Source organism: Kribbella sp. NPDC051137, from assembly GCF_040682535.1.
In the GTDB taxonomy this organism is placed as follows: Bacteria; Actinomycetota; Actinomycetes; order Propionibacteriales; family Kribbellaceae; genus Kribbella; species Kribbella karoonensis.
Genome location: NZ_JBFBBI010000006.1, coordinates 1 through 55,903, shown reverse-complemented (window position 1 = coordinate 55,903; position 55,903 = coordinate 1). Strand labels below are relative to the sequence as shown.

General features: G+C 68.0%; 55 protein-coding genes and 1 tRNA gene (1 of these 56 cut by a window edge). 35 read left to right on the top strand and 21 right to left on the bottom strand.

Translation table 11 applies throughout. The features are described from left to right. The 3 genes in view from AB0M51_RS30790 to AB0M51_RS30780 are tightly spaced (at most 39 nt apart) and all read right to left on the bottom strand, a layout consistent with a single transcriptional unit that may run on beyond the window. On the bottom strand, positions 1–138 hold the 5' end (the start) of the coding sequence (locus AB0M51_RS30790) for a Uma2 family endonuclease (protein ID WP_344193269.1). Its footprint begins 354 nt before the window's first position; the window shows 138 of its 492 coding nt (coding positions 1–138); it begins with the start codon at positions 136–138; its stop codon lies beyond the left edge, outside the window. 39 nt (positions 139–177) lie between these two features. Then, a complete protein-coding gene (locus tag AB0M51_RS30785; protein WP_344193271.1) occupies positions 178–1,866 on the bottom strand; it encodes an IucA/IucC family siderophore biosynthesis protein in 1,689 nt (562 codons plus the stop codon). Then, complete coding sequence (locus AB0M51_RS30780; protein ID WP_344193272.1) at positions 1,866–2,453, bottom strand: GNAT family N-acetyltransferase; 588 nt, start codon at positions 2,451–2,453, stop codon at positions 1,866–1,868. The genes AB0M51_RS30785 and AB0M51_RS30780 overlap by 1 nt, the downstream gene beginning before the upstream one ends. Before the next feature lie 119 nt (positions 2,454–2,572). Here AB0M51_RS30780 and AB0M51_RS30775 point away from each other — a divergent pair, with 119 nt between their 5' ends. After that, positions 2,573–3,244, top strand: a complete 672-nt coding sequence (locus tag AB0M51_RS30775) for a GPP34 family phosphoprotein (protein ID WP_344193274.1) — start codon at positions 2,573–2,575, stop codon at positions 3,242–3,244. Here the strand turns inward: AB0M51_RS30775 and AB0M51_RS30770 are convergent. The 3 genes from AB0M51_RS30770 to AB0M51_RS30760 are packed head-to-tail and all read right to left on the bottom strand — an operon-like array spanning position 3,230 to position 6,736. Further along, entirely contained in the window at positions 3,230–4,795 is a 1,566-nt protein-coding gene (locus AB0M51_RS30770; RefSeq protein ID WP_344193277.1) for an AMP-binding protein, read from the bottom strand. The two genes, AB0M51_RS30775 and AB0M51_RS30770, sit on opposite strands and share 15 nt — an antisense overlap. Positions 4,796–4,805: 10 nt before the next feature. Next, complete coding sequence (locus tag AB0M51_RS30765) at positions 4,806–5,930, bottom strand: DUF5938 domain-containing protein (RefSeq protein WP_344193279.1); 1,125 nt, start codon at positions 5,928–5,930, stop codon at positions 4,806–4,808. Further along, positions 5,930–6,736, bottom strand: a complete 807-nt coding sequence (locus AB0M51_RS30760; protein WP_344193281.1) for an SDR family oxidoreductase — start codon at positions 6,734–6,736, stop codon at positions 5,930–5,932. Before AB0M51_RS30760 ends, AB0M51_RS30765 begins: the two co-directional genes overlap by 1 nt. 161 nt (positions 6,737–6,897) lie before the next feature. Between AB0M51_RS30760 and AB0M51_RS30755 the strand changes: the two genes are divergently transcribed. Further along, positions 6,898–7,524 (top strand): TetR/AcrR family transcriptional regulator, encoded by a 627-nt coding sequence (locus tag AB0M51_RS30755; RefSeq protein WP_344193284.1) that lies wholly within the window; start codon positions 6,898–6,900, stop codon positions 7,522–7,524. A gap of 3 nt (positions 7,525–7,527) precedes the next feature. Here the strand turns inward: AB0M51_RS30755 and AB0M51_RS30750 are convergent, their stop codons facing one another. Then, a complete protein-coding gene (locus AB0M51_RS30750; protein WP_344193286.1) occupies positions 7,528–7,905 on the bottom strand; it encodes a hypothetical protein in 378 nt (125 codons plus the stop codon). 182 nt (positions 7,906–8,087) lie between these two features. Beyond that, positions 8,088–8,801, bottom strand: a complete 714-nt coding sequence (gene deoD, locus AB0M51_RS30745) for a purine-nucleoside phosphorylase (RefSeq protein ID WP_141853487.1) — start codon at positions 8,799–8,801, stop codon at positions 8,088–8,090. Positions 8,802–8,840: 39 nt separating this feature from the next. On the opposite strand from deoD, the gene nudC reads away from it, so the two are divergent. Further along, a complete protein-coding gene (gene nudC, locus AB0M51_RS30740; RefSeq protein WP_344193288.1) occupies positions 8,841–9,755 on the top strand; it encodes an NAD(+) diphosphatase in 915 nt (304 codons plus the stop codon). Here the strand turns inward: nudC and AB0M51_RS30735 are convergent, their stop codons facing one another. Beyond that, a complete protein-coding gene (locus AB0M51_RS30735; protein ID WP_344193291.1) occupies positions 9,756–12,113 on the bottom strand; it encodes a hypothetical protein in 2,358 nt (785 codons plus the stop codon). Positions 12,114–12,203: 90 nt separating this feature from the next. Beyond that, a complete protein-coding gene (locus AB0M51_RS30730; protein ID WP_344193294.1) occupies positions 12,204–12,443 on the bottom strand; it encodes a mycoredoxin in 240 nt (79 codons plus the stop codon). 99 nt (positions 12,444–12,542) lie between these two features. On the opposite strand from AB0M51_RS30730, the gene AB0M51_RS30725 reads away from it, so the two are divergent. From AB0M51_RS30725 to AB0M51_RS30715, 3 genes are all read left to right on the top strand, one after another. Further along, positions 12,543–14,660 (top strand): ATP-dependent DNA helicase UvrD2, encoded by a 2,118-nt coding sequence (locus AB0M51_RS30725; protein ID WP_344193295.1) that lies wholly within the window; start codon positions 12,543–12,545, stop codon positions 14,658–14,660. 344 nt (positions 14,661–15,004) lie between these two features. Next, complete coding sequence (locus tag AB0M51_RS30720; protein WP_344193297.1) at positions 15,005–15,202, top strand: hypothetical protein; 198 nt, start codon at positions 15,005–15,007, stop codon at positions 15,200–15,202. Positions 15,203–15,353: 151 nt separating this feature from the next. Next, complete coding sequence (locus tag AB0M51_RS30715) at positions 15,354–15,641, top strand: WhiB family transcriptional regulator (RefSeq protein ID WP_131285495.1); 288 nt, start codon at positions 15,354–15,356, stop codon at positions 15,639–15,641. Positions 15,642–15,954: 313 nt separating this feature from the next. Here AB0M51_RS30715 and AB0M51_RS30710 read toward each other — a convergent pair whose 3' ends face one another. Further along, positions 15,955–16,476 (bottom strand): NUDIX hydrolase, encoded by a 522-nt coding sequence (locus AB0M51_RS30710; protein WP_363751564.1) that lies wholly within the window; start codon positions 16,474–16,476, stop codon positions 15,955–15,957. 18 nt (positions 16,477–16,494) lie between these two features. Here AB0M51_RS30710 and AB0M51_RS30705 point away from each other — a divergent pair, with 18 nt between their 5' ends. Beyond that, positions 16,495–16,662 carry a hypothetical protein gene (locus AB0M51_RS30705; RefSeq protein WP_344193301.1) on the top strand — a complete coding sequence of 56 codons (168 nt, stop codon included), beginning with the start codon at positions 16,495–16,497 and terminating at the stop codon, positions 16,660–16,662. Here AB0M51_RS30705 and AB0M51_RS30700 read toward each other — a convergent pair whose 3' ends face one another. Then, on the bottom strand, positions 16,663–17,448 hold the full coding sequence (locus AB0M51_RS30700; RefSeq protein WP_363751562.1) for a DUF899 domain-containing protein: 786 nt from the start codon (positions 17,446–17,448) through the stop codon (positions 16,663–16,665). Between the two features lie 103 nt (positions 17,449–17,551). Here AB0M51_RS30700 and AB0M51_RS30695 point away from each other — a divergent pair, with 103 nt between their 5' ends. Beyond that, on the top strand, positions 17,552–19,015 hold the full coding sequence (locus AB0M51_RS30695; RefSeq protein ID WP_344193305.1) for an MFS transporter: 1,464 nt from the start codon (positions 17,552–17,554) through the stop codon (positions 19,013–19,015). On the opposite strand, the gene AB0M51_RS30690 is transcribed toward AB0M51_RS30695, so the two are convergent. Together AB0M51_RS30690 and AB0M51_RS30685 are read right to left on the bottom strand one after the other, a co-directional pair. After that, positions 19,002–20,315, bottom strand: a complete 1,314-nt coding sequence (locus AB0M51_RS30690; protein ID WP_344193307.1) for an AarF/ABC1/UbiB kinase family protein — start codon at positions 20,313–20,315, stop codon at positions 19,002–19,004. The two genes, AB0M51_RS30695 and AB0M51_RS30690, sit on opposite strands and share 14 nt — an antisense overlap. 94 nt (positions 20,316–20,409) lie before the next feature. Further along, positions 20,410–20,568 carry a DUF5679 domain-containing protein gene (locus tag AB0M51_RS30685; RefSeq protein ID WP_012922897.1) on the bottom strand — a complete coding sequence of 53 codons (159 nt, stop codon included), beginning with the start codon at positions 20,566–20,568 and terminating at the stop codon, positions 20,410–20,412. Between the two features lie 523 nt (positions 20,569–21,091). Here AB0M51_RS30685 and AB0M51_RS30680 point away from each other — a divergent pair. The 5 genes from AB0M51_RS30680 to AB0M51_RS30660 all read left to right on the top strand — a co-directional run bounded on the left by AB0M51_RS30680 (position 21,092) and on the right by AB0M51_RS30660 (position 25,509). Beyond that, positions 21,092–21,628 carry a YgjP-like metallopeptidase domain-containing protein gene (locus tag AB0M51_RS30680; RefSeq protein ID WP_344193309.1) on the top strand — a complete coding sequence of 179 codons (537 nt, stop codon included), beginning with the start codon at positions 21,092–21,094 and terminating at the stop codon, positions 21,626–21,628. Positions 21,629–21,859: 231 nt separating this feature from the next. Next, entirely contained in the window at positions 21,860–24,046 is a 2,187-nt protein-coding gene (locus AB0M51_RS30675) for an MMPL family transporter (RefSeq protein ID WP_344193312.1), read from the top strand. A 70-nt stretch (positions 24,047–24,116) separates the two neighbouring features. Continuing rightward, positions 24,117–24,398, top strand: a complete 282-nt coding sequence (locus AB0M51_RS30670) for a hypothetical protein (protein ID WP_344193314.1) — start codon at positions 24,117–24,119, stop codon at positions 24,396–24,398. A 5-nt stretch (positions 24,399–24,403) separates the two neighbouring features. Beyond that, a complete protein-coding gene (locus AB0M51_RS30665) occupies positions 24,404–24,694 on the top strand; it encodes a hypothetical protein (protein WP_344193316.1) in 291 nt (96 codons plus the stop codon). Between the two features lie 164 nt (positions 24,695–24,858). Next, positions 24,859–25,509, top strand: coding sequence for a uridine kinase (locus AB0M51_RS30660; protein ID WP_344193318.1), 651 nt, complete (start codon positions 24,859–24,861; stop codon positions 25,507–25,509). Positions 25,510–25,548: 39 nt separating this feature from the next. Here AB0M51_RS30660 and AB0M51_RS30655 read toward each other — a convergent pair whose 3' ends face one another. Further along, positions 25,549–26,106, bottom strand: a complete 558-nt coding sequence (locus AB0M51_RS30655; RefSeq protein ID WP_344193320.1) for a CGNR zinc finger domain-containing protein — start codon at positions 26,104–26,106, stop codon at positions 25,549–25,551. Between the two features lie 107 nt (positions 26,107–26,213). On the opposite strand from AB0M51_RS30655, the gene AB0M51_RS30650 reads away from it, so the two are divergent. Next, entirely contained in the window at positions 26,214–27,389 is a 1,176-nt protein-coding gene (locus AB0M51_RS30650; RefSeq protein ID WP_344193322.1) for an MFS transporter, read from the top strand. On the opposite strand, the gene AB0M51_RS30645 is transcribed toward AB0M51_RS30650, so the two are convergent. After that, on the bottom strand, positions 27,364–29,613 hold the full coding sequence (locus tag AB0M51_RS30645; RefSeq protein WP_344193324.1) for an FdhF/YdeP family oxidoreductase: 2,250 nt from the start codon (positions 29,611–29,613) through the stop codon (positions 27,364–27,366). The genes AB0M51_RS30650 and AB0M51_RS30645 overlap by 26 nt on opposite strands. Positions 29,614–29,759: 146 nt before the next feature. On the opposite strand from AB0M51_RS30645, the gene AB0M51_RS30640 reads away from it, so the two are divergent. The 13 genes from AB0M51_RS30640 (at position 29,760) to AB0M51_RS30580 (ending at position 43,795) form a co-directional block, all read left to right on the top strand. After that, positions 29,760–30,488: a 3-hydroxybutyrate dehydrogenase gene (locus AB0M51_RS30640; protein WP_344193326.1), complete on the top strand. Its 729-nt coding sequence runs from the start codon at positions 29,760–29,762 to the stop codon at positions 30,486–30,488. A gap of 17 nt (positions 30,489–30,505) precedes the next feature. Beyond that, complete coding sequence (locus AB0M51_RS30635) at positions 30,506–31,807, top strand: MFS transporter (RefSeq protein ID WP_344193328.1); 1,302 nt, start codon at positions 30,506–30,508, stop codon at positions 31,805–31,807. Between the two features lie 4 nt (positions 31,808–31,811). Then, positions 31,812–33,578 carry a helix-turn-helix domain-containing protein gene (locus tag AB0M51_RS30630; protein ID WP_344193330.1) on the top strand — a complete coding sequence of 589 codons (1,767 nt, stop codon included), beginning with the start codon at positions 31,812–31,814 and terminating at the stop codon, positions 33,576–33,578. A gap of 150 nt (positions 33,579–33,728) precedes the next feature. Continuing rightward, complete coding sequence (locus AB0M51_RS30625; RefSeq protein ID WP_344193332.1) at positions 33,729–34,490, top strand: AAA family ATPase; 762 nt, start codon at positions 33,729–33,731, stop codon at positions 34,488–34,490. A gap of 49 nt (positions 34,491–34,539) precedes the next feature. After that, on the top strand, positions 34,540–34,881 hold the full coding sequence (locus AB0M51_RS30620; RefSeq protein ID WP_363751554.1) for a prepilin-type N-terminal cleavage/methylation domain-containing protein: 342 nt from the start codon (positions 34,540–34,542) through the stop codon (positions 34,879–34,881). Between the two features lie 84 nt (positions 34,882–34,965). Next, a complete protein-coding gene (locus tag AB0M51_RS30615) occupies positions 34,966–36,060 on the top strand; it encodes a type IV pilus twitching motility protein PilT (RefSeq protein ID WP_344193336.1) in 1,095 nt (364 codons plus the stop codon). Then, positions 36,057–37,691 (top strand): GspE/PulE family protein, encoded by a 1,635-nt coding sequence (locus tag AB0M51_RS30610; RefSeq protein ID WP_344193338.1) that lies wholly within the window; start codon positions 36,057–36,059, stop codon positions 37,689–37,691. Before AB0M51_RS30615 ends, AB0M51_RS30610 begins: the two co-directional genes overlap by 4 nt. A 3-nt stretch (positions 37,692–37,694) precedes the next feature. Further along, positions 37,695–38,900: a type II secretion system F family protein gene (locus AB0M51_RS30605; RefSeq protein WP_344193340.1), complete on the top strand. Its 1,206-nt coding sequence runs from the start codon at positions 37,695–37,697 to the stop codon at positions 38,898–38,900. Next, the gene (locus tag AB0M51_RS30600) at positions 38,897–39,376 is read left to right on the top strand and encodes a type II secretion system protein (protein WP_344193342.1); all 480 of its coding nucleotides are present in this window, start codon (positions 38,897–38,899) and stop codon (positions 39,374–39,376) included. Before AB0M51_RS30605 ends, AB0M51_RS30600 begins: the two co-directional genes overlap by 4 nt. Continuing rightward, the gene (locus AB0M51_RS30595) at positions 39,367–40,008 is read left to right on the top strand and encodes a prepilin-type N-terminal cleavage/methylation domain-containing protein (RefSeq protein ID WP_344193344.1); all 642 of its coding nucleotides are present in this window, start codon (positions 39,367–39,369) and stop codon (positions 40,006–40,008) included. Before AB0M51_RS30600 ends, AB0M51_RS30595 begins: the two co-directional genes overlap by 10 nt. Continuing rightward, on the top strand, positions 40,005–42,104 hold the full coding sequence (locus AB0M51_RS30590) for a hypothetical protein (protein WP_344193346.1): 2,100 nt from the start codon (positions 40,005–40,007) through the stop codon (positions 42,102–42,104). The genes AB0M51_RS30595 and AB0M51_RS30590 overlap by 4 nt, the downstream gene beginning before the upstream one ends. After that, entirely contained in the window at positions 42,101–42,868 is a 768-nt protein-coding gene (locus tag AB0M51_RS30585) for a prepilin peptidase (RefSeq protein ID WP_344193348.1), read from the top strand. Before AB0M51_RS30590 ends, AB0M51_RS30585 begins: the two co-directional genes overlap by 4 nt. Before the next feature lie 270 nt (positions 42,869–43,138). Further along, positions 43,139–43,795: a response regulator transcription factor gene (locus AB0M51_RS30580; protein WP_363751549.1), complete on the top strand. Its 657-nt coding sequence runs from the start codon at positions 43,139–43,141 to the stop codon at positions 43,793–43,795. Positions 43,796–43,798: 3 nt separating this feature from the next. Here the strand turns inward: AB0M51_RS30580 and AB0M51_RS30575 are convergent, their stop codons facing one another. Beyond that, positions 43,799–44,722 carry an NADP-dependent oxidoreductase gene (locus AB0M51_RS30575; protein ID WP_363751547.1) on the bottom strand — a complete coding sequence of 308 codons (924 nt, stop codon included), beginning with the start codon at positions 44,720–44,722 and terminating at the stop codon, positions 43,799–43,801. Positions 44,723–44,826: 104 nt separating this feature from the next. On the opposite strand from AB0M51_RS30575, the gene AB0M51_RS30570 reads away from it, so the two are divergent. Beyond that, positions 44,827–45,234 (top strand): helix-turn-helix domain-containing protein, encoded by a 408-nt coding sequence (locus tag AB0M51_RS30570; protein ID WP_344193354.1) that lies wholly within the window; start codon positions 44,827–44,829, stop codon positions 45,232–45,234. Next, positions 45,231–45,845 carry a DUF2064 domain-containing protein gene (locus AB0M51_RS30565; RefSeq protein WP_344193356.1) on the top strand — a complete coding sequence of 205 codons (615 nt, stop codon included), beginning with the start codon at positions 45,231–45,233 and terminating at the stop codon, positions 45,843–45,845. Before AB0M51_RS30570 ends, AB0M51_RS30565 begins: the two co-directional genes overlap by 4 nt. A gap of 471 nt (positions 45,846–46,316) precedes the next feature. Here AB0M51_RS30565 and AB0M51_RS30560 read toward each other — a convergent pair whose 3' ends face one another. After that, a complete protein-coding gene (locus tag AB0M51_RS30560) occupies positions 46,317–46,862 on the bottom strand; it encodes an NUDIX hydrolase (RefSeq protein WP_363751544.1) in 546 nt (181 codons plus the stop codon). Positions 46,863–46,904: 42 nt separating this feature from the next. Beyond that, on the bottom strand, positions 46,905–48,227 hold the full coding sequence (locus AB0M51_RS30555; RefSeq protein WP_344193361.1) for a zinc-dependent metalloprotease: 1,323 nt from the start codon (positions 48,225–48,227) through the stop codon (positions 46,905–46,907). Positions 48,228–48,531: 304 nt separating this feature from the next. Between AB0M51_RS30555 and AB0M51_RS30550 the strand changes: the two genes are divergently transcribed. Genes AB0M51_RS30550 through AB0M51_RS30530 form a run of 5 tightly spaced genes read left to right on the top strand, consistent with a single transcriptional unit; the run spans position 48,532 to position 53,945 of the window. Then, complete coding sequence (locus AB0M51_RS30550; protein ID WP_344193363.1) at positions 48,532–48,957, top strand: molybdenum cofactor biosynthesis protein MoaE; 426 nt, start codon at positions 48,532–48,534, stop codon at positions 48,955–48,957. A gap of 30 nt (positions 48,958–48,987) precedes the next feature. Next, positions 48,988–49,260: a hypothetical protein gene (locus tag AB0M51_RS30545; RefSeq protein WP_344193364.1), complete on the top strand. Its 273-nt coding sequence runs from the start codon at positions 48,988–48,990 to the stop codon at positions 49,258–49,260. Next, the gene (locus tag AB0M51_RS30540; protein ID WP_344193365.1) at positions 49,257–50,291 is read left to right on the top strand and encodes a PDZ domain-containing protein; all 1,035 of its coding nucleotides are present in this window, start codon (positions 49,257–49,259) and stop codon (positions 50,289–50,291) included. Before AB0M51_RS30545 ends, AB0M51_RS30540 begins: the two co-directional genes overlap by 4 nt. 55 nt (positions 50,292–50,346) lie before the next feature. Beyond that, a complete protein-coding gene (locus tag AB0M51_RS30535; protein ID WP_363751540.1) occupies positions 50,347–50,958 on the top strand; it encodes a PPA1309 family protein in 612 nt (203 codons plus the stop codon). Then, complete coding sequence (locus AB0M51_RS30530; RefSeq protein ID WP_363751538.1) at positions 50,955–53,945, top strand: UPF0182 family protein; 2,991 nt, start codon at positions 50,955–50,957, stop codon at positions 53,943–53,945. The genes AB0M51_RS30535 and AB0M51_RS30530 overlap by 4 nt, the downstream gene beginning before the upstream one ends. Positions 53,946–54,027: 82 nt before the next feature. Here AB0M51_RS30530 and AB0M51_RS30525 read toward each other — a convergent pair whose 3' ends face one another. Together AB0M51_RS30525 and AB0M51_RS30520 are read right to left on the bottom strand one after the other, a co-directional pair. After that, positions 54,028–54,588, bottom strand: coding sequence for a hypothetical protein (locus AB0M51_RS30525; protein ID WP_363751536.1), 561 nt, complete (start codon positions 54,586–54,588; stop codon positions 54,028–54,030). Between the two features lie 118 nt (positions 54,589–54,706). After that, the gene (locus AB0M51_RS30520; protein ID WP_363751534.1) at positions 54,707–55,672 is read right to left on the bottom strand and encodes a GNAT family N-acetyltransferase; all 966 of its coding nucleotides are present in this window, start codon (positions 55,670–55,672) and stop codon (positions 54,707–54,709) included. 104 nt (positions 55,673–55,776) lie between these two features. On the opposite strand from AB0M51_RS30520, the gene AB0M51_RS30515 reads away from it, so the two are divergent. After that, positions 55,777–55,850, top strand: a tRNA-Met gene (locus AB0M51_RS30515). Positions 55,851–55,903 lie beyond the last annotated feature (53 nt).

Here is a 55,903-nt window from a genome sequence, read left to right as displayed (position 1 = left end):
TGGGCAGGCGTGCTTGAGCTGCACCATCAGCGCGATCACGGCGGCGTGGTGGGCGGGTGGCTGGGGTCCGGTGACCAGGAGGCGGCCGTCGAGGATTTCGTAGCGGCGGCCGTCCCGGGTGGCTTCTGCTGTCGGCACCACACCAGCGTGGACCATTCCGGCGTACCGCCGCGGAAGTTATCCACAGGCCAGCGGATTGTCCAGGGTGCCGGCGAACTGCAGTGAGCCGGCGACGTCGGTGAGGTCGACCATCTGCTGGTTGTTGCGGAGCTGCAGCCGGTTCAGGCAGGAGAGCGCGAACGTCGGCGCGAAGATGTCGTACTTCGCGAACGCCTCCGCCAGTTCGGGGGTCGCCGCCTGGTAGTCGCGGATCGACGACGCGACCACCGCCCAGAACTCGTCCACGGTCAGCACGCCCTCGCGCTCCAGCAGCGGTGCCAGGAACCGGAAGATGCAGTCGAAGACGTCGGTGAAGATCGACAGCAGCTTCTCGTCGTCGGGTACGTCGGCCCGCACCCGCTCGGCCTCGTCCGGCAGTGGAGTCGCCGGACTCAGTACGGCGATCTCCTCCGCGATGTCCTTCATGATCACCCGGATCGGGATCGCGTCCCGCAGTACCAGGATGAGGTTCTCGCCGTGCGGCATGAACACCAGTTCGTAGGCGTAGAAGCTGTGCAGCAACGGGATGAGGTACGCGTCGACGTACGCCCGTACCCAGTCCGCCGGTGCCAGCCCGGACGCGCGCACCAGTGCGGCCGCCAACGACGCGCCGTGCCGATCGACGTGCAGCAGCGACGCCATCGTCGCCAGTCGCTCACCCGGCTCAAGCGACGGCACCGGGCTCTCCCGCCACAGTGCCGACAGCATCTTCCGGTACGGCGACGTCTTGTCCGTCGCGTTCTCGTAGTACCGGTTGTGGTACCCGACGGCCGCGACCTCCCGGAGCACGCTGAACCCGTACCGCTTGAGAACAAGGTCGTTCGAGACGACCGAATGCACCCAGTCGTTGATCGCCGGCGTCGCGGCCATGTACGACGGCGACAGCCCGCGCATGAACCCCATGTTCAGCACCGACAACGCGGTCTTCACGTAGCACCGAGCCGGCTCCGACCGGTTGAAGAACGTCCGGATCGACTGCTGCGGTTGATAGACGTCGTCGGTCGATCCGAGATGAACGATGTGCCGCTGCGCGATGTCCGCCGCGAACGTGATCGACGTCTTGTTGTCCCACTGCCAAGGGTGAACCGGCATGTATACGTATTCAGCCGGATCGGCGAGCGCGGCGAACCGTGTCAGGACGTCCTGACCCAGCTCCGCCCGCTGCAGCTCTTCGAAGGTCAGTGACGAACTGCACGACACCGTCGTACGGTCCCGCCTTGTCGCGATCCATGTCAGTCGCACACCAGCGCCGGTCTCCGGCGCGTAGGCGAGATAGTCCGACAGTCCGAATCCGAGCCGGCCGTTGTTCGCCACGAAGCACGGATGCCCCTCGGTCATCGCGGCCTCGATGGTCTGGAAGTCCGCGCCGACCAGGTCCGCGGCGGTCAGGTCGGGTTTCGACAACTTGTACGCCGCCGACGCCAGCGTGCTACTGATCTCCTCCAGGTACACCGGCAGCATCTCGCGCCCGATCCCGAGCTGCTGATGGAACTCGGTGACGAACTCCATCGCATCCACCGGCAGTCCGTCGTCACGCACCACCGACGAGATGTCCCAATGGTTCAACGGATACCGCCGTGCCGCGAACCGGTACCGGCCGACGACATACTCATTGCCGTCGGCAACGGGAGAGAGGATCCGCTCGTGGGTGAACTCCGCCAGTGCCTTCCGCACCAACGCCTCGTTGACCACCGGCCAGTTGTCCATCAACCCGCCTCGTTCATCCGCAGTGCGTCCGCGTACTGGTCCCGGGTGCAGAAACTCAACCACGCCCGCTTGTCCGGCAACGTCACGATGCTGTGCTTGCGGAACCCCATCCGCGCGTTGAGCGCCTGGATCTTCTCGTTCCGTACGTCGGGCTCGACCACCACCCGGTCCACCAGCGGATCGCTGAACAGGCTGTCCATGATCGTCTCGAACACCGCCGCGGTGAACCCGGCGACCGGGGTGACCGGCGGCCCGACCAATACGTGCATCCCGACATCGCCCGGCGCCACGTCGTACACCGTGCCGACCGCGTCGTACGCCGGCGCGTACCGCTCCGTCAGGAACGCGGGCCGCCCGTCGTGCTCGCCGAGGAACGCCCGGTGATGCGCGGTCGAAGCGATCCGCCGGTACTCCGCGTGGACGTCGTCGACCGACGCGTCCAGCAGTCCCCAGTACCGCGCGTACGGCTGGGTGACCCAACTGTGCAGTGTGCGCACGTCCGTGCCGAGGTCGAACGGCCTGATGCTGAGGGCGCCGAGCCCGGCGACGAACCGCCGGTACGTCGGCTCGGGCACTGCTCTGGTCATAGCGACTCCAAGGGCGGCTGGGGTAAGCTAAGGCTTACCTTACTCGAACCGAAGGCGGATCTATCAAGTAGTCCGCGAGGCGGATGCGTCACACTGCCCGTCCTGCCTACGTTGGGGGCATGTTGATCGCAGAGGACCTGCTGCTGCTTCTGTACGACGACCAGACCGGCAAGCCGATCACCGGAGCTCCCGGGCTGGACTTCTCGCTGGCCGGGGCGGTGCTGATCGAGTTGACGCTGCAGCAGAAGCTGGACATCACCACTGAGGGCAAGGCCGGGCGGTTGCGGGTGCTGGACGGCGCCCCGACCGGTGACCCGATCCTGGACGAGCGTTTGTCGTACGTGATCGACAAGCCGGGCAAGAAGCCCAAGGATCAGATCAAGCCGCTCTCCAAGCACCTGCGAAACCAGTTGCTCGCGAGGCTCGCTCAGCGAGGCGTGCTGGAAGCGGATCAGGGCAAGGTGCTCGGGCTGTTCCCCGTGACGCGTTGGCCGGCGAAGGACGCGCGGCACGAGATGGAAGTGCGCACTCAGCTGGAGGGCGTGCTCAGGCAGGGCCTGGCGCCCGACCAGCGCACGGCTGCGCTCATTGCCCTGCTCAGCGCGCTCAACGTCGTGCCGAAGGTCATCACCGACGCGGTGGACAACCGCGCGCTCAAGCAGCGTGCAAAGGAGATCGCAGACTCCGATTGGGCCGCTGCTGCGGTCAAGAAAGCGGTCGCGGAGGTGCAGGCCGCCGTAACAGCAGCCATTGTGGTGTCGGCGACTGCTGGAGCGTCAGCCGGCGGCTAGGCGGGCCTTGATGTCCGGTTTGACGACCTTGCCGACCTTGGAGCGGGGCAGGTCGGGCCAGACCAGCACCTCCTTCGGTGCCTTGACGCTGCCGATGCGCGCCTTCGCGAACGCGATCAGCTCGGCGGCGTCCACCGAAGCGCCAGGTTGCAGCTGTACGACGGCCACGACCCGCTCGCCCCACTTCTCGTCCGGCTGACCGATCACGGCGCAGTCCTGGACGGCGGCGTGTGCCATCAACGCCTGCTCGACCTCGGTGGAGTACACGTTGAAGCCGCCGGTGATGATCATGTCCTTCGCCCGGTCGACGATGTACAGGTAGTTGTCGTCGTCCAGGTAGCCGATGTCTCCGGTGTGGTGCCAACCGTACGCCGACGCGGCCGCCGTGGCGTCGGGGTCGCGGTAGTACCCCTTCATCACCAGCGATCCGCGGACCACGATCTCGCCGCGTTCACCGTGCGGCAGCAGGGCCCCGTCCGCGCCCATGATCGCCACCGTGACCAGCGGCGCCGGCCGTCCCGCGGACGACAGCCGGTCGCGCGCAATGTTGCCCGAAGCATCGAAGTGCGCGGCCGGCGGCAGCATCGAGATCATCATCGGCGCCTCGGTCTGCCCGAACAACTGCGCCATCACCGGCCCGATCCGCCGCAACGCCTCCTCGAGCCGGGCGACCGACATCGGCGCGGCGCCGTACCAGAAGCACTGCAGTGACGAGAGCTCTGTGGAGTCGAGCTCCGGCGCTGCGAGCACCATGTAGATCAGCGTGGGCGGCAGGAACGTGTGCGTCACCCCGTGCCGCGGGATCAGCTCCAGGAACGCATGTACGTCGGGAGTGCGCATGATCACGATCTCGCCGCCGGACGCGAGCACCGGGAAACACAGCACGCCCGCCGCGTGGGTGAGCGGTGCCAGCGCCAGGTAGACCGGCCGCGTGCCGAACGGGTACCCCATCAGCGTGAGCGCGGTCATCGTTTCGAGGTTGGAGTTGGCGAGCATGACTCCCTTCGGGCGCCCTGTCGTACCTCCGGTGCCGACGATCATCGCCAGGTCGTCCGGATCGGTGAGATCAGGCGCCGGCTGGGACGCGCCCCCGCAGAACGCGTCCCAGCCGACAGTTCTCCGGCCAGCAGGGTGGGGGGTGGGGCCGGAGTCTGTGGGCTCACCGTCGAGGCACACGAACGTGTGGATCTTCGGCAGTGAGTCGCGGATGCGATCCACCAACGGCGCGAACGCCGCCTGGTAGATCAGTACTTCGCAGTCGAACTGGTCGAGCAGCTCCCGGTTCTCGGCGGCCTCGTTGCGCGGGTTGATCGGGCACCAGACCGCACCGGCCCGGCTGATCCCGAACACGCAGCTGAACGCCACCGGGTCGTTCGCGGACAGGATCGCGACCTTCCCGCCAGGGCGTACGCCGGTCGCCGCCAACGCACCCGCAATGACGTACGAGAGCTGCTGTACGTCGGCGTACGTCAGCGTCTCGCCGTCCGTGGTGAGACAGGCGGCGTCCGGCGCGAGCGAGGCGCCCTTGTCCAGGTACTCGACCAGTCGCATCAGCGTTGCCCTAGTTCTGTACCGTCAGCTGCGGCTCCGACACCAGCCCGAAGCTCCGCAGTACGCCGAGCAACTCGCGGTGACCGAACGCCTGGCAACCACTCGCAAAGCCCACCCGCTTCGGCGGGGTCTGCAGCAAGGAGTACGCCGCGAACGCCTGCAAGAGACCGGTCTGCTGGTAGTTGCTGTTGCCGTGGATGACGCAGTGCGCCCGTCCGAGCGGCCCTGACGCGTGGACCGAGTCCAGCGACTTGTTGACGCGTGGGTTCTCCCGCGGCGGCATCTGGTTCATCACCTGACGTGCCGTCTCGGTAAGCGCCGTGTTGCGGTCCTCCGGGGTCATGTCCTTCGTAGCTTCCAGTGCGGCGGCAACGATCTGCGGTACGCCGTTCATCAGCGCAGCGTTGAACACACCACCCTGTGCCTTGCAGTTGGCAACCCGTGGATCCCGTTTGAACCAGACGGGATGCGAAGTACCTCCCCAAGGCAGTGACAACGCCAGCTCGTGCTGCCCTGGAACCACCAATGGCACCAGCCCCTGCTCGGGGAATTCGACGTACGCGTTCTGCTCCAGGAAGTGCGCCTTGGACGTCGCAGCGTTCACCAGGATCGTGCGGGTCGAGGCGATCGTCGGACTGCCTCCCCAGAACACCGCGATGTCGAGCGTGTCCAGTCCTGGCTCCTCCAGGCACAGCTGGGCCGCGATCTCACCGGTCGTGTACATCTGTGCAATACCAGGCGCCAGGAGGAGTCCGGCCTCTGCGAACTGTGCGCCGTACTTCTCGTCGCACGTCATCAGCCAGTCCTGCTCGCCGGTCGTGTCCGTGTAGTGCGCACCTGCCGCAAGGGCTGCCTCTACAGCGGCAGGGCCGAGCTCACTGAACGGGCCGACGGTGTTGAGCACCACGGAGGCGCCGTTGAACAGTTCTGTCAGCGATGCGACGTCATGGTCGACAGCAGCGATCTCGTAGTCCGCCGTCTCGATGCCCGGGACGCTGGATTCCATCGACGCCTTCAGTTTGTCTTCACTGCGCCCGGCGGCGACGAACGGCACGTGATAGTGCCTGAGGTACTCACACACCAGCCGCCCGGTGTAGCCGGAGGCGCCGTAGACAACGACAGGTTTGGTGGCCATCACATCCCCATTCCGCCGTCGACCGGCAGGCCGATGCCGGTGATGAACCGGGCCTCGTTCGATGCCAGGAAGACGACCGCGTCGGCCATGTCCGAGACCTCGCCGAGCCGGCCCGCCGGGGTCAGCCCGACGACCGCGGCGACGGCGGCGTCCGGCGACTCGAACAGCCCGAGTTGGGCGACGTCGTTCGCCAGGCCGGCGCCCATCGCGGTCGGGACCAGGCCGGGGTAGATGCAGTTGACGCGGACGCCGTACCCGAGCTTGCCGGACTCCATCGCCGCGACCCGGGTGAGCCGGTCGACGGCGGACTTGGTCGCGGAGTACACCGCGATGCCCGGAAACGCGATCGTGGCCGCGACCGACGCGACGTTGATGATCGCTCCGCCCTGACCGGCGAGGCCCTCGGGCCGCATCGTGCGCAGGCCCCACTTGATACCGAGCGTGGTGCCGAGCACGTTCACCTCGAGCATCTTGCGGATCTGGTCGGCGGTGACCTCGGTGAGCAGGCTGGTGATCTCCACCCCCGCGTTGTTCACCAGGATGTCCAGGCCGCCGAGGACGTCGTTGGCGGCGACCACCGCGTTCTCCCAGTCGCCGTCGTCGGTGATGTCATGGGCGACGAAGCCGTTGCCGCCGCCGTACTCCTGGTCGAGCGCGTCGGCGACCGCTTCGCCGGCGTCCTTCTGGATATCGCTGATCACGACCTTGGCGCCGGCCGCCGCGAGGGCGCGCGCCATGCCCTCGCCGAGGCCCTGCGCGCCGCCGGTGACCAGGGCCTTGCGGCCGGTGAGATCGAGTGCGCCCATCTGAAGCTCCTTTGCTCGCACGGGTTGTTCACACTGTGCTCAGCCTTTTGACACTCGTCAAGACTTTGTTTGACAGTTGTCAAGAAAATTCGCCCGAGGGGACGCGCCCGGTCCAGCGCCGGGGTACCCTGACGCAACGACCCGAGAGTGAGGTGATTGCGATGGCGTCCACGGCCGAGGAGCGGCCCGCCCGCGTCTCCGGGATCGACAAGATCGAGCGCCGCCGCGTCGCGCTCGCGGAGTCGGCCCTGAAAACGCTCGGCGAGCTCGGGTACGCGCGCACCAGCCTGCGCGAGATCGCGAACAACTCCGAGTTCACCCACGGCGTCGTGCACTACTACTTCCGCGACAAGATCGACCTGATCAGCTACTGCGTGCGCTACTACAAGACCAAGTGCGCCCGGCGGTACGACGAGGTCGTCGAGACCGCGACGTCCGCGGCAGAGCTCGCGACCGGCTTCCTGGGCAAGATGACCCAGACGCTGGTCGAGGAGACCCCGATGCACAAGCTCTGGTACGACCTGCGCGCGCAGAGCATGTTCGAGGAGCAGCTCCGCCCGGACGTCGAGGAGATCGACAAGCTCCTCGAGGCGATGATCTGGCGGATCCTCTCCCGGTACGCCGACCTCACCGGGACAACGCCGTCCGTCGACGCACCGACGGCGTACGCCCTGGTCGACGGCCTGTTCGAGCAGGCCGTCGTCGGCTACGCGGCGAACCCGGACAAGACCCCGGCCCTGCTGACCGACCGGCTCATGCAGGTCCTGCCCAAGCTCGTCACGGCGTAGTCCTCACTCAGCGCCGCAGTCGACCTTGCAGAGGGTGTCGGTGAGGGTGAGGATGGCGCCCGGCTGGTCGCTGTCGGACTCGGTGGAGTACTCGACGGTCCAGGTGCCGGCGGTGGTCTTGCCGGCTGCCTTGCCGGACTGCTGCTTGAGCCAGTCGACGATCTGACCGCGTGGGTTCACGTGCGCCAGTTCCAACGCCTGTGGCGCGAACTCGGTCAGCGCGGCAGCTGCCTCTGCTGCGACGCCGGTTGCCTGCAAGGACAGCACGGCCGGGCGCGGCTGGGTGCCGATCAGTACCTGTGCGGAGGTAGTGCCCTTGCTGCAGGTCTGGTACGCCTCGTCGGTGCTGCACTGGTAGCTGTGGCTCGAAAAGGCAGCCACGACCTGTGCGGGTGTCAGGTCCGGCAGCTTCTCCTCCGGTCCGGAGGGCGTGCTGCCGCTACTTGCTTGAACTGACGGTGTGCTGGAGGTGCTCGGGCTGCTCGCCGATTCGGGCTTGCTTCCGGAGCAAGCGGCCGTGCCGGCGAGCAGCGCGCAGGCGAGTGCTGCGACGAGCCGGCGGTTCAGACCGGCACCTCGATCGCCGCGTCGAGCGCGATCGTGATCATCTCGGAGAACGTCGTCTGGCGCTCCTCCGCGGACGTCACCTCGTGCGTGATCAGGTGGTCCGACACCGTCATGATGCCGAGCGCGCGGCGGCCGAACTTCGCGGCCAGCGTGTACAGCGCGGCGGCCTCCATCTCGATGCCGAGCACGCCGTACTCCGCGGTCCGCGAGACCAGGTCGGGACGGTCGTTGTAGAACAGGTCGCCGGAGAACACCTGGCCGACGTGCACGTTCAGCCCGGCTGCCTCGGCCGCGTCGACGGCCGCGCGGAGCAGCTTGTAGTCGGCGGTCGGCGCGTAGTCGATGCCGTGGAAGCGCAGCCGGTTCATCTGCGAGTCGGTGCTCGCGGACATCGCCACGATCACGTCCCGGACCCGGACCGCCTCGGTCAGCGCGCCGCAGGTACCCACCCGGATCAGCGTCTGGACGTCGTACTCCTCGAACAGCTCGTTCGCGTAGATCGACGCGGACGGCTGGCCCATACCGGAGCCTTGCACGGAGATGCGCTCACCCTTGTATGTGCCGGTGAACCCGAACATGTTGCGGATCTCGGTGTAGCAGATCACGTCCGACAGGTAGGTCTCCGCGATCCACTTGGCCCGCAGCGGGTCCCCCGGGAACAACACCCGCGGTGCGATCTGCCCCTTCTCGGCGGCGATGTGAATACTCATGCGGGGATGCTCTCACGGTCGCGGGGTAGGTTGAGTCACGTGGCCTATTCCATTGCTCCTGGCTCCTTGACACTGTCTCGCTCGGTCCTGGACCGTGCGGCCGACCGCAGGCGTGACAACGACTGGCTGGAGAAGGCCTGGGGGTCGACTGACACCCAGGTGGTCGCGGTTGCCGGCGACAGGATCCAGGTGACCGACGACCGGAGTGCCCTGCGCTTCGTACCTCCGTCCGAGGCGCCTGACGGCCTGCGCGTCTTCCTGGGCATCGACCGCGTGTCCGGTGCCGGTATGACGGCAGACGGCCGCGCCGTGTTCGCCGTACTGGTCGATGGCGAGGCAGACGAGTCGTACGCCGGCCTGCGAGAGATCGGGGGCGTACTGGACGACCGGGAGGCCGGGGCCGCGGTCCATGTGATCGGGCTGGCCAACTGGCACGCCGTGCACACGCACTGCGCCAATTGCGGCGAGCACACCGAGGTGGTGGAAGAGGGCCACGTCCGGCACTGCCCGAACTGCGGCGCGTCGCACTTCCCGCGCACCGACCCCGCGATCATCGTGCTGGTCACCGACGACCAGGACCGTGCCCTGCTCGGCCGCAACCAGGCCTGGCCGGAGGGGCAGTACTCCACGCTGGCCGGCTTCGTGGAGCCCGGCGAGTCGCTCGAGGGTGCCGTACGCCGTGAGGTGCTCGAGGAGAGCGGTGTGATCGTCGGGCCGGAGGTGCTGTACGCCGGCAGCCAGCCGTGGCCGCTGCCCGCCAGCCTGATGCTCGGGTTCTACGCGAAGGCGACGGGCTTCGACATCGAGGTGGACGGCGACGAGATCTCCGACGCGCGATGGTTCACCCGGGAGGACCTTCGTGCACTGATCGAAGCCGGCACGATGCGCCTCCCGGGCGCCATTTCGATCTCCCGCCGCCTCATCGAGGGCTGGTACGGCGAGAGCCTCGGCTGACTACTTCCCCACGTCGGATTGGGCAGCGGCGACCAGAATCAGCGTGCCCTCCCAGCGCTGGATAGAACCGTCCTGTTCGAGCTGACGGACCTTGACGGCGACGGCGGCGACGTACGCGCTGTGGCTGGGCCAACTGGCCTTGGCACTCGGTAGCACGTCGGTCAGCGTGCAGCCGTACGTCAGGAAGCGGTTCTGCACGTGGCTGTCGATGTTGCCGGTCCACACCGTAGGCCGCACGTCGGACTGCGGACACGGATCGACAGGTGGGGTGTACGACGCCAGGTTGGTCGGGTTGATGTACCCGTCCGGACGCAGCAGCGTGTAATAGGTGCCGTCCGGCGTCTGGGTGAGCCGGTTGAGGCCGCGGTCCCGCAGGATCGTCGCCTGGCCGCTCAGGATGTCCAGAACGAACAGCCGTCCACCTGTCACGCCGTACAGGTACCCGTCGCGCCAAGAGAGTGCGCCGTCCTGTGAACCGGTCGCTCCGCTGAACACAGGCAGCAGCCGCTGCACCGCACCCGTGGCCGGGTCAACGGCGAACACGATGCCGTCAGCCAGACCCCATACGTTGCCGTCCGGCCCGTCGATCAGCTCGTTGATGCTGGCCGCACCTGGCACCGGCACGACGTCAGTCAGCACCTGCCCCGTAGCCGGATCCACCTTGACCAGATGCGCCTCGGTGGCCTTCGGGTCGGTGCCCTGGCCGCCCTCGATGCTGGAGCCGAGCCAGACGTCGTTCCCGTCCGGCACGATCGACGCGATCGTCTGGTCGGTCACCAGGTTCCGGTAGACGGTGTGGCTTCCGGTCGGTACGTCGTACACGGTCAGCGCGCCGCCGTATTCGCCGTACGCCGGGGTGGTACCGACGTACACGTGGTCGCCGTCGGGTACTACGGCGACCGGCCGGTTCTGGTGGTCGCTGTCGACGAGGCTGAACAGCTCCTTCGGGTTGGTGGGGCTGTCGGGTTGCGTCGGGTCCCAGAGCGAGAGCCTTCCGTACGGATAGATGCCGACGTACATCTTCCCGTGGCCGTCCCACGCCCAGCCCTCTACCTGGCCTTGGCGGGTGGTCACGGTGGACTTACCCGTGGCCGGGTCGTAGACGGCGGTAGAGCCGTTCAGATAGACGTTGACGAAGACCTTGCCCGTGCTGGGGTCGGCCAGTTCGTGCATGAGCGGCGAGGGCACGTACTGGAACGGGGAGCTCCACTGCGCGAGTGTCCCGTCCGCGGGGTTGTAGCGGAACGTCCCACCCGAGTAGTTCCCCGCCAGGCCGTACAGGACGGGAACGCCGTTCTCTGTGACCCAGCCGTACCCGATGGATGCTCCACGGGTCAGGGTGCGGGCCGGCGTCACCGGGCCGACCGTGTTGGTGTCCAGGTCGTAGTGCGTGAGGGCCAGCTTGTTGTCGGTGAAGTAGACGCCACCCGGGCCGGCTGCTGATACACCGCGGGCGGCGATGGGGTAGTCCATCACCTGCTGGCCCGTGGTCGCGTCGGTGTACTTGACCTGCTCGCCGGTTACCGCGTCCACCACGACCAGGCGGCTGCTGGCGTTGGCGAACACCTTCCCGCCCGCGTAGTCCAGGTCGATGAAGTCCTTGGCTGTCGTACCCGGGGGAGTGATGTCCTCGACGGCCTTGGTGGCGACGTCGATGCGGAGCAGCCGGGCGTTAGGAGTGGAGACTCCGACGAACAGCTTGTTGTGGTCGGGGTCGTAGACGGTGGACCGCGCGTACTGCTGCACCGGGTCCAGCGAGCCGTAGTCGGTGACCTCTCCGGTCGTCGGGTCGTACTTGAACGCGTGGGCGTTGGGGTAAGTCCCGGCGTACACGTTGCCTTCAGGGTCGGCCGTGAGCCCGTAGATCTGGGACTGGCCCGGGATGGGCTGCCCCAGGTCGGTCACCTCGCCGGTGACCGGGCTGTAGCGGTACAGGTGCGCGTTGGCGTACGTACCGAGGTACACGTCGCCGTTGGGCACCACAACGATGGCCCAGCCGCCGGCTGCTCCCGGCAGCGGGACAGTGCGCAGCAGTTGGCGCGAATGCAGGTCGACGACGTTCAGCCGGGCGTTCTCACCGGCAGGTACGGCGTACACGACGTCGCGGCCGTCCGGCGTGTGGCCGACGGCGCCCTCCATGATCGTCAGCGAGCTGACGGGAGAGCCGAGGTCCTTGATGACCTCGGTGGACGGCGCGAACGGTTTGGTCGCCGGGCCGAGCGGCCAGTTCTCCGAGGGGAACGGGTGCGGTACGTCACCCGGCGGGGCCGCCGTGGCGCGCAGCCCGCTCAGGGCGAGCAGGCCGAGCGCGACGGCGAACGTGATCAGGGCATGGCGGAATTGACGGCGCGAGAACATGGGCGGACTCCCTGCGACGTGGTTCATCGCAAGGTATAACGGTCATGGCCGTAAAGTCCATAACTCGCACATTATGGCCTGAGGCCGTAATTACGCCGCCAGCTTCTCCGCGACCTGGGCGAGCGACGGGTTGGTCATCGCGGTGCCGTCAGCGAAGACCACCGTCGGCACCGTCTGGTTGCCGTTGTTGATCTTCTCGACGATCTCCGCGGCCTCCGGGACCTGCTCGATGTCTACCTCGGTGAACTCGATACCGGCACGCTTCAGCTGGCCCTTGAGGCGGTGGCAGTAGCCGCACCACGGGGTCGAGTACATCGTGAAAGCAGCCATCGGGCTGACTCCTTGGGCTGGAGGGGGTTTTTGTCGGGCGTCCCGTCTAGGGTGGCCTTCGACGTATTCGAACCATGGTCCAGGTGGTGCTGTTCCCGCATGTCTCAGTCCGTGAGCGACTTCACACGACCGGCCTCCGCCGACGAGCTCCTGGAGGCGCTCGACCCGGAGCAGCGGGCGGTCGCGACCGCCCTGCACGGGCCGGTCGTGGTGATGGCGGGCGCGGGCACCGGGAAGACCCGGGCGATCACCCACCGGATCGCGTACGGCGTCCGGACCGGGACGTTCGACCCGGTCCGGGTGCTCGCGGTGACATTCACCCAGCGGGCGGCCGGGGAGATGCGCGGGCGGCTCGCCCAGCTCGGCGTCCAGGGCGTGCAGGCCCGCACGTTCCACTCGGCGGCGCTCCGGCAGGCCCGGTTCTTCTGGCCGAAGGTGTACGGCGGGGAGCTGCCGCCGATCGCGGACCGGAAGTTCCCGCTGCTGACCGAGGCGGCGTCGCGCTGCCGGATCCGCGTCGACACCCCGGCGCTGCGCGACCTCGCCGGTGAGGTCGAGTGGGCCAAGGTGAGCAACGTCCGCCCGGACGACTACGCGAAGGTCGCGCCGAAGTCGGGGCGGACGCTCGCGGCCTTCGACCCCGCCACGATCGCCCGGGTGTTCGCGGCGTACGAGGACGTCAAGATGGAGCGCGGGCGGATCGACCTGGAGGACGTGCTGCTCTGCGCGGTCGCGCTGCTCGCGGAGGACGAGCGGGTGGCGGCGGAGATCCGGCGGCAGTACCGGACGTTCGTCGTGGACGAGTACCAGGACGTCTCGCCGCTGCAGCAGTCGCTGCTCGACCTCTGGCTGGGCGGCCGCGAGGACGTCTGCGTGGTCGGCGACCCGGCGCAGACCATCTACTCGTGGGCCGGCGCCGAGCCGGAGAACCTGGTCCGTTTCGCGTCCCGGCACCCGTCGGCGACGCTGATCAAGCTGGTCCGCGACTACCGGTCGACCCCGCAGATCGTCGACGTCGCGAACAAGATCCTCGACGCGGCCGGACCGACCGGGCTGCCGGGCCGGGTCACGCTGCGCTCGCAGAAGGAGGCCGGCCCGGTGCCGGTCTACCGGGAGTACTCCGACGAGGTCGCGGAGGCGGACGCGGTCGCGCGCGCCGTGGTCCGGCTGCGGGACGAGGGCGTCGCGCTGCGCGACATCGCCGTACTGTTCCGGACCAACGCGCAGTCGGAGAACTTCGAGCAGGCGCTGGCCGAGCGGAAGATCCCGACCGTGCTGAAGGGTGCGGAGCGGTTCTTCGAGCGGGCCGAGATCCGGCAGGCCGCCGTACTGCTGCGGGGGCAGGTGAAGGCCGGCGGGGTCGGGGACGACCTGCTGACGACGGTCACCGGCGTGCTCGCGGGAGCCGGCTGGACAGCTGAGCCGCCGACCGGGACCGGCGCGGTGCGGGACCGCTGGGAGTCGCTGAGCGCGCTGGTCACGATGACGGCCGACTTCGCCGCGCAGCACCCCGAGGCGCGGTTGCCCGAGCTGATGGCCGAGCTCGACCGGAGGGCGACGATCCAGCACGCGCCGCTCGCGGAGGGCGTCACACTGGCCACGCTGCACGCGGCGAAGGGCCTCGAGTGGGAGTGCGTCTTCATCGTCGGGGCCCACGAGGGGACGCTGCCGATCGCGTACGCGCAGACTCCGTCCCAGGTGGAGGAAGAGCGGCGGCTCTTCTACGTCGGCGTGACGCGGGCGAAGCAGCAGTTGTTCGTCAGTTGGTCGACCTCCCGCTCGCCCGGCGGCCGCGGGACCCGCGGGCCGACGCGGTTCCTGGACCCGATCGGCGTCCGTACGGCGCGCACGGAGTGGACCCCGCCCACGTCGGCCGGCTGGGAACGTCCCGCGCGGTCGCAGCGGTCCGACCGGCCGATCCCGAAGTGCCGGGTGTGCGGCAAGGGCCTGCTCGACCCCGGTGCCCGCAAGCTCGGCCGCTGTGAGGACTGCCCGTCGACCATGGATCAGAAGCTGTACGACGCGCTGCTCGAGTGGCGCACCGAGCAGGCGGAGTCCGAGAAGATGCCGGCGTTCGTGATCCTCACCGACGCCACGCTCACCGCGATCGCCGAGACCCGGCCGGCCGACGCCCAGGCGCTCCGGCAGATCCCGGGGATCGGCCACACCAAGATCGCGAAGTACGGCGAGCAGATCGTCAACCTCTGCACCCGCTGACAATTCTGTCAATTCTGTTGCCAGGCACGCGAAGCACGGCGCATCCTGGACGACAGGCCGTGTTCTGCTGCTGGCAGACGTGGCAGTTAGGTGACAGAGGCAACGATCCCGCAGCGTGCGGACGGCGTCCCGGAGCGTGCTGGAAAGCTGTGCCGACGGTCAGATCCGGTCGTCGGAGCGGCAACTTCCGGCCAACTTCGCGAACTGGCAATAAATAGTTTGCGGGCTTCGGCGCGGACGGCGTACTGTTCTTTCTGCGGTCGAAGCCTGGCCGAAAACTTCAAACCACCATAGCGATCGAGCCAACCGCCCGCTTCGCCACAACGAGAGGAGGTGCCCTGGAAATGATTACCAACACGGTCAAGAAGCCGTTCAGCGACGCTGCCGCGCTGCCGTGCGCCCAGATCCCGGGTGCCTCGCCGCGCCTGCACGTCGCGACCGTTGTGCTCATGGCTTCCGGCGCTGCCCAGTTCAAGGGCGGAGCTGTCGGCGATGTGAAGTACGGCGGTTCGGGTTCTCGAGCATGGAGTCCACCGGTCTGACAAGCGTCAGAGCCGGCACCTCCAGGCCGCGGAACCCACCAAAGGGTCCCGCGGCCCTTTTGTTTGTCAGCACAGATTTGGCGATTACCAACCGGTAGTCGTCGAGGACGACAAGAGATCAGCATCAAACAGTCACTGGGAGGTGACCGGAATGAGCGTGAGCTTCCTCGATGTCTTCACCGAGGTGGCAACGTCGCAGGACCTGCCCTGTCGGTCCTACGCGCCAGAACTCTTCTTCGCCGAATCGCCGGCGGACGTCGAGTACGCGAAGTCGCTCTGCACGACCTGCCCGCTGAAGGCCGAGTGCCTGGCCGGAGCGCTCGAGCGTTCCGAGCCGTGGGGAGTGTGGGGTGGCGAGCTGTTCGTCCAGGGTGTGGTGGTTCCGCGCAAGCGGCCCCGTGGGCGTCCCCGCAAGAGCGACACCGTAACCGCTGCCTGACGACGACAACCCCTACGAAAACGAGTCCGAACGATGACTACTCAGACTTTCACCAGGAGCACCGAAATGCATTTACTTCATGAAGATCTCGCCCGTGCTCATTGTCGTACTTCACTGAAGGACGCAGAGCAGAACCGGCGCTTCCGCCTCGCTCAGAAGATCGAGCGGGCGCAGAAGCAGGCCGAGCGGGCCGGCCGGCGAGCGGAGAGGGCCAGCGCACGTGCGCGCCTCGCGCTTGCCCGCCTCGTCTGATCCACCCGAAACATCGCCTGACCAGCACTGAGGGGCGGCACCCACAAGGGGGTGCCGCCCCTCAGCTGTGCAGCTGCAGCTGGAGCAGGCCGATCAGCGTGATCCCGCTGACGATCTCGTGCCGGGAGATCATCCCGGCAAGGTCCGCGATCGGGATCCACTCGATCCGGTCGGACTCGTTCCGCTCGGTCGGCTCACCGGCGTACGTCGCACTCGTCGCCCGGAACACGAAGTGCCGCGAGTCCATGATCCCGGCGGCCGGCTCCGACCGGATCAGCTCGGTCAGCCCGTCCGCCCGCCAGCCGGTCTCCTCCAGCAGCTCCCGCCGGGCCGCCGTCTCCGGGTCCTCCCCGGCCTCGATGATCCCCATCGGGATCTCCCACGCCCAGGTGTCGGTCAGGAACCGGTGCCGCCACATCAGCAGCACGTGCTCGTCCCGGGTGACGACCGCGGCGGCGATGTCCTTCAGCCGCACCGCGTGGTAGTCGAACCGCTCCCCGTCAGGCTGTTCGACGTCCAACCGCCGGACGCTCAGCCATTGGTTCCCCCAGACCTCACCCTCACCGTGAACCGTCCATCGCACACGGTGCAGACTAGACGTATGGCAAGTGCTACGTGTGCGTTGTGTGGTGTCCAGGCGGAGTCCGAGGAGGCTCCGCTGACCTGGGTGACCTCGTTCGAGGACGGACGCAAGCTGCTGTACTGCGACCGCTGCGCCCGCGAGAACGTCCGCAACATCGAGGGAAAGCTCGACACCGTCTACTGGTGATCAGTACTGGTCAGGCACCCGCATCCCGGGTCCGCCGACCTGTAGTCCGAGCGGCTGCGCCCGTCCGGCCGGCTCCTCCCACGCCTCCTGGCGCCCGAGCACGGTGAGGTCGAGGTACCGGTAGCCGTTGTGGAAGTCCTCGATCCCGCGGCCGAACGTCGAGTACGTGTGGAACACGTCCTCGCCGACCCGCAAGAAGGTGCTGATCCCCGGCATCTCCTCACCGTTCATGTCGCCGGTCCACGGCCCGTCCGTCCACGGCGTACCCTTCTCGCTCGCCAACTCCTCCTGCGTCCGGAAGTGCAGCAGCACCGGCGCGACCCGGTCGTCGAGCGTGGCGTGGAAGTCGTAGTTGAAGTCGCCCGGGTACGACGAGTACCACGGGAACGACCAGCCCATCCGCTCCCGGAACGCCGCCAGCTTCGGGTACGGCGCCCGCGACACCGCCACCAGCGAGGTGTTCCGGACGTGCAGCTGCCGCAGGTTGCCGATCTCGTCGGCCGCCGACGAGCAGCTCGAACACGCCTCGTCCCACTCCGGCGCGAACATGAAGTGATGGATCACCAGCTGGTCCCGCCCCTCGAACAGGTCCAGCAGCCCGACCGGCCCGTCCGGACCCTCGAACGTGTAGGGCTTCGTGATCCGCACCATCGGCAACCGCCGCCGCTCGGCGTTCAGCCGGTCGCGGGCGCGGGTCAGTTCCTTCTCCAGCCGCAGCAGCTCCCGGCGGGCGGCCAGCCACTCGTCGGGTGACACGACCTCAGGGAGGTTTCCGAACGTCGTCATCACGGTCTCCATTTCTGGAAGAAGTTCCTCTCGAAGGTATGTCGATGCCGGATCGTCCCGATCGACGCGGTCAGTGAAGGAACTTCTCGAAAGGACCCGGATCATGACCCTGAGGCTGGAAACGGACACCGTGGTGACCGGCAGGCGGCAGTGGGTTGCGCTCGGCGTGCTGTGTCTCGCCACCCTGCTCGTCTCGCTCGATCTGTTCGTGATGCTGCTGGCGATCCCCGCGGTCACCGAGGCGCTCGGTGCGACCGGCACCCAGCAGCTGTGGATCCTGGACGTGTACGGGTTCATGGTGGCCGGCCTGATGATCACGATGGGCAGCCTCGGCGACCGGCTCGGGCGGCGCCGGCTGCTGCTGATCGCCGCGGCCGTCTTCGGGATCGCCTCGATCGTCGCGGCGTACTCCGTGAACCCCGGCATGCTGATCGGCGCCCGCGCGGTGCTCGGGATCGCCGGTGCCGCGATCGCGCCGTGCACGCTGTCGCTGATCTCCACCCTGTTCCCGGACGAGCGCCGGCGGGCGACGGCGCTCGGTGTCTGGGGCGGCTGCTTCACCGTCGGAGCGATCGTCGGCCCGATCGTCGGCGGCGTCCTGCTGAACCACTTCTGGTGGGGCTCGGCGTTCCTGATCGGCGTACCCGCGATGGTCGTGCTGCTGGCGGTCGGTCCGCTGCTGCTGCCGGAGTACCGCAACGGGCAGGCCGGGCGGATCGACGTACCGAGCGTGCTCCTGTCGCTGCTGGCGATCCTGCCGGCCATCCACGGTCTGAAGCACCTGGCGGCGCACGGTGCCGACCTGCAGGCCGTCGGCGCCCTGGTGGTCGGTGCGGCGTTCGGCTGGACTTTCGTACGGCGACAGCTGCGCCTGGACGACCCGCTGGTCGACGTACGGCTGTTCACGCGGCGGACGTTCAGCGTGACGCTCGGCAGCATGACGGCGTACTCGATGCTGTCCGGCGGCGTGATGGTGTTCGTGGCGCAGTACTTCCAGCTCGTCAAGGGGATGACCCCGCTGCAGGCAGGACTCGCGCTGGTGCCGGGGATGATCACCTCGACCATCGGCTTCCAGCTCGCCCCGCGGTTGGCGCACCGGATCCGTCCGGGCATCCTGATCCCCGCGGGCGTCGCCTTCACCGTGGCCGGGATGATCGTGGTGGCGCTGACGACGTCGACGACCGTGCTGGTGATCGCCTTCGCAGTGGAGGCCTTCGGGCCGGGCGCGCTGGTCATCCTGGGGACGAACCTCGTCATCGGCTCGGTCCCGCCGGAGAAGGCAGGTTCGGCAGGAGCACTGACGCAGACCGGCAACGAGTTCGGCTACTCGCTCGGGATCGCCGTCCTCGGCAGCGTGGTGACCGCCGTGTACCGCGGCCGGACCGGCGGCAACTCGCTCGGCGAGACGATCGCCCAGGGCGCCACGGGCGACGTACTGACGCAGGCTCGTGAGGCGTTCACGGCCGGCCTGCACCTCGCCGCCGGCATCACGGCGCTCGCCCTGGCCGGGATGGCGGTCCTGCTCGCTGTGACGCTGCGGGCGGTGCCGGCCCTCAGTCGTCGGTGAAGCCCGGCAGCAGCTCCTCCAGGACCGAGCGGAACGGGGCCTCGGCCTCGAGCTGGGAGAGCACGGCCATGCCGCCGATCCACACCCGGTGGATCAGCAGGTACGACGGCGGCATGTTCAGCCGCAGGGCGAGCGAGGCGTTCGGCGACCGTAGGTCACTGGTGCGGTTCGCCTGCGCGCGCATCCAGGCCCGGCTGAACTGGAACGTCTCCTCCCGGGCCGGCTCCGCGAACGGCGCCAGGTAGTCCATCAGCTGGTCCGGGTCGATCTCCATCCGCGGCTTGATGAAGCCCTCGGCCTTCAGGCCGTCCCGGACCGCGACACCGTCGCCGTTCAGCGAGATCCGCAGCAGCCTCCCGATCGCGGGCGGCAGCCCGTCCGGGAGCCGCGCGCAGAGGCCGAAGTCGACCACGCCGAGCCGCCCGTCCGCCAGCACCCGGAAGTTCCCCGGATGCGGGTCCGAGTGCAGCAGACCGGCGTACTTCGGCCCGCTGAACATGAACCGGACGTACTTCAGCCCGATCGCGTCGCGTTCCTCCTTGGTGCCGTCATTGATGTACGACGACAACGGGCGGCCCTCGATCCACTCGGACACGATCACCGTGGGGGAGTGCTTGACGACCCGCGGGACGACGAACTCCGGGTGGTTCTTGAACGCGTCGGCGTACTGCTGCTGGGCCTGCGCCTCGCGGTCGTAGTCGAGCTCCTCGCCGATCCGCTCCTGGAGCTCCGCGACCAGCGGCTTCACGTCCAGGCCGGGGATCAGTGAGCCGATCGTACGGCCGAACCGGCCGAGCTGGCGCAGATCCGCGCGGAGCGCCTCGGCGGCACCCGGGTACTGCAGCTTGATCGCGACCTCGCGGCCGTCCTTCAGCCGGCCGCGGTGCACCTGGCCGATCGACGCGGCCGCCGCCGGTACCTCGTTGAACTCGTCGAAACGGTCCCGCCAGCGCTTGCCGAGCTCGCGGGACAGGATCGAGTCCACGGTCGACATCGGCATCGGCGGAGCGGAGTCCTGCAGCTTGGTCAGGGTCGCCCGGTACGGCGCCGCGAACTCCTCCGGCATCGCCGACTCCATCAGGCTCAGCATCTGCCCGACCTTCATCGCGCCGCCCTTGAGCTCACCCAGGACGGCGAACAACTGGTCCGCGGTGCGGCGCTGGAACTCGGCCAGCACGGCTTCGGCGGGAGCACCGCCGATGCGCTTGCCCAGGCCCACCGTCGCCCGCCCGGCGGCGCCGAGCGGCAGGCTGGCGAGTTTCGCGGTCCGGCTCAGCGCCTTGCGAGGAAGGTCCGACACCCCTCCATTCTGTCCGGTCACCCAAGCCGCCACGACGGAGGGGCGGCACCGGACCCGTGTTGCAGGTCCGGCACCGCCCCTACGACTTGGTGCGTCAGGCCTTGCCGAGGATCCGGTTCAGGTTCGTACCGCACTCGGGGCACTTGGCCTTCGCCATGCGCGTGCCCTTGTCGTTGACCTTGACCTCGCCGTCGGCGGTGCGCTTGGCCTTGCACTTGACGCAGTAGAACTCGCCGCTCCAGGTCTCTGCCATGAGGGCCCTCTCCTTGCTCTGAATTCCAGCCCGGGGCCTCGCCCCGGGCAGTCGTTGGATGCTAACGGCAGACCGTCCTGCCGTAGGCCGTTCGGCCCAGTCGGGATTCACCCTACGGCCTCCTGGCTCAGGCTCAAGCGCACCCGGTGGCCCGCGCGCCGCCGGAATCCCCCGAGGAAAGCCCTTACCGAAACTTTCGGCGACGCGGAACAGGCTCCCGGTGGTCCGCCTCCGGAACGACTCGGCTTCCCCTCCGAGCAGTCCCGGAAGCGGTCCGGGAGCCTGTTGCAGACGACGCTAGGAGGACCCGGCCGCAGAGGCAAGCCCAGGTTGTCCACGCCTGTGGATAACTCTGTGCGCAACTTGTGGGACGCGCCGTCGGAAGCTGTGGACGGGTGGGGGAACACGGTGTGAACAACGGGGATCGGCGGGATCAAGATCAGGCGTCTGACCTGCGGAAACGCGAATCCACAGGGTGTGCACCGAAGAAAGTTGTCGGATTCGGGGGGTACATTTCTGAGCCATGGCCGACTCTCCACCGCGCCCGATCCCGCCGTACGTGGACATCCGTCGCAGCAAGCGCCGCAAGCGCACGGTCAGCGCCTACCGGGACGGCGAGCGGGTGGTCGTGCTGATGCCCGACCGGCTGTCCGCCGCCGAGGAGGCGCGCTGGGTCGAAACCATGCTGGCGCGGCTGGAGAAACAGCGCAGCCGATCGCGCGTGTCGGACGAAAAATTGTTGGCCAGAGCACACGAACTCGCGTGTCGCCACCTCCCCGAAGTGCCCGAACCTGCGTCTGTGAGGTGGGTTTCGAACCAAAACAGACGGTGGGGTTCGTGCACGCCGGCGGACCGTTCGATCCGGTTGAGCACCCGGCTGCAGTCGATGCCCGCCTGGGTCGTGGACTACGTCCTGGTCCACGAGCTGGCCCATCTGATCGAGCCGACGCACAACGCGAACTTCTGGGACCTGGTCCACCGCTACCCGAAAGCCGAGCGCGCCGAGGGCTACCTCGAAGGCGTCTCCGCCGCCGCGTCCCTGACCCTCGACGACTTCTGACCCGCTCCACCGCACGCCAGGCCCCAGCCGCACCGCCCCGCGGGCCACGTCATGGCCGGGGTGCGTAGGGCGTACGGGAAAGGGTGGGGTGGGGTTTCCCCCAGGGGTGACTCGGGGGCTTCCTGCATGGCCCGGGGCGGACCCTCGCGGCGAGGCTGTTGTCCCGTAGCCAGCGCCGCGCCAGGTGCGCTGGGTGGGGCGCTCCGGAGGGGCGCAGAGGGGCGGGAACGTATGGCCAGGGGACAGATCACGGTCCGGGCGGCGCGCTGGAGCGCCACCCATCCGTGGCGGGCGATCGCGATGTGGCTAGTGGTCGTGGCCGCCTGTTTCGCGCTCGGCTCCGTGACCGGGACCAAGAAGTCGACCGACGAGGGGAACATCGGCGAGGTCACCCGGGCGGACAACATCGTCAAGTCCGGCAACTTCGACGACCCGGACGTGGAGAGCGTGCTGATCACGGCGCCGTCCGGGCAGCTCGACCAGGCGGCAGCCCGGAAGGCCGCCGGCACGGTAATCCAGCAGATGCGCGCCCTCGGTGGGGTCGCGGAGGTCGCTCAGCCGATGCCGTCGCCGAAGGGCGACGCGGTGATCGTCCGCGTGACGCTGAAGGACGGCGACGGGGACAACCGGGTCCAGCCATTGCTCGACACCACCGCGCAGGTCCAGGAGCAGTACCCGGACCTCCGGATCGAAGAGGTCGGTGGACTCTCGATCGGCAAGGCGCTCAACGAGACGCTGGGCAAGGACTTCAAGCGGGCGGAGATGTTCAGCCTGCCGGTGACGCTGGCGATCCTGTTGCTCGCGTTCGGTGCCCTGATCGCCGCCTCGGTGCCGGTACTCCTGGCGCTGTCCGCGGTCGCCGCCGCGATCGGCCTCTCGGCCGCGGCCTCGCAACTGGTGCCCGCGGTCGACGCGGTGAACAGCGTGATCCTGCTGATCGGGATGGCGGTCGGCGTCGACTATTCACTCTTCTACCTCCGCCGTGAACGCGAGGAGCGCGCCAAGGGCCGTGGCCATGTCGACGCGGTCGAGATCGCCGCGGCGACCTCCGGCCACGCCGTCGTGGTCTCCGGTACGGCGGTGATCATCTCGATGGCCGGCCTGTTCCTGGCCCGGGACGCGGTCTTCTCCTCGTTCGCGGTCGGCTCGATCCTGGTCGTCGCGGTCGCCGTCGTCGGCTCGCTGACCGTGCTCCCCGCCGTACTGGCGAAGCTCGGCCGCTGGGTGGACCGCCCGCGGATCCCGCTCGTGTGGCGGCTGACCGCTTCGAAGGGCCGGCCGCGGTTCTGGCCGACCGTGCTGAAGCCGGCTCTCAAGCACCCGATCGCCACGCTGCTCGTCGCCGTCACCGCGCTGCTCGCGGTCGCGTCGCCGGCGTTGGGTATGACGCTGAAGTTCCCGGGCACCGAGGACCTGCCGCGGACGACGTCGGTGATGAAGGCGTATGACCGGTTGACGGCCGCGTTCCCGAGCACGGGCACGAGCCACGAGGTCGCCGTACGGGCGCCTGCGAACCAGCAGTCCGCGGTGAAGGCCGCGCTGGCGGAGCTTCAGGCGAAGACCAAGGGCGATCCGCTGTTCGCGTCAGACGGTCTGGAGAAGCCGCGGTTCTCGAAGGACGGCACGGTCGCCACGCTCGAGGTGGCCACGCCGTACGAGGGCGGAAGCCAGCAGGCCCGGGATTCACTCGCGAAGCTCCGTAAGGACCTGATGCCGGAGACCGTCGGGAAGGTGCCCGGCGTCGAGTACGCGGTCGGTGGCTTCGTGGCGGCTGACGTGGACTACGCCGCCCACACCCGCTCCAAGCTCCCGCTGGTGATCGGCTTCGTCCTGCTGCTGACGATGATCGTGATGATGGCAACGTTCCGCTCGGTGGTCGTCGCGGTCACCGCGATCGTCCTCAACCTGCTGAGCGCGGGGGCGGCGTACGGCGTCGTCACCGCGGTCTTCCAGAACACCTGGGCCGAGGGATTGCTCCACTTCCGCTCCAACGGCTCGGTGGTCAGCTGGCTCCCGCTCTTCCTCTTCGTGGTCCTCTTCGGCCTCTCGATGGACTACCACGTCTTCGTCGTCAGCCGGATCCGCGAGGCCGTACTCCGCGGCGTACCAACGAAACAGGCCGTCGCCGAGGGCATCACCGGCTCAGCCGGCGTGGTAACCAGCGCGGCCGCGGTCATGATCGGCGTCTTCGCCGTCTTCGCCACCCTGAGCACCCTCGACATGAAGCAGTTGGGTGTAGGCCTGGCAGTAGCCATCCTGATCGACGCAACCATCATCCGCGCGGTCGTCCTCCCCAGCATCATGACTCTCCTCGGCGAAGCCAACTGGTGGGCCCCCAACTGGCTCCGCCCGAAGCCCGCCAAACACTCCGCAAGCTCAACCACAGAAGAACAACGCGAACTGACCCCCGTCGCCTGACAACGGTCGGCGCCCGCACGCGGCCCACCCAGAACCTGAACCGGGTGGGCCGCGGGTCTACTGTCCGCCTGTGAGCACCGACCGCCCCGCCCCTCCTCCGAGCGTCGAGCGCCGCAACCAGATGCTCGCCGCCGTCGAGCTTCCCGAGGGCCGCGAGCGCCTTCGAAGTCTGGTTGAACGCATGCTGGCCGACCGCATCCCGACCGAAACTCTCCTGGACGACCTGAGCGGGATCCGGGGCTTGGTCTCGCAGGACGTGGAGGACAAGATCCTCGACGTCATGGACCTCCTGGTCGGCTGGTGCGCCCCGTCAGCCCGATTGCTTCCTCCTGACGACGACTCCGACGGGTGACCGTCGTGGCTATCAGGATCGAACTGTGGGTCGACGGCCGACTGATCGACGGGGTTGAGCAGTGGTGGGACGACTTGGCGGCCGCGCTGCCGGTCGATGAAGATTTCCCGATGCTTGGTCGTGTCGACGCGTACGGCGATGTGGTGTTCGCGCGGGACGAACTGGAGGTGTTGGCGGCCGAGGCTCGGCGGTTCGTGCCTCGCGCTCCGGACCGCGTTCGGCCTCTCCTGTTGAAGCTGGCGGAGCTGTGCACGCAAGGCGGCAGCGAGGGGGAGCTGCGCTTCCTCGGCGATTGAGCGTCCCGAAAACCGTTCGGACATGGGGGTTGTGTGGCTGGAGGATGTTTGGCATGGGTGAATGGACTGATGGGTTGGCTGGTGGGCTTTCCGGAAAGTTTTCGGCGGTAGGTGACGAAATTGTTCCGGAGTCGGGCGCGATCCGCGCTCGGGTGCTGGGGCAGGTGGCTGAGACTGTGCTCGCGGTGGAGCGGGGGCATCCGGTGCGGGTGGCGGTTGATGGGCCTTCGGCGGCTGGGAAGACCACGTTGGCGGACGAGTTGGCCGACGTAGTGCGGGGGCGGACCGAGCGGGAGGTGATCCGCGCCGGGCTCGACTACTTCAAGCGGGCGCCGGAGCTGCGGACGACGTACCCGATCGAGTCGCCGGAGAGCTACTACTACGAGGTGTACGACAACGAGGCGATCCGCGCGCGCCTGCTCGAACCCCTCGGCCCGGGCGGCGACCGCCGCTACACGACGGCGCTCCGGGAGTCCAACGCGGTCACCGTGGTGGACGCGCCCGTCCGCACCGCCTCACCACAAGCGATCCTGATCGCCGATGGTTGCTTCCTGCAACGACCCGAACTGGACGAGTGCTGGGACCTCCGCCTCTACGTCCATGTCTCCTTCGAAACAGTCCTCCACCGCGGCACCGAACGAGACGCCGCTTGGATGGACTCCCCGGAGGCCGCCGCCCACCGCTACCGCACCCGCTACGTCCCAGGCGAGCAGTTGTACGTCGACCAGATCCGGCCGGCCGACCGCGCGCAACTGCTGGTGAGCAACGAGGATCCGGCCGCACCAGTCCTCAGTCGCCGACTGACGGATTCGTAGACGTACGTCAGCGCCGCAACTGCTCGAACATCGGTCAGGTCAGTTGGTGGACTGGCGGGCTCGGTGGGCGGCGGCTTTTACTCGGCTTTGGCATTGGGGGGAGTGGAAGCGGCGTTGGCCGTTCTTGGAGGTGTCAACGAAGACTCGGTCGCAGTGGGGGGCCGCGCAGACGCCTAGGCGGCCGGCCAGGTCGCTGCCTACTGCGAGGGCGAGGCCTGCGGCGCAGCCGGCTGCCCAGCCGTTGGCGAGTTGTTCGTCGGGGCCGTGGAAGTGGAGGCTCCACGGGCGGTCGCGGCCGCGGTCCAGTTGCGGGCGGGCGTTGGTGTCTCGGAGCAGCGCGTTGATCTCGGCGGCGGCGGCGTCGAGGTCGCCGGCGTTGGCGGACTCGAAGACGACGCGCATGCGCTGGGCGAGGCGGATCAGCCGGCGCGAGTCGTCGACCGGCGGCCGGGAACTCGGCGGGTACCCGATCGCGGTGAGGGCGTCGGCCACCGCGGACGTGACCGATTCCGGGTCGTCGGCCGGCGCGGAGTACGCCGTACCGCCGGAGTATCCGGGTGTCAGCCGGTTCACGTACTCGACCGACGCGGCCAGCACGCTGCGAGCATGACTATCAAAAGAGACTTGACCAGTCACGCATAACCTCCGTAGTCTCGAGCTTGCGTGACCGATCATAGCCACTTAGACAGTCATGGGGGTTCGGTATGAGCGTCGTCGCCGCGACCAGAGGACTCTCGCGAGCCGTCTGGATCCTGATCGTCGCGCGGGCGGTCAACAAGATCGGGGCGTTCACACTGCCGTTCCTGGGGGTCGTGCTGGCGGTCGAGTTCAAGGCCTCGCTGACCCAGACGGGGGTGGTCCTCGCGGTCTTCGGTGCGGCGACGATTCCGTCGCGGTTGCTGGGCGGGCAGCTGGCGGACCGGTTCGGCCGGCGGCGGACGATCGTACTCGGGCTGGTCGGCTGCGCGGTCTCGCAGTTGTGGATCGCCTTGAGTCACACGCTGTGGTCCGCGGTACTGGCGACGGTCCTCCTCGGGCTCGCGTTCGAGATCTACGAACCGCCGAGCCAGGCGATGATCGCGGACGTGACCGAGCCGGAGGATCGCCCCGCCGCGTACGGCCTCTACAGCGCGGCCCTCGCCGCGGCCGGCGTCCTCGCCGGGCTGCTGGCGGCCGCCATCAGCCACTGGGACCTCCGCTGGCTCTTCGTCGCCGACGCGATCACCTGTCTGCTCTGCGCCACTCTCGTCGCGCTGGCGTTACCAGCCGACGTACGGCGGGACGCGCCGGCCGAGGTGGACCTGGTGGAGCGGAGCGCTGTGTCGCCGTGGCGGGACCGACGGCTGCTGCTGTTGCTGGCAAGCGGCACCGTCTTCGCGACCATCTACATGCAGTTGGTGATCGGCCTGCCGTTGACGCTCCTCGAGCAAGGGCTGCCGAAATCCGGTGCGGGCATCATCCTCGCCGTCTCCGCAGTCACACTGATCGCGGCGCAACGCCTGCTCCGGCTGCAGAACCTCGACGACTTCCGGTCGATCGCGATCGGTTACGTGCTGCTGGCCACCGGCCTGCTGGCCAGCGCGTTCGCCCACACGTTGCTGGTCTTCGTACTCGCCGCCGTCCTCTGGAGTCTCGGCGACCTGTTCCTCCTGACCCGCTACCTCACGCAGGCGTCCGGCCTCGCCCCCGACGAGGCGCGCGGCCGGTACCTCGCGATCTTCGGCCTGAGCTGGGGCATCGCGACCACGATCGCCCCGCTCACGGTCACCCAACTGCTCGAGAAGTCCGGCCCCACGGGACTCTGGCTCACCAGCGCCGCAGTGGCCGCCGTACTCGCAGTACTGCAGCCCTGGTTCAGGAAGCGACTAGCCGCACGGTGAGGCCCTTCGCCACCGGCGTGTTGCTGCCCTTCGCGAGGTCATCGGCCGACATCAGCACGTTGGTCTCCGGGTAGTACGCCGCGACACATCCACGAGCCGTGGGGTACGCGACGATCCGGAAGTGCGAGGCCCGCCGCTCGACACCCTGGAACTCGCTCACGATGTCGACGTACTGACCGTCCCGCAGACCGAGGTCCGCCAGGTCGTCCGGATGCACGAACACCACCTCGCGCGTCCCGTGAACCCCGCGGTACCGGTCCTCGAGGCTGTAGATCGTCGTGTTGAACTGGTCGTGACTCCGCAACGTCTGCAGCAACAGCCGGCCAGGCTCCGTCGGCAGCCAGGTCAGATCGTTCGCCGTGAACTGGGCCCGCGCGTCGGACGTCTTGAACTCGCGCTTGTCCCGCGCCGCATGTGCCAGCAGGAACTCGCCGTCCCCGTCCCGCAGCCGGTCCTCGTAGTTCTCGTACCCGTCCGCGACCCGTCCGATCCGCTGCCGGATCAGGCTGTAGTCGTCGGCGAAGTCCGCCCACGGAATCTGCCCGACGTCCGGTACGACGGCCTGCGCCAGCCCGCACACGATCCCGATCTCGGACTTCAGCTCCGGCGCCGGCGGGATCAGGTTCCCCTTCGACAGGTGTACGGCGCCCTGCGAGTCCTCGACCGACACGGACTGCGGGCCCGCCGCGGTGTGGTCGTGGTCCGTCCGGCCGAGCGTCGGCAGGATGAGCGCCTCGCGGCCGGTGACGGTGTGCGACCGGTTCAGTTTCGTCGACACGTGCACGGTGAGGTCGCACTCGCGCAGCCCGCGGTGCACCACCTCGGTGTCGGGCGTCGCGGACGCGAAGTTGCCGCCCATCGCGAAGAACACCCGGACGGCGCCGTCCCGCAGCCGCTTCACGGTGGCGGCCGCGTCGACGCCGTGCTCCCGCGGTGACGTGAACGAGAACTCGCGGTCGAGCTTGTCCAGGAACGCGTCGGGCATCTTCTCCCAGATCCCCATGCTGCGGTCGCCCTGCACGTTGGAGTGCCCGCGCACCGGGCACGGCCCGGCGCCGGGTTTGCCGATGTTGCCCTGCAGCAGCAGCACGTTGACGATCTCGCTGATCGTCGCGACCGCCTCCCGGTGCTGGGTCAGCCCCATCGCCCAGCAGACCACCGTCGCCTTCGACTTGATGAACCGTTGCGCGAGCTCCTCGATCTCTGCGCGCCGCAGCCCGGTGGCCTGCTCGACGGCCGGCCAGTCCAGCTCGGCGTTGTGCTTCGCGTACAGCTCGAAACCGCTGGTGTGCGAGTCGATGAACGACTTGTCCAGCACGGTCCCCGGACTCGCGGCCTCGGCCTCGAGCAGCAGATGGCCGAGCGCCAGGAACAGCGCCTGGTCGCCGCCGAGCCGGATCGCCAGGTGCTGGTCCGCCAGTTGCGTGCCTTTACCGACCAGACCGCGCGGCTTCTGCGGATTCATGAACCGCATCAGGCCGGTCTCGGGCAGCGGGTTCACCGAGACGATCGAGGCGCCGTTGCGCTTGGCGACCTCGAGGTGGGTGAGCATCCGCGGCGCGTTGGTGCCCGGGTTCTGCCCGACGATCACGATCAGCTCGGACTCCTCGAGCATCTTCAGCGTGACCGCGCCCTTGCCGCTGCCGATCACCCGGGACAGCGCCGTACCGGAGGACTCGTGGCACATGTTCGAGCAGTCGGGGAGGTTGTTGGTCCCGTACGCGCGGACGAACAGCTGGTACAGGAACGCGGCCTCGTTGCTGGTCCGGCCGGACGTGTAGAAGACGGCGTCGTCGGGGTCGACGAGCGCCCTGAGGTGCCGCGCGACGACCTGGAACGCCTCCTCCCAGCCGACCGGCTCGTAGTGCGTGGCGCCGGCCCGGAGCAGCATCGGCTCGGTGATCCGGCCGAGCTTGCCGAGGTCGAGCTCGGAGATCCGGTCCATCTCGGCCACCGAGTGCTGTGCGAAGAACTCGCGCGGCACCCGCTTGCGCGTTGCCTCCCAGGCCACGGCCTTGGCGCCGTTCTCACAGAACTCTGCCGTGTGCTTGTGCTCGGGATCCGGCCACGCGCAGGACGGGCAGTCGAATCCGCGGTCCTGATTCATCTTCAGGAAGGCCCGGCCGCTGCGAACCGCTCCCATCTCGCGGAGACCGAACTTGAACGACGACAGCACGGCGGGCACGCCGGCGGCCTTCTGCTTCGGCTGTTCGATGTCGACCATGTTTCAACAATAGGCCTGCCTATCGTGGTGTGCTGCTTTGATAGGCACACTTGTGGATAAGTGGTGCACGCCGCCACAGTCGCTGCTCGGGATATGTGGCCCGATCCCATAGTCGTCACGGCCGCGGATTCCTACAGTCGTCCGCCATGGAGACCCGTCGAGCCCTCGTCACCGGGGCAGCGTCCGGTATCGGCGCTGCTTGCGCTCAGCGCCTGGCAGCGGACGGTGTCCACGTGGTGGCCGTCGACCTGGACCGGGCCGGTCTGGACGCACTGGAGGGCGTCGAGACGGTCGTAGCCGACCTGTCGGATCTGGAACGGCTCCAGGAGCTCCCGGTTGACGTGGACATCCTGGTGAACAACGCAGGGGTCCAGCAGGTCGCACCGGTCGAGCAGTTCCCGCCGGAGCGGTTCAGCTACCTGATCCGGCTCATGCTGGAGGCACCGTTCCGGCTGATCCGTCAGACGCTGCCGCACATGTACGGCGCCGGCTGGGGTCGCGTGGTCAACGTCAGCTCGGTCCACGGACTACGGGCCAGTCCTTTCAAGGCGGCGTACGTCGCTGCGAAGCACGGGCTCGAAGGACTCAGCAAGGTGGTCGCCCTGGAAGGCGCCGCGCACGGGGTGACCAGCAACTGCGTGAACCCGGCGTACGTCCGTACGCCGCTCGTCACCGCGCAGCTGGCGGACCAGGCCGCCACCCACGGTCTGTCCGAGTCAGAAGTGCTGGACAAGGTCCTGCTCGAACCGGTCGCGGTGAAGCGGCTGATCGAACCGGCCGAAGTGGCGGAGCTGGTCGCCGTACTGTGCGGCCCCGCCTCCGCCTCCATCACGGGGAGCTCGTTCGTACTCGACGGCGGCTGGACCGCCCACTAACTGAGGAGTCCGCCCAAATGACAGCAACACAGCCAGTCCAGACACGTGCGTCGATCGTCCGGGTGGTCGGCGCGAGCCTCGTCGGTACGACGGTCGAGTGGTACGACTTCTTCCTGTACGGGGTCGCCGCATCGGTGGTGTTCGGCGACCTGTTCTTCCCGAAGGGGGAGCAGCTCACGGGGACGCTGCTGAGCTTCGCTACGTTCGCGGTGGGCTTCTTTGCACGTCCTATCGGCGGTGTGGTGTTCGGGCACTTCGGTGACCGCCTGGGCCGCAAACAGCTGCTGGTGCTGTCGCTGCTGATGATGGGCCTCGCTACGTTCGCCATAGGACTGCTGCCTACGTACGCGCAGGTCGGTGCGCTCGCTCCGATCCTGCTGACGGTACTGCGGCTCATCCAGGGGTTCGCACTCGGCGGGGAGTGGGGTGGGGCAGTCCTTATCGTGTCGGAGCATGGTGATCCGGCACGGCGTGGTTTCTGGGCGTCCTGGCCGCAAGCGGGTGCTCCTGCGGGTCAGCTGATCGCCAACGGAGTGCTGGCCGGGCTGGCCGCGTTCCAGTCGGACGCTGACTTCAACCGGTGGGGTTGGCGCATTCCGTTCCTGCTGTCGGCAGTACTGGTACTGGTGGGGCTCTGGGTGCGGCTGCGAATCGAGGAGTCGCCGGTGTTCCAGCAGGCGCGGGCGAAGCAGGAGCCGGCGGACAAGCTCCCGCTGCTCGAGGTGCTCACGCAGTACCCGCGCGAGGTGCTGACGGCGATGGGCGCGCGGATGGCGGAGAACGTCAGCTACTACATCTTCACGATCGTTATCGCGACGTACGCGAAGGAACACCTCGGGATGAGCAAGTCGTTCGCGCTGAACGCCGTACTGATCGGCGCGGCCGTGCACTTCTTCGCGATCCCGCTCTGGGGCGCGCTGTCGGACCGCATCGGCCGGCGACCCGTGTATCTGATCGGTGCGGTCGGCGTTGGGGTCTGGGGCTTCCTCTTCATCACGCTGGTGGATACCAAGAACTTCGCCTTGGCCGCGCTTGCCGTCACGGTCGGCCTGGTGTTGCACGGAGCGATGTACGGTCCGCAGGCGTCGTTCTTCACCGAGCTCTTCGGGACAAGGGTGCGGTACTCCGGTGTCTCGGTCGGCTATCAGCTCGCGTCGATCATCGCGGGCGGCCTGGCGCCGTTCATCGCGGTGGCCCTGCTCAAGACGTACGACTCGGGCTACGCGATCGCGGTCTACATCGCGGTCTGCGCCGTCATCTCGATCGTGGCGGTGACGTCGTACTCCGAAACGCACCGCCGGGACCTCACTACGCTGTAGGACCATGGAGGAGCTGCTGCGCCTACTGGCCGAAGACGCGCCCGGGAGCGAGCTGGCCCGGGCGGCGGGCGAGGACGCGGTGGCACGGGAGCTCGCCTTGCGCATCCGGGCCGGTATGGACGCCAGCAAGAAGCGTGAGGCCGAGCTGTCCGCCCTGGTCGACGTAGCGCGTGAGTTGGCGTCAGCCCGGGACCCTGGCGGCGTACTGCACACCATCGTCCACCGCGCCCGCACCCTTGTCGGTACGGACGTCGCATACCTGACTCTGTACGACGAGACACGCGGTGACACGTACATGCGGGCCACCGACGGCTCGGTGTCTGCGGCTTTCCAACAGCTGCGACTACCTCTGGGCGCGGGGCTGGGCGGGCTGGTCGCAGAAACGTACAAGCCGTACTGGACCGCGGACTACCCCTCGGACAGGCGTTTCCGGCACACTCTGCCGATCGACGACGCTGTCGGCGAGGAGGGCCTCGTAGCCATCTGCGGTACGCCGCTTGTCGTGGACGGGGCCTTCGTAGGCGTGCTGTTCGCGTCCAATCGGACGCGGCGGCCGTTCAGCCGTGATGAGGTGTCCCTGCTCGGTTCACTCGCAACACTGGCCGCGGTGACGCTGGTACAGGTACGGGCCGCGGCTGAGACCGCTGCGGCCTTAGACCAACTGTCCGCCGCACACGCCGGCGTGGAGCATGCAGCCGCAGCACATGACCGCTTTGCCGACATCGTGTTGTCCGGCGGGGACGTGGACGCCATAGCTGCCGCGTTGGCCGAGCTGCTGGGCGTGTGGGTCGTACTGGTTGATGCCAGCGGCAACGAGCTGGCCAACGCCGGTCAGGTCCCTGGTACGCCGGTTCCGTGGCAGGAGTCGTCCTCTGGTCGTTTGACGCGCAGCGGTGACTGCTGGGTCGTGGCAGCGACGGCCAAGGGTGAACGGCTCGGCGCGCTGGTCATCGGCGGCGCTGACGACCTGTCTGGTGCTGACCAACGCATCGTGGAGCGGGCAGCCGTTGTCACCGCACTGGTCCTCCTGTTCCGCCGGCAGGCGGCCGAGCAATCTCAACGTGCACAGGCGGATCTCCTGGCCGATGTACTCAGTGGAAGCGCCGACCCGCGCACCCTGACAGATCGGCTCCGACTGCTCGCGCCTAACCACAGAAACGACCGCCTGGTCGTCGCCGTGTGCCGCGGCGACCACTCCGGCGTACTGGCTCGACTGTCTGCACCACTGGAGGACCGCCTGGTCCTATCTGGTCCGTACGGCGGCGACCTGGTCCTGCTGTTCACTCGTACGAAGGCTGTGTCCGCGGCACGGGACCTGTCTGACTTGGCGAAGCGTAGTGGCGTGACCGTTGCCGTGACAGGACCTGCAGCGTGGGGAGACCCATTGGTGGAGGCGCACCGGCAGGCAGTCCGTCTTGTCACCACGATGGTCCGGCTGGGGCGTACCGGTGAGTCTGCAACTCCGGACGACCTCGGAGTCGCAGGACTCGTGGGAGCATCCGAGGTCGACGTACACGCCCACGTGCAGCACATACTCGGCCAGGTCCTCGACTACGACGCAGACCGCGGCACCGACCTCATCGGCACGATGCAGGCGTACTTCGCCGCCGGCCAAAGCCCAACCCGGGCGGCAACGTCGTTGCACATCCACCCAAACACCGTCCAGCAACGGCTGGACCGCATCACCGCACTCCTCGGCGACGGCTGGCAGTCACCGGACCGCGCCCTCGACGTGCAGGTAGCTCTCCGCCTCCGCTCCGCCCTCGGCTGAGCGCTGTCAGCCGTTCGGACGACAGCGCGTCATCCAAAGGTGCGGACTTGTCATCCGTTCACCCGCTGTGACGAATCTCCCCGAGACAGCACTCTTTAGGCCAGGTCAGCGCGTTCGCGGTGACACAGCGTGGCGCCGGGGGGTGCTGAAATGTCAGGTGGACGCATCATCACGGTGTTCGCGGCCAAGGGTGGCTGCGGTAAGACGACCGTCGCTACGAATCTGGCTGTCACGCTGTGCGCCCGCGGCACCCGACGCGTCTGCTTGATCGACCTGGACCTGCAGTTCGGCGACGTCGCCTGCACACTCGGCCTGCGCGCGGAGCGGAGTCTGTGTGATGCCTTGCAGCGGGACGACGCGCTGACGGCCGAGGACGTCGCCGCCGTCATGACCACGTTCCGGCCCGGGCTGGACTGCCTGCTGGCGCCAAGCGGTCCGGGGGCCGCGGCGCAGATCTCGCCGGAGCTGATCGAGGACCTGCTGTACATCGTGCGCGACATGTACCACTACGTGGTCATCGACACCCCCTCGCAGTTCAACGCTTCGGTGCTTGTCGCGCTGGACGCCGCAGACCATCAGGTGCTGGTGGCAACTCCGGAGCGACCGTCGCTGAAGAACCTGCGGCTCACACTCGACATCCTCGACCTGCTGTACGACGCCAGCGCACGGTCGGTCGTCATCAACCGCTGCGACAACCGCACCGGCCTCACTGCCGCCGACGTGGACCAGTTGCTCCGGAGCCCGATCACGGCGCAACTCCCCAACTGGACCGATGTACCCGCCTCGATCAACCGCGGTGAACCCATCGCGGTCGGCTACCCCGACCACCCCGTCAGCGTCGCCATCCACCACCTGGCCGACGCCCTGGCCGCCAACGACGGGAGGTGCAGCCGCGACCCGCCCTCCGCGTAGCACCACCTCGCAACTCATCAAACCCTTTGTACAGAAAGAGAAACCCATCATGCTCAACCGAATCCGCGAAGCCCGGCGCAACCAGGCCGGCTTCACCCTGATCGAACTCCTGATCGTCATCGTCATCCTCGGCGTCCTCTCCGGCATCGTCGTCTTCGCAGTTCAGGGCATCCAGGACCGCGGCTATGCAGCCGCCTGCAAGTCGGATGTGAAGAGCGTCGAGGTGGCCGTCGAGGCGTACTACGCCAAGAACGGGACCTGGCCGGCGCAGGCCGATCTCACGGGAGGCACCAGCCAGTTCCTGCGCAGCTGGCCGACCAGCACTAAGTACGCGGTCACGCTCGGCAGCGGTGGCGCGGTGACGGTCGCCCCAGCCTGCGACACCCTCTGACGCCGACCTGAGCTCCGGTGGGGAGGGACGGCCCCAAGCGCCCTCTCCCCACCGGTTTCCATCTTCCGACTCCTGGAGAGCACCATGATCAGTCTTGCTCGTGGCGGCCGGGTTGACCTGCTGCTCGAAGAGCTTTGGAAAGCGGGCGGCACGGACTTGCTGCTGACCGCGGGCATGCCACCGCAGATCCGCGTCCACGGCAGCCTGTACGCCGTACACGGTCTGGACGCCCTGACTCGCGACGACACCGACAGCCTGCTGAACGAAGTACTGACCGCAGAGCAGGCCGCCGACTGGAACACCAAGCACGAACACGATTTCTCGTTCTCCTGGCGCGACGAGGCCCGGATCCGCGGCAACGCGTTCACGCAGCGCGGTGACACTGCTGTCGCGCTCCGGATGATCCCGCGCCAGATCCCGACGATGGAAGAGCTCGGCCTGCCGCCCGTCCTGTACGACTTCGCCCGCAAGCACCAGGGCCTCGTCCTCGTCACCGGGCCGACCGGCTCCGGCAAGTCGACCACGCTCGCCGCGATGATCGGCAAGATCAACGCCGAGCGCGCCTGCCACATCATCACGATCGAGGACCCGATCGAGTACGTCCACGACCACAAGCTGTCCGCAGTGAACCAGCGCGAGGTCGGCAGCGACACCGCGAGCTTCCCGGACGCACTGCGCTCCGCTCTCCGCGAGGACCCCGACGTACTGCTCGTCGGTGAGATGCGCGACCTTGAGTCCATCCGCTTCGCCCTCACCATCGCCGAGACCGGCCACCTGGTGTTCGCGACACTGCACACCAATGACACCGCGCAGTCCCTGGCCCGCATCGTCGACGTCTTCCCAGGCGAACAGCAGGCCCAGGTCCGCGTCCAGCTCGCGGCGGCCCTCACGGGTGTGGTCTACCAACGACTGATCCCGCGGATCGGCGGCGGCCTGATCGCGGCGTACGAAGTGATGGTTGCCGACGCAGCCATTCGCAACCTGATCAAGGAAGGCAAGACCCACCAACTGCGGAACTCGGTCGTCACCGGCCAGCGCGACGGCATGGTCACCTTGGAGCAGTCGCTGTCCACGCTGGTGCAGAACGGCGTCGTCACGTACGACGACGCGGTCGCACGCAGCCTCTACCCGAAAGACGTCGAGGCGCGGCCGCGGCTGCGGGCGGGGGTGCCGGCATGAAGCTCCGCAAGGCGCAACCCGAGCCGCGGCACGCCGCACCCAACGCGAGGCCCGAGGTGCTTCCGGCCGCCACCGAACAGGATCTACACATCGAGCGGACCAGAGCACGTCATCTGGCCGAGCAGTACCAACTCGATCTGGCCGACCTGCGTACCGTCAGCCCGGATCCGGCCGCGGCCGCACTGATCGACGAGCAGACCGCGCGTGCCCTCGTCGCCGTACCGCTCGCTCTTCAGGACGACGTCGTCACCGTCGCCGTTGCCGACCCGTCGATTGTCGACGATCTGCGATTCGCGCTCGGCCGGCGGGTGATCCTCAGGCTGGCGGCCCCGACGGACATCCTGCACGCGATCGGTACGGCGTACCGCGCGCTGACCGGAATCGACGACCGGGTCAAGGTCTTCGAGGCTCGTGACGCGGTCCGTAAGGACATCCGCGACGACGCACCGGGCGCCAGTGACGACGCGCCCGTGGTCCAGGTCGTGCAACTGGTGATCACCCAGGCGCTGCGCGACCGCGCGTCGGACGTGCACATCGAACCGCACGGCGACCGCGTCCGGGTCCGGTACCGCATCGACGGCGCGCTGCACGACGTCCTCGAACTGCCCGGCTCGATCGGGCCTGCCGTCGTCAGCAGGATCAAGATCCTCTCCGACCTCAACATCGTCGAGCGCCGCCGGCCGCAGGACGGTCAGATCAGCATGGACGTCGAGGGGCGGCCGGTCGACATCCGGGTCTCCACGACGTCCGTCGTCGGCGGCGAGAAAGTGGTGCTCCGGTTGCTGGACAAGAGCCGGCCGCTGTACCGGCTCGAGCAACTCGGGATGCCGAACCAGATGGCAGCGACGTACTCGAGCCTGCTGAGGGCACCGTACGGCATGGTCATCTGCGCCGGACCCACCGGCAGCGGCAAGACCACGACGCTGTACGGATCGCTCGGTGAGATCAACAGTCCCGAACGCAACATCATGACGATCGAGGACCCGGTGGAGTACACCTTCGACTCGATCAACCAGATCCAGATCAACGAGGCGGCCGGCATCACGTTCGCCGGCGGACTGCGGTCGATCCTGCGGCAGGACCCGGACGTGATCCTGGTCGGCGAGGTGCGCGACGTCGAGACCGCGCGGATCGCCGTACAGTCCGCGCTGACCGGGCACTTCGTACTCTCGTCACTGCACGCGACCGATGCCGCGACCGCGCTGCATCGCCTTCTGGACATGGGGATCGAGACCTTCCTGATCGCGTCCTCGGTGACCGCCGTGGTCTCCCAGCGCCTGGTACGGCGGGTCTGCACGAACTGCCGCGAGTACTACGAACCGAAGGCCGAGGAGCTCGCGTTCCTCGCCAGCGCGGGTGGAGGCACCCCGGCCGACGGCTTCGTCCGTGGTGCCGGCTGCAACTTCTGCGCGCACACCGGCTTCCTGGAACGGACCGGTGTGTACGAGCTGATGCCGGTGTCCGACGCCATCCGCGAGCTGGTCGTGGACCGCGCGTCACACGACGAGATCCGCAAGGTCGCACGGTACGAGGGCATGCGCACGCTGACCGAGGAGGGCGTCCGCCTGGTCGAACAGGGCGTCACCACCATCGGTGAGGTCATGCGATCCATCTACATGGTCGGGAGCTGACCGATGACCAGATACGCGTACGTCGCGATCGCACCGGACGGCCAGGTCGCGAAGGGAACCACCAAGGCGGAGAACCGTGAAGAGGCCGAGCTCGCGCTCTACGAACGCGAGCTGCGGGACATCCGCGTCACCGAGAAGCGCAGCGTCCTGCAGCTCGAGATCACGCCGCGCAAGGTGAAGCGCGAGGAGGTCATGCACCTGTCGCGCCAGCTGGGCGCTTTCATCAAGGCCGGCCTGCCGCTGATCGACGCCGTACACTCCCTCGGCGAGGAAGCGGACAACGCCTCGGTACGACGGATGATGGCGGAGGTCGAGCACGGTCTGCGGGGTGGTGAGAAGCTCTCGGACTGCTTCGACCGGCACCCGAAGATCTTTCCCGAGTTCTACCGCGGCATCCTCCGCTCGGCGGAGTTGAGCGGGCAGTTGGACACGGTGCTCGGCCAGTTGGCGAAGTACCTGGAGCGCGACCTCGAGGCGCGCCGCAAGGTCAAGCAAGCCATGATCTACCCGTCGATCGTGGCGATCATGTCGCTGGTCACGGTGGTCGTCCTGTCGGCGTTCGTGCTGCCGCGCTTCAAGGACTTCTTCGCCAGCCTGCACGCCACCTTGCCGTTGCCGACCCGGATGCTGCTGGCGGTCACGGACTTCTTCACCGCCTGGTGGTGGGCGCTGGGCGGCGTCGCGGTCGCACTCGGTCTGCTGATGTTCGGCGTCGTACAGACGCACGGCGGCCGCTACCTGCGGGACAAGCTGTTCCTCGCGCTACCGGTGCTCGGCAACACCATCCAGTTCGCACTGGTCGAACGCTTCTGCCGCATCCTGTCGTCGATGGTCGGCGCCGGTGTGCAACTCCCGGAGGCCCTCCGCGTCGCCACCGGTTCACTGCCGAACCTGGTGTTCAGGCGCTCCCTCGGCGTGGCAGGCGAGGCTTTGCTGGAGGGGGAGGGCCTGGCACGTCCACTCGCCGCGACCAAGCTCTTCCCCAAAACGGCAGCGCAGATGATGCGCGTCGGCGAGGACACCGGAACGCTGGACACCCAACTCGAAGTCACCGCCGTCTACTACGAGGGCGAACTCGACTACAAACTCAAGAAGCTGATCGGCCTCTTCGAACCCCTCGTCATCGTCGTCATGGGCGTCATCGTCGGCTTCGTCGCGGTAGCCCTGGTCTCCGCCATGTACGGCATCTTCCGCCAGGTCCAAACATGACCGCGGACGAACGCGGCGAATCGCTGCTGGAGGTACTGATCGCCGTTGCCATCATGGGAATCGCCGTTGTTGCCCTCATGGCCGGCCTCACCACGTCGATCATGATGTCGGACATCCACCGCAAGCAGGCGACCACCGGTGAGTACGTCCGCGACTATGCGGAGGCGATCGAGTCCGCGCTGACGTCCAGCACCTGCACCAGTTCCACGCCCGCGGCCGGATGTTACAAGGCCTGCTCGGCCGGGTCGTGGTACGAGAACCCTGCCGGCTTCAGCGTCCCGACCGGCTACAGCCGGAGCGTAGTCGCCGGGTCGTCGAAGTACTGGAACGGCACCAGCTGGCAGTCGACCTGTGGCACCGACACGGGCGTGCAACAGGTCACCGTCCAGGTGGCGAGCAGCGACGGCCGGGCCAGCGAGCGGATCGTCGTCGTACTCCGTAAGCCCTGCCGGATGGAGGACTCACTATGCGGCTGAGAAGGCGCGGCGATGCCGGGTTCACGCTGGTGGAGCTTCTGGTGGCGGTTGCGATCCTTGGCGTGATCACCGTGCCGCTCGCCAACGTTGTGATCGGCATGCTGCGCAACACCGGCGACACCGCTGACCGGCTCGCGCTGTCGCACGACGCCCAGATCAGCGCGGCCTACTTCGGTGCCGACGCGGCCGCAACGGGAGTCCGTGACTACTCACTTCCGCCGACGCCAGGTGCGCCCGTCCCTTATCTGCCATCAGTCCAGCTGAACGCGGCCTTCGACGCCGGCGGTCAGGTCTGCGGTACGCCGACGACGCCCGTTGCGGCTGTCCGGCTGTTGTCCGACGACTACGACACCTCGGCGAGTCCGCCGGCCGCCCGGGTGTCCGTCGTCGGCTACTACCTGACGACGACCGGAACAGTTCGGGAACTGCACCGGATCAAGTGCGTCGGCTCGTCGCCACCGGTCGATCTGGTCGTCGCCCACTACGTCGATCCGGCGAGTGTCGCGGTGACGTGCTCGAGCACCTGCGGGGCCACGACGCCGCCGCAGCAGATCACCTTGTCGTTCACATCTGTGAAGGGAACGGTGGCCGCCTATCCGGTCACACTCGTCGGCCAACGGAGGCAGTCATGATTCGTCGCCTACGCGGCATCCGCAGAGATGAGAGCGGCGCTGCCCTGATCCTGGCCATGGTCATCGTCACCGTGCTCGCACTCGGCCTGGCCGCTCTGCTCACGCTCTCGGACACCAGCATCCGGACGACGGTGGGCCTGCGCAGCCAAGTGGCAGCGACGTACGACGGCGACGGTGCGACTCAGGCGGCCGTCAACGCCGTTCGCAACAGTACGTTCGACGGCTCGGCCGGCACGCACTGCTTCGGCTCCGCTGACACTCTTCACCTCGACCACTTCTACGGCGCCGACTCCGCGGCGGTGAAGTGCTCACCCGACCCGGCGAGGGTTCCGATCCACTGCATCTCGCTGCCGGTCTGCAATCGGCCCAGCAATGCGATCCTGACGCTGGGAAGTGTGTCCGGTGAGGACGGCCTCCATATCGACCAGCCGAACAGCGGCTCGGTGTTCCGGGTCCACGGGCGGATCTTCTCCAACTCGACCATCAACGTCACCAGTGGTGTGCTGAGCACCAACACCCAGGTGTACGCGCGGGGAAGCTGCCGCGGGACGATTCAGAGCACTCCACCTCCCGCCGCCTGCAACTACACGGGCTCCAACCCGGACGGCCCGGACCCGAACTACCAACCCGCAGCCGATATCGCGGACATCCCGTACCGCACGCTGCCGACGTGCAGGACCCCGAACTCGGTCGTGACCTTCCTGCCGGGCTACTACGACGACGCCAAAGGGCTGTCGGACATGATGGCGGGAAACAGCTCCTGCAAGCACAGCACGTGGTGGTTCACGCCGGGTCCGTACTACTTCGACTTCCACAACACCGGCAACAACGCGAATCCCCTGCTCAACTCCAACGGAGGGAACATCTGGACCGTCAACGACGGGTACCTCGTTGCCGGCACACCGATCGACTCGTCCGGTACCCAACTGGCAGCTCCTCCCGTTGCGCCGACGATCCCCGGTGCCTGCCACAACCCGATAGATCCGACCGACCAGAACTCCGCGCTGCCAGGCGTGCAGTTCATCTTCGGCGGTGACAGTCAGCTGGTCGTCAAGGCAGCCGAGGCGGAGGTATGTGGTACCTACAGCGGGGACAAACCGCCTGTAGCCATCTATGGCTTGAAGTCCGGAGCGGAAACGACGACTGCGCTGACCGGGACGAACGCGTTGAAGCCGACCGGTGTCAACCCGTCCACCAGTTTCAGCGACGCGTCGGCAGCCAAGCTGGCCGCAGTCGACGGGTCGTTCACGACGTGGACGAGTGCTGCGCCGAACACAAGCGGAGTGATCACCTCCAGCGGGTTCGCGCCGTCGTCGCCCATCCCGGCGGGATCCGTTCTGCAGTCTGCCTTCGTCAAGGTCACGCATCGGCACACCAATCCTGGATCGACCGACGATCTGAGCGTGTCACTGGCGACGGGGGCCGGCCCGAACCTCGTCGGTTCCGTCACCGGACACGCCGGTGTGACCCCGGCGGGTGCGTTCGTGACCGACTCGATTCAGGTCGACACAACTCGCACCGGTGCGCTCGCGAAGGCAATCCACGCAGGCAACTTCACAGGAGCCACCATCGCGGTCACCGCGAACCTGTCGGCGCAATCGGACACCGAGGACATTGATGCGATCCAGCTCGAGCTCAAGTACACCCCACCGGCGTTCCGCGCCGCCGGCGGCTGCGTGACGGCGGGTCCGTACACGCGCGGCGGCAGTACCGGGTGCGCGGTCGTGAGCACGATCAACACGTCGGGCAACCTCTTCTACGTCCAAGGAACTACGTATGTCCCGACGGGCGTCGTCGACATCACCCTCAACAACGCCGTCGAGCAGGTCTTCCGCTTCGGGGTGATCGCGCGATCGGCGTGGATCAAGCTCACCGGCAGCTTCTCGTTCGACGGTCCCGTGATCGAGGTCCCGGACGACACACCTGGATCTGTGTTCAGCGTCTACTTCACGACGTACATCTGTCCGGCGGCGGACACCTGCGATACCAGCGGAAGTCCGGTCCTCCGAGCGCGGGTCGCGTTCGCCGACAGCGATCCGGCCGCTCCGGTTGCCGGCCAACGGCAGGTCTCGGTCCTGGGCTGGTCGAGACCGTGACAGCCCTGATCGCCCTCCTCGGACTGGCCGTCGGTTCGTTCCTGAACGTGGTCGTTTACCGCGTGCCACGCGGAGAGTCCGTGGTCCGGCCGCCGTCGCACTGTCCGCGGTGCCTGCGGCCGGTTCGCGGGCGACACAACGTCCCGGTGATGGGCTGGCTGATGCTCCGTGGGCGGTGTGCCGACTGCCGGTTGCCGATCAGCATTCGGTACCCGCTGGTGGAGTTGGCGACCGGTCTGCTGTTCGCCGCAGTCGCGTGGCGGATCGGTGGCACGGCGGCGCTTCCGGCGTACCTGTGGTTCACGGGGGCCGGTGTGGCGCTCGCGTTGATCGATCTCGACGTACGGCGGCTGCCGAACGCGATTGTGCTGCCGTCGTATCCCGTGCTGGCGGTCCTGCTGACCGGTGCTGCTGCGTGGCAGCACGACTGGTGGGCCCTTGCCCGGGCCGCCATCGGTGCGACGGCGTTGTTCCTGTTCTATTTGGCGCTCGTGCTGGTGTACCCGCCCGGGATGGGATGGGGCGACGTGAAGCTTGCAGGCCTTGTCGGGGGCGTGCTGGCGTACCTCTCGTGGACTGCGCTGGTGGTCGGGGCGATGACGGCCTTCGTACTGGGCGCGTTGATCGGTCTCGGTGCGTTGGCTGGACACCGCGGTGGCCGGAAGACCGCGTTGCCGTTCGGGCCGTTCATGGTCGCCGGCGTGCTCGTCGCTGTCTTCGCCGCGGCGCCCATCGCCGGCTGGTATGTCGCCCTGCTGAGCTGACAGCTCGCAGACTCGTCGAGGTCCCGATAAGAAGGGACCAAAGACCCTGCCCTCCCGCCGCTCGCGTTACCTAGGGTAACGGCGCCACGGGGAGGAACATATGAGTGTTGAGAGCAGCGTTGCCACGCCGCAACTTGGTTACCGGGTGTTTAGGTCGTTTAGATTAAAAGCACCCATCGCGAGGGGCGTAACAACCTGTTGCGGGCGCCCGATCATAGTTACAGCACGTGATAGTCGTCACGCTGCGCTGGGGCTTCCACGGGGGCAATCATGAGCGGACCGATCACCGTCGTTGTCGTAGACGGCCACACCTTGACCAGATATGGGCTGGTCGGACTGGTCAGTGCCGACGCGGAGATCACCGTCGTCGGAGAGTGCGGCCACGGCGCCGAGGCGCCGGCCCAGATCGCGACGGCTCACCCCGACGTAGTGGTCCTCGACGTGCTGCTACCGGACATCGACGGTCTTCAGCTCGCCCGGGAACTGCGTGACCGCTATCCGGCGCTCGGCATCGTCGTACTGACGGCCGACAACCAGGACGACGTACTGTTTCGGGCGCTGGAGAGCGGTGCGTCCGCGTTCGTGGCGAAGACCGCTCCGAACGCCGAACTGCTCGGAGCGATCCGCCACGCGGCCGTGGCCGCGTCCTCGTTCACCGCAACCGGTCTCGCACAGGCCCTGGCCCGGCGAGGACGTACCGGCGGCAAGGCGCTCACGCTGAGCCCCCGGGAACGCGAGGTGCTGGCGTTGCTCGCCCGCGGTCGGTCGGTGCCGTCGATCGCCGGCGAGATGTACGTGAGCGTGTCGACCGCGAAGACCTACGTTGCCCGCCTGTACGAGAAGCTCGGCGCTACGAACCGGGCGAACGCGATCATGACCGCACTACGTCTGGGGCTCATCACCACCGAGCTGCCGGCCATCGCCTGACGTCTAGGGCACCAGTACGAGCCGCCCGCGTACCCCACCCTCCGCGAGCCGTTTGTATGCCTGCTGCGCGTTGCTGAGCTCGTAGGTGTCAGCCACTCGCGTGGAGATCACCTTGGTTTCTACCAGGCGTGCGAGCTCTGCCAGGTCGTCGCGGTTCACGTGGACGAACAGTTGCTCCACGGTGATGCCCCGCAGGTGGGGCGGTCGGGGACCGCCCTGCAGGTGGACGTGGCGTCCGGCGTTGCGCACGGCTTCCTGCGCACCGATTCCGGCGACGGCCGCATCCACTGCGCCGTCGACGCCGGCCGGTGCGATTCGTCGTACGGCCGCCGCCAGGTCTGCGGTCCGCTCTACGAAGTGGTCGGCGCCCAGGCGACGTACCAGCTCCTCATCGCTTGCTGCTGCGCTGGCGATGACCGTTTTACCTAGGTGCTTGGCCAGCTGTACCGCGTATCCGCCGACGCCGCCTGCGGCACCTGTCACCAGCACTGACTCGCCTTGGACTGCCTTGAGTGCCTGAAGCGCGGTGAGTCCGTTGAGCCCGTACGTCGCTGCTCTTACGAGCTCCACGCCGTCAGGGGCTCGGGTGACTGTGTCTTCGTCCAGTACGACGTACTCCGCGTGTGTTTTGAGGGTCTGTGCCAGCAGGTCAGCCACGCCGACGACCGGCGTACCTACCTGCAGTTCGACGCCCGACCCAACTGCGTCCACGTGCCCGGCCACGTCCCAACCGAGGCCGAACTGCTCCCGCGGAGCGGTCAGGCCGAACTCGGCCGGCGCCCCGCTCGCGACCGCCAGATCGACCGGGTTGACCGCGGCCGCTGCCACCTTGATCCGTACTTGACCCGCGGCCGGCTCGGGTACGTCGGTCTCGACCAACTCGATCGCCTCCGGCCCTTCGAGCCGCCGGGCCACCAGTGCGCGCATATCGTCTCTCTCCTTGATGCGTGGGTTTGAACACCACTGTCGGAGAGCTACTCTCTGCTGGGAAGTACGCACTTCGGAGTGCCTAGCGAACGACGAGGAGAGTCATGCCGACCCGCACCGCAGCCCAGCGTCGTGAAGAGGCCGCCCGGGAGTACGACGCGTTCCTGGCGACCTGCCCGGCGCGGCAGCTCCTCGACCGGATCAGCGACAAGTGGGTGACGCTGATCCTCACGGCCCTCGCCGACGGCCCGCAGCGGTACTCCGACCTGTCCCGGCGGATCGCCGGCGTCAGCCAGAAGATGCTCACGCAAACCCTCCGCTCGCTGGAACGCGACGGGCTCCTGACCCGGTCCGTCACACCTTCCGTGCCTGTCCGCGTCGACTACGACCTGACGCCGCTGGGGCGCACGCTGATGCCGCTGATCGCCTCCATCAAGTCCTGGGCCGAATGCCACATGCCCGAGGTCAACGCCGCGCGGAGCGACTACGACCACGTGAGCGCTTCCGCATGACCGCGTCCGATCGCCGCGTGGTCGTTGTCGTCGTACCCGGCACCGGCACGTGGGCCCCACCCGGTCGAGACCCTGAGGCGTGGCGGTTGGCGTTGGCCGAGGACACGTACGAGGTCCTCGCCGCGCTGGACCGCGTCGACGTCGCGATGGCCGTTGCCGGCGATGAGGGCGCTGTGGCGTCTGTCGGCGCATTGACGTGGCCGGGGACGCCGACGTACGCCGTCGATCCCGCGCGACCCGTCCTGCACGCGGTGGAACTCGCCGGGCCGGCCGCGGCAGTCGTGGCCGTGTCCCACGACGTACCCGACCTGCCAGGGCTGTTGATCGGCAAACTGTTCCGCGCGCTGGCCCATGCTGATGTCGCCGTAACCCCGGCTGAGGACGGCACCCTGGCGGCGATCGGGGTCAACGTCCCGACCGCGGACTGGGTCAACGAACTTGCGCCGACCTTCGACACCGCGCTCACCGACCTCGAGGCCCGCAAACCTCGACGCCACGCCGTCGCGGTCGGGCCCGGATGGCACCGATTGCGATCGAACGTTGACTTAGCGCGACTGGATCCAGGCCTGGAAGGCTGGGACGCAACCCGATCCATACTTCGTCACTCCTGAGCCGTCACCTTCTTCCCGACCGCTCGTTCACCATGCAGCAGGGACTTCGGGGGAAGCCCAGCGCTCTTCGCCGATGCCGTTCAGGGGCGGTACCCGACGAACCCAACCGCATCGGGGGGATGCGGCGGGGATCAGTACAGATGCGGCACATCGCGCGGCCGGGGGACCGCGCTCACCCTGAAACGCCACATCAACCGGACGCACGGGGCAGCAGGACGGCACGGTCAGGTGACCAGGCCGAGGGGCACGGGGACGCTGTACACACGTTGGAGGGCCCATCAACGGGGAGCGGTACCAAGGGGGGAACACGGGGGCGTCGGTACGACGGGGTGCAGGGATCGGCGTGGGGTGCGCTGGGACGCCTGTGGTGTGGGGATCCCGTTGTAGGGATGCATGGGGAAGCAGAGCTGGGGTGCTCTGCATGGGAGGTGGGCCGGCTGACTCGAGCCGGCCCACAGGCTTTTGCCCGTATCAGGCCTGAGGTGTGTGCTGAAGTGCGCGCGCCGCGAGGGCCTGAACGCTGGCGTCGGTATCCGGTGGAAGAGCGTCGAGCGGGTACCACGCGAGATCGTCCGACTCGTCGCTCACGACGTACTGCGTGTTCGTCGTCGCTGTCACCAGGAACTGGACGTCCAGGTGATACGCACCGGCGCAGCCGCCCGCTTCGAGCAGATGACGCGAGAGCTGTAGTGGTTGCGGGCTGACTGTCAGCCCGGTCAGCCCGGATTCCTCGGTTGCCTCGCGCAGAGCGGCGCCGGCCAGCGTCGTGTCGCCGGGCTCGCAATGGCCACCCAGTTGCAGCCATCGGCCAACCGTCTTGTGCAGCGTGAGCAGAGTCTTCTCGCCGGTGGCATCAACCACCAGCGCGCTCGCAGTCACATGCTCCGGACGGCACGTCCTCCACATACCGTCCGCATGTTCGCGCAGATGCCGCATATAGTGGCGTTGCAACTCCTCCTGCTCGGAGTCCGGCGCACTCCACCCCGCCAGCACTGCGACCGCATCCCCATGAAGCATGCGCCCAGTCTCCCAGCCCCCGGGGCGGTGGGGAGCGTTGGGCTACTTCGGGCTATCGCCGGTGTCGCCGGTGTCGTCCTTGGGGTCGTCCTTGGGGTCGGTGGGGTTGTCGAGGAAGTCGGTGATGTCGATGTTGGAGAGCTCGCCGGCATGCTGGGCGAAGCCGATGGGGTCGTCGAGGTCGCTGGTGCTGGGCATCAGGTCGGGGTGGGACCAGAGGTTGTCGCGGCCTTCGGTGCCGCGGGCGTCGCGGACCGCAGCCCAGAGGTTGGCGGCGTCCCGGAGGCGGCGGGGGCGGAGTTGGAGGCCGACGAGGGTGGCGAACGTCTGCTCGGCGGGGCCGCCGGCCGCGCGGCGGCGGCGTACGGTCTCGGCGAGCTGGATCGCGGCCGGCATCCGGTCCTTGGTGGCTTCGCGGACGACGTCGTCGACCCAGCCTTCGACCAGCGCGAGGGTGGTCTCGAGCCGGACCAGGGCGGCCTTCTGCTGCTCCGAGTCCTCGGGCTCGAACAGTCCGCCGGCCAGCGCTTCCTGCATGGCCTCCGGGTTCTGCGGGTCGATGTCGGCCATCGCGCGCTCGATCTTGCCGGTGTCGACCTCGATCCCGGCCGCGTAGTCGGCGACCGCGGCGAGCAGGTGCTGCCGCAGCCACGGGACACCGGCGTACAGCCGCTGGTGCGCGACCTCGCGCAGCGCCAGGTACAGCCGGACGTCCTCGTCGGTCAGCCCGAGCCCTTCGGCGAACTTGGCCACGTTGTCCGGCAGCAGGATCGCCTGGCCGGTCGGGCCGAGCGGCAGGCCGATGTCGGACGAGCTGACGACCTCGCCGGCGAGCTCGCCGAGACCCTGGCCGACCTGCGCGCCGAACACAGATCCGCCCAGCTGCCGCAGCATCCCCGCCATCGGCCCCGCGAACTGCTGCGCCTCGGCGGGCAGGGCGTTGCCCATCGCGCCGGCGACGTGCTCGGCCACCGGGTCGACGATCGTCTGCCAGACCGGGAGCGTGTTCTCGACCCACTCGGCGCGGCTCCACGCCTGCGACGTCGCGGAGACCTCGGGGAGCGTGGTCGCGTCGTCCAACCAGTGCTCGGCGAGACGGACCGCATCGGCGACCCGGTCGCTGTCGGTTGCCGTCATCGACCGGTCCCCGGCGGCGGAGACGGTCTTGCGGGCAATGTCCTTGGCCAGGTCCCAGTTCACCGGCTTGCCGTCGGTCGACCCGCTCAGCAGCTGCTGGACCTGGGCGAAGATCGCGTTCAGGTCCGGGGCGCCGCCCGCGCCGGCCGCACCGGAGAACTGCGAGAACATGGCCTCGAACGGCGTTCCCTTGAACGGGTTGTCCGGGTTGTCCGGTTCGTCGCTCATCGATGGGCCTTCCTGTGCGGGTGGGGCGTACTACTCCAAACGTACTGGTTCGCTCCACCAGTTCCGCCCCGGGTGAACGCAGTACTTCTGGTGTTCGCCGCAGGCAGAGCCGGGAGACGGGCCGGCAACTAGGTGAGCAGGGCAACAGCTCCTCCGGGTGTACGCCGGACCACGCACCGGAGCGCCCGGGGACGCCGGAGGGGGAGCGGATGTCGGGGAACTGCGGGCCCGGAGGGAGAATTGCGTGGCGGGGGATGGAATGGTGGGGTGTGCAGGTCGGTGACCCGGCGGGAATGAGGAACGGATGAGCGACGCGATCAGGCTGCTGGACATTCGCGACGGCGCGTTGTCCAGTGACGAGGTGCTGGCCGCCGTCGCCGATCCGTCGGCGGGCGGAACTGCGCTTTTCATCGGCACTGTGCGCAACCACGACCAGGACCAGCCGGTCGACAGGCTGAGCTACGAGGCGCATCCGGACGCGCTCGAGCACCTGCGGAAGGTCGCGCAGCGCGTCTGCGACGACCCCGCGGTGACCGCGCTGGCGGCCGTGCACCGGACCGGGGATCTGGTGATCGGCGACGCCGCGGTGATCGTCGCGGTGGCCGCATCGCACCGCGACGTCGCGTTCGCCGCGTGCCGGCAGCTGATCGACGACCTCAAGGCCGAGGTCCCGATTTGGAAACACCAGCACTTCACCGACGGTGGCAGCGAGTGGGTAGGAGCGCACTGACACGTACTCTGGGCGCATGAAGGTGGCCGGATGAAGGTTTTGGCGTGGCTGGTGTTCCCGCTGGTCGCCACGCTGCTCGCGATGTGCTGGGCAGGCTGGCGCGGGTGGCGAAGCCGCGAGCCACGCCGGTCCGGGGGGCCGTTCGCCTCGGTGGACGAGTTCCGCCGCTTCAACGCCGCGCTGGCGGCTCCCGGTCCGCGGGCCACTCCGGAACGTCGCCGGGGTCTGGGTCGTCGTAACCATCAGCCGGTCTCCGAGGACCGTGGCTCCGGCTCCACCAAGATCGCAGGGCAGGGTTCGTGACACGTCGTACCGCCACATTGGTCACCTCGATCGTCGTACTCGTCGTCTCGCTGGGACTGGTGACCGCCTTCCCGGTGCCGTTCGTCTCGTTCAGCCCGGGACCGGTCAAGGACACCCTCGGGTCGGCCAAGAACAAGCCGGTCATCGAGATCACCGGCCACGAGACGTTCCCGACGTCCGGGCAGCTGGACCTGACCACCGTGTCGGTCACCTCGCCGGACCGGCAGTTGACGCTTCCGCAGGCGATGCGGAACTGGCTGGACCCGCACCACGACCTGTTCCCGCGCGACATCATCTATCCGCCGAGCCAGAGCGCCGACGAGGTGGAGCAGCAGAACACCGCGGAGATGACCGGATCCCAGGACAGCGCGGTCGCTGCCGCGTTGCAGGCGGCGAACGTCCCGTTCCACACCAAGGTGTCGACGGTCGCCGACAAGTCGCCGGCCCAGGGCAAGCTGAAGCCCGGCGACCTGGTGCTGGCCGTCGACGGTCACGCGGTGACGCAGATCCCGCAGGTGGGAGACCTGGTCCGCAAGCACAAGGTCGGCCAGAGCGTGGTTTTCCTGATCCGCCGCGGCACGGCCGAGCAGACGATCGAGCTGAAGACCGCCGCGACGCCCGGCGAACCGACCCGGCCGATGGTCGGAATCACGATCGGTGTCGACTCGCCGGTGAAGGTGACGGTCAACCTCGGCCAGGACATCGGCGGCCCGAGTGCGGGCACCGCCTTCGCGCTGGCCATCTATGACAAGCTCACACCGGGTGCGCTGCTGAACGGGAAGCACGTCGCCGGCACCGGGACGATCGACGCGCTCGGCCAGGTCGGTGCTATCGGCGGCATCCAGCAGAAGATCGCCGGTGCGAGGAACGACGGCGCCACGGTGTTCTTGGTCCCGGCGCCGAACTGCGCGGCCGCGCTGCACGCGGACGTCGACGGCATCCAGCTGGTGAAGATCAGCACGCTGAGCGGCGCGATCAGCGCGCTGAAGGCAGTCGCCAGCGGTCAGGGAGACGTCCCGTCGTGCAGCTGACGAGCCACCTGAACGACCTGAACGAACAGGCCAGCCGAAGGGAAGATCAGCCGGCATGGAATCCGTAGGAACGCTGCCTCCCGACGCGCTCAGCAGCGCGGTCGTCGAGATCGAGAAACACGTGAGCAGCGCGGGCTGGGACCAGCCCGCGCAGTTGTTCGCGCTGGTCCCGACCGCGGAACTGCTCCGTGCCGAACCGCAACTGGCCGCCGAACTCGGCGCCGAGGACGCGTCCCAGCCGCTGACCCCGGTCGCCCAGGGCGAGCTTCCGGGCGGTGTCGACGACGCCAACCTGGCCGACACCCTCGGCCGGATCGAGTGGCCGGACGGGGTCGCCGGCTGTGCGCTGGCGATCGAGCGGATCGTACTCCCGGCCTCCGCCGAGTCCGGGCTGTCCAGCGCCGAGTCGGACGCGGAGCTGGCCCGGCTGGCGGGCAGCGACCCGCGTCGGCACGAGGTCCGGATGGTCGCCGCGGTGCTCCGCGAGGGCGACCGGTTCGGCGCCGTCCGGCTGCGCGCGCACGACGAGGACAGCGCGGTGCTCACCGGCGTCGACTTGGTCCCCACGCTGTGCGAAGTACTGTCTTTGACATTCGAACCTTCGGTCGGCAGCCGGTCGGCTGCGGGTTCCGGGGTCGATGGCGACGACGAGGAGAAGCGACCATGAGCGACGGCGTCTACGACATGCCGGACGAGCCGCCTGCCCGGAGGAGAGGACGACCGGGCGGTCGCCCTCGTGCCCTGCTGCCGACGATCGCCACGCTGATCGTCCTGCTGATCCTGTTCAGTGTCTTCACCGACGTCTGGACCCAGCGGCTCTGGTACCGATCGATCGACTTCGGCACGGTGTTCAGCACGGTGCTCGGCACCCGGGTGCTGCTCTTCGTGGTGGTAGGCCTGCTGATGGCCGCGGCTGTCGTCGCGAACATCGTCGTTGCGTTCCGCACCCGTCCGCGGGTCGCGCTCGCCCCGTCGCCCACCCCGGGATTCGAGCGGTACGGCGATCTGCTGCAGCAGCACGCGAAGGTCGCGGTCGGCGTGGTCGCCACGCTGATGCTGATCTTCGGCGGCTCGGCCGCGTCGGGAGAGTGGAAGGTCTTCCTGGCCTGGAAGAACCGGACGCCCTTCGGTGTCACCGACAAGCACTTCAACAAGGACATCTCGTTCTTCGTCTTCGACTACCCGTGGCTGCGTGTGCTGCTCGGCTTCGGGTACTCGATCGTGCTGCTGTCGCTGGTCGCCGCGATCATCACGCACTACCTCTACGGCGGCTTCCGCCCGTCCGCCAAGGGTCAGAAGGCCTCCGGTGCGGCGCAGGTGCAGTTCTCGGTGCTGCTCGGGCTGCTCGTGCTGCTCAAGGCGTTCAGCTACTGGCTGGACCGCTACGGCCAGACAACGTCCGACGGGAGACTCTTCACCGGTATCTCCTATACCGGTGACAACGCGATCCTGCCGAGCAAGGAGATCCTCGCGGTCATCGCGGTGCTCTGCGCCGGACTGTTCTTCGCGAACGTGGTCCGGCGGACGTGGCTGCTGCCCGGCGTCGGCACGGTCGTACTGATTCTGTCGGCGATCCTGCTCGGCGCGCTCTGGCCGGCCGCCCTTCAGCAGTTGCGGGTGCGCCCGAGCGAGCCGGTGAAGGAAGCGCCGTACATCACCAAGAACATCGAGGCCACGCGGCAGGCCTACGGGCTCGAGAACACGCAGGTCACCGAGTACGAGGCGCAGACCACGGCCAAGCCGAGCGAGCTCACCGCCGACGCCGAGGTACTGCCCGGTATCCGGCTGATCGACCCGACCGTGATCGGGCCGACGTTCGAGCAGCTCCAGCAGGTCCGGGGGTTCTACTCGTTCCCGACTGATCTGGACGTGGACCGGTACAAGATCAAGGACAAGAGCAGCGACACCGTCATCGCTGCCCGCGAGGTCCAGATCGACAAGCTGCCCGCCGGCCAGCGGAACTGGAACAACGACCACACCGTCTACACCCACGGCTACGGCGTCGTCGCGGCGAACGGCAACCAGCGGGCCTCCGACGGTACGCCGGTCTGGACCGAGAAGGACCTGCCGCCGAAGGGCGATCTCGGCGACTACGAGCCGCGGATCTACTTCGGGGAGCAGTCGCCGGACTACTCGATCGTCGGCGCCCCGAAGGGGTCCTCGCCGGTCGAGCTGGACACCCCGGAGGGCACGAACGGCGGCGACCCGACCCTGAACACCTATGAGGGCAAGGGCGGCGTCAAGATCGGGTCCTTCTTCAACCGGTTGCTCTACGCAACCAAGTTCCGGGACGCGAACATTCTGCTGTCCAGCCGGGTGAACTCGGACTCCAAGATCCTCTACGACCGCAGCCCGCGCGACCGGGTCGAGAAGGCGGCGCCCTGGCTGACGCCGGACGGCGACCCGTACCCGGCGATCGTGGACGGCCAGGTGGTCTGGATCGTCGACTGCTACACCACCTCGGACAACTATCCGTACTCCGAGAAGGTGGCGCTGGACGACAGCACCCGGGACACCACCACCGGCCGCGGCACGATCGCGCAGCAGCCGAGCGAGAAGATCAACTACATCCGGAACTCGGTCAAGGCGGTCGTGAACGCGTACGACGGCTCGGTCGACCTCTACGCGTGGGACGAGAGCGACCCCGTGCTGAAGACCTGGATGAAGGCCTTCCCCGGCACGGTCAAGCCACGTGCGGACATCTCGCCCGCGTTGATGTCGCACCTGCGCTACCCCGAGGACATGTTCAAGGTGCAGCGCGATCTGCTCGCGAAGTACCACGTCACCGACGCCGGGACCTGGTACCAGAACAGTGACCTGTGGCGGGTGCCCGCCGACCCGACGGCGGTGTCGGCCAGCGGCGATTCGTCGACGCAAGTCAGTCAGCCTCCGTTCTATCTCTCGTTGCGGATGCCGGATCAGACCGATCCGAAGTTCTCACTGACCTCGGTGTACGTGCCGAACGGTGAACGGGAGAACCTGACGGCGTTCATGGCGGTCGATTCCGAGGCCACGTCGCCGGACTACGGCAAGTTCCGGGTGCTGCGATTGCCGGGGAACCTGCAGATCCCCGGTCCGGGGCAGGTGTACAACAAGTTCCAGACCGACGAGGGCATCAGACAGGCGTTGCTGCCGATCAACCAGCCGAACAGCGGCGCCAGAGCCCAGTTCGGGAACCTGCTGACGTTGCCGCTCGGCGGTGGTCTGCTCTACGTCCAGCCGGTGTACTCGTCGCGGACCAGCGGGCCGGGCAACTATCCCGTCCTGCGGTACGTCCTGGTGTCCTTCGGGGACAATGTCGCCTACGGGGCGACGTTGCAGGAAGCTCTCGGCAAGGTGTTCAACACCAACGTCGACACGGGCGAGAACCCGCCGGGAACCAAGACGCCACCGGCACAGACGAACCAGACGGTCAAGCAGGCCCTCGCCGATGCCGAGGCCGCGTACAAGCGGGCACAGGCCGCCCTCATGAAGGGTGACCTCGCCGGTTACCAGTCGAACGTGAACCAGATGAAGGCCGCGCTCGACCGCGCCTCCGCCGGCGCGTCGGCGACACCGACGCCGACTCCGACGTCGACACCGTCACCGACGCCGTCCGGAAGCCCCTCGGACTCGACGACACCGTCGAGTCCGCCGAGCTCTCCGACCGGCTGACCGCTGGGCTGCTCCCCGGGGCGGCGACACCGACCACACGTCGGCGTCGCCGCCCCGTACGTCTGTCCGGGTGCCTACGGCATCAGGACTGCCCGGGGCGGAAACCGGCCGCGGTGTCCAGCACGTCCTCGTCGGTGAAGCGCTCGTGGTCGATGGTCACCTCCGCCGCGAGGCCCGGCTCGATGAAGTAGAACACCTCGTCACCGGCGAACAGGCCGTCGTACCCGCCGACCTTGACCGGGGTGAGCTGCCAGCCCGGGTCCTTCTCCTCGTACTCGACGAGGAAGTCCTTCAGGATCTCGAGGTTGGTGAGCTTGTCGCCTCGGATCGTCTTCACAGTCAGGTCGACCTTGAACGCGCCCTCGGAATCCGGACCGGTCTCCCACACCCGGCTGTGGAAGGACACGTCCTCCCACTCGTAGGTGAAGTCGCTCGGCGTACCGATGCCGTCGGGAAGGTTCTCGATCACGAAGCCGTCCAAGGTGCCAGCCTTCTGCTCGGTGGATGGTGCTACGGAGGCATACGCCGGTGCTGCTGAGCCGGTCGTCGTGGACAGCCCCATCGTGGCCAGGACGACCGCGGTCCCGGCCACGATACGACGAGCGGACGGCATGACTCGGGAACCGAAAGATGAACGCGACATGACTGCCTCCTGGGGAAGGACGGCGTCCCGCCCGCTGCGAGACGCCCTTCGTGACCAAGAAGGTGCCGCGATCGCCACGCCTCAGCACCGGCGAATCCGAACCTGTGGACAACCGGCCTCAGTAGCCGATCAACCGATGCAGCCGATGGAATGTCTGCCGGAATCCGAGCCGCGGCCACGCCCGCGACGACAACAGGTTCGTCACCCGCCAGTCCGTCACCACCGACGTGTACCCGGTCTCCGTCGACCACTGCAGCACAGCCTCGCCCAACGCCCGACCCGCACCGAGCCCACGTGCAGCCGGCAGTACGGCGGCGAACCCGAGAAACCCGGCATTGTCCGGCTTCGCGAGCCCGCTGTGCGCACTCGACCGGTCCAGTGAGCATCCGACCGACGAGCCGATGACCTCACCGTTGTGCACGGCAACGAACGTCGCGTAGCCCGGATCGTCGATCGACTCCTCCCAGTCCGCGACGGCCTCCTCGTACGTCCCCGGTTCGCCGGCCGAGAACACCGGCGATCTGCCCTGATGCCGGGGAAGCACCAGGTCGAGCTCCGCGAGTAACGGAATGTCCGCGCGCGCCGCCCGACGTACGACGAGATCACGCGGCGGCGCCACGACCCCCGACGGAACCGGGCGGATCGCATGCGCGTGCTGCGAACCGAACCCCAACCGGAACCACGCGTCCACCAGTTCGGCATCGTCCGGCACCAGCACGTAATGCGCCGTACGCCCGGCATCGACCCATTGCGCAGCCACGGCGCCGTACAGGTCGCGGATGTGTTCCGGCTCACGTACGGCGTGACCCGCCGCCTCGACCCAGACGTTCGGACCCCACATCGGCGCGGGCTTCGGTGCCGCCAGCAAGTAACCGGTGAGCTCGCCTTCCTCGGCCAGGACCGCACCGGACGCGCCCTCGGACTCCCAGACCGCCGTGACCTCGACGAGCGCGAGCCGCTCGTCCTCGTAGTCGGCAGGAAGCAGCGGGTGACGCTTGCGATGCACCTGATGCCGCTGGGCGAGCAGGCCGGCCGCAGCCGGCAGATCCGCCTCCTCGAACGGGCGGAGGACTGGTCGGGACATACTCGGACGGTACGCCCGGCGCAGCGCCGGCGGAACGAGTTTTCGCCGCTCCGGTAACCGATTTGGTTGCTCGGCCCGGATCCTCTAAACTAAAGACACAACGACGCGGGGTGGAGCAGCTCGGTAGCTCGCTGGGCTCATAACCCAGAGGTCGCAGGTTCAAATCCTGCCCCCGCTACGGAAGAAGGCCCGGACCATCAGGTCCGGGCCTTCGCTTTGCAATATGGGTCT

Bases quoted from the DNA above. Each gene is read 5' to 3' on its own strand.
- AB0M51_RS30625 (WP_344193332.1), top strand. From the start codon at position 33,729: ATGTCAGGTGGACGCATCATCACGGTGTTCGCGGCCAAGGGTGGCTGC.
- AB0M51_RS30520 (WP_363751534.1), bottom strand. From the start codon at position 55,672: ATGTCCCGACCAGTCCTCCGCCCGTTCGAGGAGGCGGATCTGCCGGCT.
- AB0M51_RS30780 (WP_344193272.1), bottom strand. From the start codon at position 2,453: ATGACCAGAGCAGTGCCCGAGCCGACGTACCGGCGGTTCGTCGCCGGG.
- AB0M51_RS30650 (WP_344193322.1), top strand. From the start codon at position 26,214: ATGAGCGTCGTCGCCGCGACCAGAGGACTCTCGCGAGCCGTCTGGATC.
- AB0M51_RS30575 (WP_363751547.1), bottom strand. From the start codon at position 44,722: ATGCGCGCACTGGTGGCCCGGCGGCTCGAAGGGCCGGAGGCGATCGAG.
- AB0M51_RS30685 (WP_012922897.1), bottom strand. From the start codon at position 20,568: ATGGCAGAGACCTGGAGCGGCGAGTTCTACTGCGTCAAGTGCAAGGCC.
- AB0M51_RS30705 (WP_344193301.1), top strand. From the start codon at position 16,495: ATGGCAAGTGCTACGTGTGCGTTGTGTGGTGTCCAGGCGGAGTCCGAG.
- AB0M51_RS30545 (WP_344193364.1), top strand. From the start codon at position 48,988: ATGAAGGTTTTGGCGTGGCTGGTGTTCCCGCTGGTCGCCACGCTGCTC.
- AB0M51_RS30700 (WP_363751562.1), bottom strand. From the start codon at position 17,448: ATGACGACGTTCGGAAACCTCCCTGAGGTCGTGTCACCCGACGAGTGG.
- AB0M51_RS30730 (WP_344193294.1), bottom strand. From the start codon at position 12,443: ATGGCTGCTTTCACGATGTACTCGACCCCGTGGTGCGGCTACTGCCAC.
- AB0M51_RS30550 (WP_344193363.1), top strand. From the start codon at position 48,532: ATGAGCGACGCGATCAGGCTGCTGGACATTCGCGACGGCGCGTTGTCC.
- AB0M51_RS30525 (WP_363751536.1), bottom strand. From the start codon at position 54,588: ATGTCGCGTTCATCTTTCGGTTCCCGAGTCATGCCGTCCGCTCGTCGT.
- AB0M51_RS30715 (WP_131285495.1), top strand. From the start codon at position 15,354: ATGAGCGTGAGCTTCCTCGATGTCTTCACCGAGGTGGCAACGTCGCAG.
- AB0M51_RS30590 (WP_344193346.1), top strand. From the start codon at position 40,005: ATGATTCGTCGCCTACGCGGCATCCGCAGAGATGAGAGCGGCGCTGCC.
- AB0M51_RS30565 (WP_344193356.1), top strand. From the start codon at position 45,231: ATGACCGCGTCCGATCGCCGCGTGGTCGTTGTCGTCGTACCCGGCACC.
- AB0M51_RS30635 (WP_344193328.1), top strand. From the start codon at position 30,506: ATGACAGCAACACAGCCAGTCCAGACACGTGCGTCGATCGTCCGGGTG.
- AB0M51_RS30695 (WP_344193305.1), top strand. From the start codon at position 17,552: ATGACCCTGAGGCTGGAAACGGACACCGTGGTGACCGGCAGGCGGCAG.
- AB0M51_RS30570 (WP_344193354.1), top strand. From the start codon at position 44,827: ATGCCGACCCGCACCGCAGCCCAGCGTCGTGAAGAGGCCGCCCGGGAG.
- deoD (WP_141853487.1), bottom strand. From the start codon at position 8,801: ATGAGTATTCACATCGCCGCCGAGAAGGGGCAGATCGCACCGCGGGTG.
- AB0M51_RS30640 (WP_344193326.1), top strand. From the start codon at position 29,760: ATGGAGACCCGTCGAGCCCTCGTCACCGGGGCAGCGTCCGGTATCGGC.
- AB0M51_RS30775 (WP_344193274.1), top strand. From the start codon at position 2,573: ATGTTGATCGCAGAGGACCTGCTGCTGCTTCTGTACGACGACCAGACC.
- AB0M51_RS30645 (WP_344193324.1), bottom strand. From the start codon at position 29,613: ATGGTCGACATCGAACAGCCGAAGCAGAAGGCCGCCGGCGTGCCCGCC.
- AB0M51_RS30770 (WP_344193277.1), bottom strand. From the start codon at position 4,795: ATGCGACTGGTCGAGTACCTGGACAAGGGCGCCTCGCTCGCGCCGGAC.
- AB0M51_RS30535 (WP_363751540.1), top strand. From the start codon at position 50,347: ATGGAATCCGTAGGAACGCTGCCTCCCGACGCGCTCAGCAGCGCGGTC.
- AB0M51_RS30720 (WP_344193297.1), top strand. From the start codon at position 15,005: ATGATTACCAACACGGTCAAGAAGCCGTTCAGCGACGCTGCCGCGCTG.
- AB0M51_RS30620 (WP_363751554.1), top strand. From the start codon at position 34,540: ATGCTCAACCGAATCCGCGAAGCCCGGCGCAACCAGGCCGGCTTCACC.
- AB0M51_RS30595 (WP_344193344.1), top strand. From the start codon at position 39,367: ATGCGGCTGAGAAGGCGCGGCGATGCCGGGTTCACGCTGGTGGAGCTT.
- AB0M51_RS30675 (WP_344193312.1), top strand. From the start codon at position 21,860: ATGGCCAGGGGACAGATCACGGTCCGGGCGGCGCGCTGGAGCGCCACC.
- AB0M51_RS30680 (WP_344193309.1), top strand. From the start codon at position 21,092: ATGGCCGACTCTCCACCGCGCCCGATCCCGCCGTACGTGGACATCCGT.
- AB0M51_RS30725 (WP_344193295.1), top strand. From the start codon at position 12,543: ATGTCTCAGTCCGTGAGCGACTTCACACGACCGGCCTCCGCCGACGAG.
- AB0M51_RS30555 (WP_344193361.1), bottom strand. From the start codon at position 48,227: ATGAGCGACGAACCGGACAACCCGGACAACCCGTTCAAGGGAACGCCG.
- AB0M51_RS30615 (WP_344193336.1), top strand. From the start codon at position 34,966: ATGATCAGTCTTGCTCGTGGCGGCCGGGTTGACCTGCTGCTCGAAGAG.
- AB0M51_RS30755 (WP_344193284.1), top strand. From the start codon at position 6,898: ATGGCGTCCACGGCCGAGGAGCGGCCCGCCCGCGTCTCCGGGATCGAC.
- AB0M51_RS30580 (WP_363751549.1), top strand. From the start codon at position 43,139: ATGAGCGGACCGATCACCGTCGTTGTCGTAGACGGCCACACCTTGACC.
- AB0M51_RS30610 (WP_344193338.1), top strand. From the start codon at position 36,057: ATGAAGCTCCGCAAGGCGCAACCCGAGCCGCGGCACGCCGCACCCAAC.
- AB0M51_RS30560 (WP_363751544.1), bottom strand. From the start codon at position 46,862: ATGCTTCATGGGGATGCGGTCGCAGTGCTGGCGGGGTGGAGTGCGCCG.
- AB0M51_RS30765 (WP_344193279.1), bottom strand. From the start codon at position 5,930: ATGGCCACCAAACCTGTCGTTGTCTACGGCGCCTCCGGCTACACCGGG.
- AB0M51_RS30735 (WP_344193291.1), bottom strand. From the start codon at position 12,113: ATGTTCTCGCGCCGTCAATTCCGCCATGCCCTGATCACGTTCGCCGTC.
- AB0M51_RS30785 (WP_344193271.1), bottom strand. From the start codon at position 1,866: ATGGACAACTGGCCGGTGGTCAACGAGGCGTTGGTGCGGAAGGCACTG.
- AB0M51_RS30600 (WP_344193342.1), top strand. From the start codon at position 38,897: ATGACCGCGGACGAACGCGGCGAATCGCTGCTGGAGGTACTGATCGCC.
- AB0M51_RS30630 (WP_344193330.1), top strand. From the start codon at position 31,812: ATGGAGGAGCTGCTGCGCCTACTGGCCGAAGACGCGCCCGGGAGCGAG.
- AB0M51_RS30605 (WP_344193340.1), top strand. From the start codon at position 37,695: ATGACCAGATACGCGTACGTCGCGATCGCACCGGACGGCCAGGTCGCG.
- AB0M51_RS30760 (WP_344193281.1), bottom strand. From the start codon at position 6,736: ATGGGCGCACTCGATCTCACCGGCCGCAAGGCCCTGGTCACCGGCGGC.
- AB0M51_RS30530 (WP_363751538.1), top strand. From the start codon at position 50,955: ATGAGCGACGGCGTCTACGACATGCCGGACGAGCCGCCTGCCCGGAGG.